The organism is Streptococcus sp. CCH8-H5 (genome assembly GCF_001556505.1).
In the GTDB taxonomy this organism is placed as follows: Bacteria; Bacillota; Bacilli; order Lactobacillales; family Streptococcaceae; genus Streptococcus.
Window position 1 is genome coordinate 57,672 of record NZ_LSIZ01000025.1, and the last position, 57,671, is coordinate 115,342.

General features: G+C 39.7%; 53 protein-coding genes and 1 pseudogene (1 of these 54 only partly in view). 35 read left to right on the top strand and 19 right to left on the bottom strand.

All coding sequences use genetic code 11. The features are described from left to right. Nucleotides 1-45 precede the first annotated feature (45 nt). The 6 genes from AX663_RS01020 to AX663_RS01045 form a co-directional block, all read right to left on the bottom strand. Nucleotides 46-765 carry a 16S rRNA pseudouridine(516) synthase gene (locus AX663_RS01020; RefSeq protein WP_060972458.1) on the bottom strand — a complete coding sequence of 240 codons (720 nt, stop codon included), beginning with the start codon at nucleotides 763-765 and terminating at the stop codon, nucleotides 46-48. Between the two features lie 79 nt (nucleotides 766-844). Further along, entirely contained in the window at nucleotides 845-1,528 is a 684-nt protein-coding gene (locus AX663_RS01025; RefSeq protein ID WP_014634083.1) for a VIT1/CCC1 transporter family protein, read from the bottom strand. A gap of 90 nt (nucleotides 1,529-1,618) precedes the next feature. Then, nucleotides 1,619-2,389 (bottom strand): nucleoside phosphorylase, encoded by a 771-nt coding sequence (locus tag AX663_RS01030; RefSeq protein WP_060972459.1) that lies wholly within the window; start codon nucleotides 2,387-2,389, stop codon nucleotides 1,619-1,621. Nucleotides 2,390-2,538: 149 nt separating this feature from the next. Then, complete coding sequence (locus tag AX663_RS01035) at nucleotides 2,539-3,504, bottom strand: IS3 family transposase (RefSeq protein ID WP_048788265.1); 966 nt, start codon at nucleotides 3,502-3,504, stop codon at nucleotides 2,539-2,541. Beyond that, complete coding sequence (locus tag AX663_RS01040; protein ID WP_049545350.1) at nucleotides 3,501-4,178, bottom strand: helix-turn-helix domain-containing protein; 678 nt, start codon at nucleotides 4,176-4,178, stop codon at nucleotides 3,501-3,503. Before AX663_RS01040 ends, AX663_RS01035 begins: the two co-directional genes overlap by 4 nt. Nucleotides 4,179-4,309: 131 nt before the next feature. Further along, nucleotides 4,310-5,296 carry an L-lactate dehydrogenase gene (locus tag AX663_RS01045; protein ID WP_060972460.1) on the bottom strand — a complete coding sequence of 329 codons (987 nt, stop codon included), beginning with the start codon at nucleotides 5,294-5,296 and terminating at the stop codon, nucleotides 4,310-4,312. A 220-nt stretch (nucleotides 5,297-5,516) separates the two neighbouring features. Here AX663_RS01045 and gyrA point away from each other — a divergent pair, with 220 nt between their 5' ends. The 5 genes and pseudogenes from gyrA (at nucleotide 5,517) to AX663_RS01070 (ending at nucleotide 11,669) form a co-directional block, all read left to right on the top strand. Further along, nucleotides 5,517-7,985, top strand: a complete 2,469-nt coding sequence (gyrA, locus tag AX663_RS01050) for a DNA gyrase subunit A (protein WP_060972461.1) — start codon at nucleotides 5,517-5,519, stop codon at nucleotides 7,983-7,985. Next, on the top strand, nucleotides 7,985-8,746 hold the full coding sequence (locus tag AX663_RS01055) for a class A sortase (RefSeq protein ID WP_060972462.1): 762 nt from the start codon (nucleotides 7,985-7,987) through the stop codon (nucleotides 8,744-8,746). The genes gyrA and AX663_RS01055 overlap by 1 nt, the downstream gene beginning before the upstream one ends. A 36-nt stretch (nucleotides 8,747-8,782) precedes the next feature. Further along, the gene (gene gloA2, locus AX663_RS01060) at nucleotides 8,783-9,184 is read left to right on the top strand and encodes an SMU1112c/YaeR family gloxylase I-like metalloprotein (RefSeq protein ID WP_060972463.1); all 402 of its coding nucleotides are present in this window, start codon (nucleotides 8,783-8,785) and stop codon (nucleotides 9,182-9,184) included. Between the two features lie 114 nt (nucleotides 9,185-9,298). Further along, nucleotides 9,299-10,267 carry a DUF1002 domain-containing protein gene (locus AX663_RS01065; RefSeq protein ID WP_060972464.1) on the top strand — a complete coding sequence of 323 codons (969 nt, stop codon included), beginning with the start codon at nucleotides 9,299-9,301 and terminating at the stop codon, nucleotides 10,265-10,267. Between the two features lie 139 nt (nucleotides 10,268-10,406). Continuing rightward, nucleotides 10,407-11,669 (top strand): annotated as a pseudogene (locus AX663_RS01070) (NRAMP family divalent metal transporter). 125 nt (nucleotides 11,670-11,794) lie between these two features. On the opposite strand, the gene AX663_RS01075 reads toward AX663_RS01070, so the two are convergent. The 4 genes from AX663_RS01075 to yghU form a co-directional block, all read right to left on the bottom strand. Beyond that, nucleotides 11,795-12,037 carry a type B 50S ribosomal protein L31 gene (locus AX663_RS01075; RefSeq protein WP_003093591.1) on the bottom strand — a complete coding sequence of 81 codons (243 nt, stop codon included), beginning with the start codon at nucleotides 12,035-12,037 and terminating at the stop codon, nucleotides 11,795-11,797. A 104-nt stretch (nucleotides 12,038-12,141) separates the two neighbouring features. Beyond that, nucleotides 12,142-13,074 carry an FAD:protein FMN transferase gene (locus AX663_RS01080; protein WP_060972465.1) on the bottom strand — a complete coding sequence of 311 codons (933 nt, stop codon included), beginning with the start codon at nucleotides 13,072-13,074 and terminating at the stop codon, nucleotides 12,142-12,144. Further along, nucleotides 13,061-14,005, bottom strand: a complete 945-nt coding sequence (locus tag AX663_RS01085) for a DHH family phosphoesterase (RefSeq protein WP_060972466.1) — start codon at nucleotides 14,003-14,005, stop codon at nucleotides 13,061-13,063. Before AX663_RS01085 ends, AX663_RS01080 begins: the two co-directional genes overlap by 14 nt. Nucleotides 14,006-14,085: 80 nt before the next feature. Next, nucleotides 14,086-14,874 carry a glutathione-dependent disulfide-bond oxidoreductase gene (gene yghU / locus AX663_RS01090; protein ID WP_060972467.1) on the bottom strand — a complete coding sequence of 263 codons (789 nt, stop codon included), beginning with the start codon at nucleotides 14,872-14,874 and terminating at the stop codon, nucleotides 14,086-14,088. A gap of 174 nt (nucleotides 14,875-15,048) precedes the next feature. Between yghU and add the strand changes: the two genes are divergently transcribed. From add to dltD, 15 genes are all read left to right on the top strand, one after another. Next, a complete protein-coding gene (add, locus tag AX663_RS01095) occupies nucleotides 15,049-16,059 on the top strand; it encodes an adenosine deaminase (RefSeq protein WP_060972468.1) in 1,011 nt (336 codons plus the stop codon). Nucleotides 16,060-16,243: 184 nt separating this feature from the next. Further along, nucleotides 16,244-16,852 carry a thymidine kinase gene (locus AX663_RS01100; RefSeq protein WP_004182098.1) on the top strand — a complete coding sequence of 203 codons (609 nt, stop codon included), beginning with the start codon at nucleotides 16,244-16,246 and terminating at the stop codon, nucleotides 16,850-16,852. 24 nt (nucleotides 16,853-16,876) lie between these two features. Then, a complete protein-coding gene (gene prfA, locus AX663_RS01105) occupies nucleotides 16,877-17,956 on the top strand; it encodes a peptide chain release factor 1 (RefSeq protein ID WP_060972469.1) in 1,080 nt (359 codons plus the stop codon). Further along, the gene (prmC, locus tag AX663_RS01110; RefSeq protein WP_060972470.1) at nucleotides 17,953-18,786 is read left to right on the top strand and encodes a peptide chain release factor N(5)-glutamine methyltransferase; all 834 of its coding nucleotides are present in this window, start codon (nucleotides 17,953-17,955) and stop codon (nucleotides 18,784-18,786) included. The genes prfA and prmC overlap by 4 nt, the downstream gene beginning before the upstream one ends. Continuing rightward, a complete protein-coding gene (locus AX663_RS01115) occupies nucleotides 18,773-19,378 on the top strand; it encodes an L-threonylcarbamoyladenylate synthase (protein WP_060972471.1) in 606 nt (201 codons plus the stop codon). The genes prmC and AX663_RS01115 overlap by 14 nt, the downstream gene beginning before the upstream one ends. Before the next feature lie 93 nt (nucleotides 19,379-19,471). Then, nucleotides 19,472-20,722, top strand: a complete 1,251-nt coding sequence (gene glyA / locus AX663_RS01120; protein ID WP_060972472.1) for a serine hydroxymethyltransferase — start codon at nucleotides 19,472-19,474, stop codon at nucleotides 20,720-20,722. 6 nt (nucleotides 20,723-20,728) lie between these two features. Then, nucleotides 20,729-21,706, top strand: coding sequence for a nucleoid-associated protein (locus AX663_RS01125; RefSeq protein ID WP_049545438.1), 978 nt, complete (start codon nucleotides 20,729-20,731; stop codon nucleotides 21,704-21,706). 1 nt (nucleotide 21,707) lies between these two features. Next, complete coding sequence (locus tag AX663_RS01130) at nucleotides 21,708-22,319, top strand: lysozyme family protein (protein WP_049545439.1); 612 nt, start codon at nucleotides 21,708-21,710, stop codon at nucleotides 22,317-22,319. Nucleotides 22,320-22,350: 31 nt separating this feature from the next. Then, nucleotides 22,351-24,090 (top strand): ABC transporter ATP-binding protein, encoded by a 1,740-nt coding sequence (locus AX663_RS01135; RefSeq protein WP_060972473.1) that lies wholly within the window; start codon nucleotides 22,351-22,353, stop codon nucleotides 24,088-24,090. After that, nucleotides 24,080-25,828, top strand: a complete 1,749-nt coding sequence (locus AX663_RS01140; RefSeq protein WP_014634614.1) for an ABC transporter ATP-binding protein — start codon at nucleotides 24,080-24,082, stop codon at nucleotides 25,826-25,828. Before AX663_RS01135 ends, AX663_RS01140 begins: the two co-directional genes overlap by 11 nt. A gap of 175 nt (nucleotides 25,829-26,003) precedes the next feature. After that, nucleotides 26,004-26,135, top strand: coding sequence for a teichoic acid D-Ala incorporation-associated protein DltX (locus AX663_RS01145; protein ID WP_002885174.1), 132 nt, complete (start codon nucleotides 26,004-26,006; stop codon nucleotides 26,133-26,135). An 8-nt stretch (nucleotides 26,136-26,143) separates the two neighbouring features. Further along, a complete protein-coding gene (gene dltA / locus AX663_RS01150; RefSeq protein WP_014634613.1) occupies nucleotides 26,144-27,694 on the top strand; it encodes a D-alanine--poly(phosphoribitol) ligase subunit DltA in 1,551 nt (516 codons plus the stop codon). Continuing rightward, on the top strand, nucleotides 27,691-28,938 hold the full coding sequence (gene dltB / locus AX663_RS01155) for a D-alanyl-lipoteichoic acid biosynthesis protein DltB (RefSeq protein ID WP_045768621.1): 1,248 nt from the start codon (nucleotides 27,691-27,693) through the stop codon (nucleotides 28,936-28,938). The genes dltA and dltB overlap by 4 nt, the downstream gene beginning before the upstream one ends. Nucleotides 28,939-28,955: 17 nt before the next feature. Beyond that, complete coding sequence (gene dltC / locus AX663_RS01160; protein WP_002891149.1) at nucleotides 28,956-29,195, top strand: D-alanine--poly(phosphoribitol) ligase subunit DltC; 240 nt, start codon at nucleotides 28,956-28,958, stop codon at nucleotides 29,193-29,195. Beyond that, complete coding sequence (dltD, locus tag AX663_RS01165; RefSeq protein ID WP_049545442.1) at nucleotides 29,188-30,456, top strand: D-alanyl-lipoteichoic acid biosynthesis protein DltD; 1,269 nt, start codon at nucleotides 29,188-29,190, stop codon at nucleotides 30,454-30,456. Before dltC ends, dltD begins: the two co-directional genes overlap by 8 nt. Nucleotides 30,457-30,604: 148 nt before the next feature. On the opposite strand, the gene AX663_RS01170 is transcribed toward dltD, so the two are convergent. Beyond that, nucleotides 30,605-33,241, bottom strand: coding sequence for a calcium-translocating P-type ATPase, PMCA-type (locus tag AX663_RS01170; RefSeq protein WP_048675528.1), 2,637 nt, complete (start codon nucleotides 33,239-33,241; stop codon nucleotides 30,605-30,607). A 227-nt stretch (nucleotides 33,242-33,468) separates the two neighbouring features. Continuing rightward, nucleotides 33,469-35,187 carry an aminodeoxychorismate synthase component I gene (gene pabB / locus AX663_RS01175; RefSeq protein ID WP_060972474.1) on the bottom strand — a complete coding sequence of 573 codons (1,719 nt, stop codon included), beginning with the start codon at nucleotides 35,185-35,187 and terminating at the stop codon, nucleotides 33,469-33,471. Between the two features lie 146 nt (nucleotides 35,188-35,333). On the opposite strand from pabB, the gene AX663_RS01180 reads away from it, so the two are divergent. The 3 genes from AX663_RS01180 to metF all read left to right on the top strand — a co-directional run bounded on the left by AX663_RS01180 (nucleotide 35,334) and on the right by metF (nucleotide 39,245). Next, nucleotides 35,334-35,684, top strand: a complete 351-nt coding sequence (locus AX663_RS01180) for a hypothetical protein (RefSeq protein WP_037600816.1) — start codon at nucleotides 35,334-35,336, stop codon at nucleotides 35,682-35,684. A gap of 252 nt (nucleotides 35,685-35,936) precedes the next feature. Further along, nucleotides 35,937-38,186, top strand: coding sequence for a 5-methyltetrahydropteroyltriglutamate--homocysteine S-methyltransferase (gene metE / locus AX663_RS01185; RefSeq protein ID WP_060972475.1), 2,250 nt, complete (start codon nucleotides 35,937-35,939; stop codon nucleotides 38,184-38,186). 183 nt (nucleotides 38,187-38,369) lie between these two features. Then, nucleotides 38,370-39,245 (top strand): methylenetetrahydrofolate reductase [NAD(P)H], encoded by an 876-nt coding sequence (metF, locus tag AX663_RS01190; protein WP_060972476.1) that lies wholly within the window; start codon nucleotides 38,370-38,372, stop codon nucleotides 39,243-39,245. A gap of 138 nt (nucleotides 39,246-39,383) precedes the next feature. On the opposite strand, the gene AX663_RS01195 is transcribed toward metF, so the two are convergent. The 4 genes from AX663_RS01195 to AX663_RS01210 form a co-directional block, all read right to left on the bottom strand. Beyond that, a complete protein-coding gene (locus AX663_RS01195; protein ID WP_037611391.1) occupies nucleotides 39,384-41,102 on the bottom strand; it encodes a phospho-sugar mutase in 1,719 nt (572 codons plus the stop codon). 81 nt (nucleotides 41,103-41,183) lie between these two features. Next, on the bottom strand, nucleotides 41,184-41,756 hold the full coding sequence (locus AX663_RS01200; protein WP_022496698.1) for an ECF transporter S component: 573 nt from the start codon (nucleotides 41,754-41,756) through the stop codon (nucleotides 41,184-41,186). Nucleotides 41,757-41,784: 28 nt separating this feature from the next. Then, nucleotides 41,785-42,330 (bottom strand): phosphopantothenoylcysteine decarboxylase, encoded by a 546-nt coding sequence (coaC, locus tag AX663_RS01205; protein WP_022496697.1) that lies wholly within the window; start codon nucleotides 42,328-42,330, stop codon nucleotides 41,785-41,787. Then, nucleotides 42,323-43,006 carry a phosphopantothenate--cysteine ligase gene (locus AX663_RS01210; RefSeq protein WP_060972477.1) on the bottom strand — a complete coding sequence of 228 codons (684 nt, stop codon included), beginning with the start codon at nucleotides 43,004-43,006 and terminating at the stop codon, nucleotides 42,323-42,325. Before AX663_RS01210 ends, coaC begins: the two co-directional genes overlap by 8 nt. Nucleotides 43,007-43,200: 194 nt before the next feature. Between AX663_RS01210 and AX663_RS01215 the strand changes: the two genes are divergently transcribed. The 3 genes from AX663_RS01215 to AX663_RS01225 all read left to right on the top strand — a co-directional run bounded on the left by AX663_RS01215 (nucleotide 43,201) and on the right by AX663_RS01225 (nucleotide 47,148). After that, entirely contained in the window at nucleotides 43,201-44,871 is a 1,671-nt protein-coding gene (locus AX663_RS01215; RefSeq protein ID WP_037600835.1) for a formate--tetrahydrofolate ligase, read from the top strand. 197 nt (nucleotides 44,872-45,068) lie between these two features. Beyond that, a complete protein-coding gene (locus tag AX663_RS01220) occupies nucleotides 45,069-45,743 on the top strand; it encodes a response regulator transcription factor (RefSeq protein WP_060972478.1) in 675 nt (224 codons plus the stop codon). Beyond that, complete coding sequence (locus AX663_RS01225; RefSeq protein WP_060972479.1) at nucleotides 45,733-47,148, top strand: sensor histidine kinase; 1,416 nt, start codon at nucleotides 45,733-45,735, stop codon at nucleotides 47,146-47,148. The genes AX663_RS01220 and AX663_RS01225 overlap by 11 nt, the downstream gene beginning before the upstream one ends. Nucleotides 47,149-47,225: 77 nt before the next feature. On the opposite strand, the gene rpsT is transcribed toward AX663_RS01225, so the two are convergent. Next, complete coding sequence (gene rpsT, locus AX663_RS01230; protein ID WP_004182129.1) at nucleotides 47,226-47,462, bottom strand: 30S ribosomal protein S20; 237 nt, start codon at nucleotides 47,460-47,462, stop codon at nucleotides 47,226-47,228. 69 nt (nucleotides 47,463-47,531) lie between these two features. After that, nucleotides 47,532-48,452, bottom strand: coding sequence for a type I pantothenate kinase (coaA, locus tag AX663_RS01235; RefSeq protein ID WP_038676170.1), 921 nt, complete (start codon nucleotides 48,450-48,452; stop codon nucleotides 47,532-47,534). 112 nt (nucleotides 48,453-48,564) lie between these two features. Here coaA and AX663_RS01240 point away from each other — a divergent pair, with 112 nt between their 5' ends. The 8 genes from AX663_RS01240 (at nucleotide 48,565) to AX663_RS01275 (ending at nucleotide 56,297) form a co-directional block, all read left to right on the top strand. Continuing rightward, entirely contained in the window at nucleotides 48,565-49,155 is a 591-nt protein-coding gene (locus tag AX663_RS01240) for a class I SAM-dependent methyltransferase (protein ID WP_014633038.1), read from the top strand. Then, nucleotides 49,152-50,429 carry a pyrimidine-nucleoside phosphorylase gene (locus AX663_RS01245; protein WP_014634600.1) on the top strand — a complete coding sequence of 426 codons (1,278 nt, stop codon included), beginning with the start codon at nucleotides 49,152-49,154 and terminating at the stop codon, nucleotides 50,427-50,429. Before AX663_RS01240 ends, AX663_RS01245 begins: the two co-directional genes overlap by 4 nt. A 33-nt stretch (nucleotides 50,430-50,462) precedes the next feature. Then, the gene (deoC, locus tag AX663_RS01250; protein WP_014634599.1) at nucleotides 50,463-51,107 is read left to right on the top strand and encodes a deoxyribose-phosphate aldolase; all 645 of its coding nucleotides are present in this window, start codon (nucleotides 50,463-50,465) and stop codon (nucleotides 51,105-51,107) included. 4 nt (nucleotides 51,108-51,111) lie between these two features. Then, nucleotides 51,112-51,510 (top strand): cytidine deaminase, encoded by a 399-nt coding sequence (locus AX663_RS01255; RefSeq protein ID WP_021144038.1) that lies wholly within the window; start codon nucleotides 51,112-51,114, stop codon nucleotides 51,508-51,510. Nucleotides 51,511-51,577: 67 nt separating this feature from the next. Next, entirely contained in the window at nucleotides 51,578-52,642 is a 1,065-nt protein-coding gene (locus AX663_RS01260) for a BMP family lipoprotein (protein WP_277619134.1), read from the top strand. A 98-nt stretch (nucleotides 52,643-52,740) separates the two neighbouring features. Further along, entirely contained in the window at nucleotides 52,741-54,279 is a 1,539-nt protein-coding gene (locus AX663_RS01265) for an ABC transporter ATP-binding protein (protein ID WP_004182049.1), read from the top strand. Continuing rightward, complete coding sequence (locus AX663_RS01270) at nucleotides 54,272-55,339, top strand: ABC transporter permease (RefSeq protein WP_060972480.1); 1,068 nt, start codon at nucleotides 54,272-54,274, stop codon at nucleotides 55,337-55,339. Before AX663_RS01265 ends, AX663_RS01270 begins: the two co-directional genes overlap by 8 nt. A gap of 1 nt (nucleotide 55,340) precedes the next feature. Continuing rightward, nucleotides 55,341-56,297, top strand: coding sequence for an ABC transporter permease (locus tag AX663_RS01275; RefSeq protein ID WP_004182401.1), 957 nt, complete (start codon nucleotides 55,341-55,343; stop codon nucleotides 56,295-56,297). Nucleotides 56,298-56,403: 106 nt separating this feature from the next. Here AX663_RS01275 and AX663_RS01280 read toward each other — a convergent pair whose 3' ends face one another. Next, nucleotides 56,404-57,039, bottom strand: a complete 636-nt coding sequence (locus AX663_RS01280; protein WP_060972481.1) for an MBL fold metallo-hydrolase — start codon at nucleotides 57,037-57,039, stop codon at nucleotides 56,404-56,406. 95 nt (nucleotides 57,040-57,134) lie between these two features. Here AX663_RS01280 and AX663_RS01285 point away from each other — a divergent pair, with 95 nt between their 5' ends. Continuing rightward, nucleotides 57,135-57,671, top strand: the 5' end (the start) of a protein-coding gene (locus tag AX663_RS01285; protein ID WP_060972482.1) for a bifunctional DnaQ family exonuclease/ATP-dependent helicase. It continues 1,950 nt past the right edge of the window; 537 of the gene's 2,487 nt are visible here — the first part of the coding sequence; it begins with the start codon at nucleotides 57,135-57,137; the stop codon falls past the right edge of the window.

Genomic DNA, 57,671 nt, shown 5'->3' on the forward strand with positions numbered 1-57,671 from the left:
CAGGAGATTGAAAGTTCCTATCGCACTTTAAGCCACATAGGGCTGCTAGCCAAGATAAGTACGTAAGATTGCTTTTTCCGCTTCGGTCAACGTTCGGTAGGAGCCAACTGCCATCCCTTCATCAAGCTTAAATGCTCCAAAAGAAATACGCTTAAGATAGGTCACCTTGACGCCATAAGCCAAGAACATCTTTTTCACCTGATGAAACTTACCTTCTGAAATCGTAATTCTAGCACAGCTCTTGTCACTTGCAGAACTTAAAACTTCCAGCTGAGCTGATTGACAAATAGTACCATCTTCAAAAACAACACCAGACTTAAAAAATGCAGGTGCATCAGGCCCAAGAACATCATTGACCTCGACATAATAAGTCTTAGCCACATGATAACGTGGGTGAAGCAGGGCAAATCCCAAGGGACCATTGTTAGTAATCAGCACCAATCCTTCCGTATCTCTATCCAATCGCCCAACAGGATAAAGCCCCTCTCGCTGATCTTCAGGCTTAATCAAATCAATGACTGTTTGGTGTTCCTTGTCCTTTCGAGCTGACACCACCCCTGACGGCTTATTCATAAGGTAGTAGACTTCTGGCGCATGCTCCAGTTCCTTACCAGAAACCGTAATAGTTTGAAGACTAGCATCCACATTAAGATTATCTTGTTCAGCCAAGATGCCATCCACATATACCTGACGGCTACGAATAAGCTTCTTAACTTGATTGCGAGAACCATAGCCCGCCTGCCCTAATAATTTATCTAAACGCATAACCCTATTGTACCACGGATAAGCTTGGTCTAGCAGACTAAAAAAGCCTACCTAAAAGGTAGACTTATACTACTAACAATTACACATTCACATGGAAAACATGACCGACCAAGAAGGTCACAAGCATGGTCAAGAGTCCTACTGTCAAATTACGCAACATCGCTTGTTTAACAGGTGCTTTTCCAAGCTTGGCACTGATATAACCAGTCAAGAGCAAGGTAAGGGCAACCACGACCACTGTTACAGGAATACGGTAAGGCTCTGGGAACAGCATAATAGCTAGTGCTGGTGGCAAGGAACCAACTGAAAAAGCCAGAAAACTAGATACAGCAGCATGCCATGGATTCGTAATTTCATCCAAATCCACCCCATATTTTTCCTCAACCAAGACCTTAATAGGATTTTTACTGAAGGCTTGATTGACCTTGACTTCGGCTGCTGTTTCGCAATCCCCCTGACTGAGGAAGGTTTGGTACAAACTCTCTCTAGCTGCTTCAGGTGAGCGATCCAGGAGAGCTTGTTCCTTAGCGATGGCAGCTTCTTCGGTATCTTTTTGCGTTGAGACACTGACATATTCGCCACCGGCCATCGAAAAGGCACCGGCAAAAATCGCTGACAAGGCAGAAATCAAAATAAACCAGATGTTTGATGTCGCACTAGCCACACCGATAACCACTCCCGCAATGGAAATGATTCCATCATTGGCACCTAAAACACCAGCTCTCAAAATATTTAAACGCTCTGCAAAATTCTTATCTTCCAATTTATTTACTCCTTATTTAGAATCATTCTAAAAAATATTATAACAGTTATTTAGAATGATTACAAATAATAAAACTAAAAAGTAAAATGTTTAAGGTTCACTCCAGTCACACACAAACTCCAAAGCTAATAAAGCTACCTTATCTTTTTCATCTAAATCCTCATGACTAGATAAGTTTCGGATATCCCATTTTTCTTCAGAGAGGTGGTCTGCCGCGTAGAAGAAATGGCAGAGCTCAAAGTCCCGAAAAGCTGCTAATGCCGCCACGGCAGAGCACTCCATATCGACGCAGATAGCTCCGGCTTCCTTTCGACGCTTCATCTTGCCGATGGTTTCCCGATAGGGAGCATCTGTCGTCCACACTTTTCCTTTCTGATAGGAAACCTTGTGACTATCCAGAAAAGATTGGAAGAGAGGAAGGCTTTCCTTATTTACTTCCACTTCATCACTAGCCGGAAGATAGTGGTAGCTGGTCCCTTCGTCTCGAAGAGCTGCTGTTGGAATGATGATGGAGGTCGCCTCAATATCTTGGTCCAAAACCCCACAAGTCCCAAAGAGCACTAGTTTTTCCATCCCAAATTGAATCAAATCCTCTATAATCCCCACACAGGAAGCAGCCCCAACTGGTGCATTAAAGACAGCAATCTGTTGGTCTCCAATCGTAATCCCATAGACCACGACTTCAAAATTAGCCATAGAGGTTCTTGCAATGACCTCATGGTCATAATTCTCAAGGAAGCGAGCAAAAGTTACTCTTGAAAAGCAAGAGATGACAACTTTGGGAAATCCTTCAATTGGTTCGTGTAAGTCTTGTGGATTGATAATCGCTTGTCTATTATCATCAAATTCAGTTAGTAGCATACATGACCTCCTTAGTTTTAGGACCCATTATAACACAGTCAAAACCACCCGTGAGAATGATATGCCCCCTGTCAAGTAGACAGGTTAAATATCTAAAAAGTGTCTGTTTTTGAAGGTCAGTCGTACAAAATAAATGTACGGCTGTTTTTTTATGCAGACCACTTAGACTTGTACTTTTCAATTTTGTTATTCTTAGCGATTGGGTATGACAAAGGATGTTCTGATGATAAGGCAACGTTTCTTACTTCTAGAGGCGTTTTACAGTCATACCTACTTTGTGGACGCTCTTGACAGTAAAATCGGATATAGTCTTTGATGGCATATCGGAGGGAGGCCTCATCTGAAATCTCATACATCTGATACATTTCCGATTTTATAATTCCCCAAAAACCTTCTATTGGTCCGTTATCAATACAATGGCCTACTCTTGACATGGATTGAACCATATCAGTATCTTTCAGCTTTTTTTGAAAGTTCTTATTGGTATATTGAAACCCTCTATCGCTGTGAAATATAGGCTTAGCTGTGGGATTTTTTTCAATAGCTTTGTTAAATGTTTTGAAGACTAGCCGATTGTCATTTCGACCACTTATGACAAAAGCAATAGGATAACGGTCATATAAATCAAGTATGGCACTAAGATAGAGTTTCTTATGAGAGTTAGGAATCTTAAACTCTGTAACATCTGTTACCCATTTTTTGTTCGGAGCAGTTGTATAGAAGTTTCTTGCTAACTTATTTTCTACAGTCTCTTCAGGCTTAGCAGTCTTGTATTTTTTCTTTTTCTTACGGATAATGGCGTGAATATCGAGTATTTTCATAATTCGGTGAATTCTCTTTCTCGAGTAATTCGTATGATTGAAATGATTGATCCATTCTGTCATTCTTCGATATCCCAAGATATGCGAGAAACGTTCGTCATATTCTTTAATTAATTCCGCAATTTCGCTGTTTAATTGTTCTTGTTCTGGAACTATTCTATGTTTCCATTTATAAAATGCAGACCTCGTAATGCCGAGCTGATGACACATCCAGCTAATGCTCCACCCTTTATTGGTGTTGAAGTCTTCGATCGCTAAGTATTTTGATTCGTGGCGCTGTTTGCCTAGCCTCACATCCTTCCGAATTCTTTCACTTTTTTTAAGAGTTCAACAGCCATATCCTTTTCTTCTAACTGACGTTTTAAGCGCACATTTTCTCTTCGTAAACGTTCTAATTCATCAACCTCATCATCTAGTTTGTGATGACCCCTTTTGTCAACTAAACCTTCTTCACCATCACTATCATACTTTTTCACCCACGAATACACTTGGCTATAAGAAACATCATAAAGTGACGCCGTTTCCTTATAATTGCGATTGTGTTCAATACAATAGTTGACAATCTCTTTGCGTTCATCAATAGTGGTTTTACGTCTTGTTTTTGCCATATAGACCTCCCGTTTTGGATTGTAATCCTTAAGTTCTATATTGGCATTATACATCCTAATCCACTTTCTTAAAAGTCCTGAAGAAATATCATACTGATGACCTAAATCAATAGATGAAGCCTCACCACTAATACATTTTTCTACAAGTTCCATTTTAAATTCTTTTGAATAGGAACGGTTTTTTGTTTTCTTTGTGAATCCTAAAATCCCATATTTTTTATAGATGGCAGCCCAATCTTGAATCGTCCTTGTGGAAATATGGAGACAGTTACATATCTCAGATTTGGAACGATTACCATTAATATAATCGAGACAAGCTTGTTCTTTCTCGTATGGGGTGAACCTTTCTCTTCTAGACATAAAAATACCTCTTAAGTAGATTTTAGGTATTTACCTTGTCTACTTAAGAGGTATCATATCATTCTCACGAGTGGTTTTGACTAATACGAAAAAAGCCTCCTACTGGAGACTTTTATTTAACTAATGTTAGATTAGTTTTTTGAAGCTTCTTGGAAATCAGGGTTTTTCCATGCTTCATCAATGATAGCTTGCAATTCGTCAGCAGAAGCTTTCATTTTTTGTTGTTCAGCATCGTTCAATGGGATGTTAACTGGACGTACGATACCGTGTGCACCTACGATAGCAGGTTGACCGATAAAGACGTTGCTTACACCATATTGACCTTCTTGGAATACAGACAATGGAAGTACTGCATTTTCATCGTCAAGAATAGCTTTAGTGATACGAGCAAGGGCAACAGCGATACCATAGTAAGTAGCACCTTTTTTGTTGATGATTGTGTAAGCGGCATCACGAACACCTTCGAACAATTCAACCAATTCAGATTCTTGAACGTTTTGAGTGTCTTTAAGGAATTCTTCAAGGTTTACACCGGCGATGTTAGCGTGTGACCAAACGGCAAATTCTGAGTCACCGTGTTCACCCATGATGTAGGCGTGAACTGAACGAGCATCAACGCCAAGTTTTTCAGCAAGTGCTTGACGGAAACGAGCTGAGTCAAGTGAAGTACCTGAACCGATAACGCGTTCTTTAGGGAATCCTGAGAATTTCCATGTTGAGTAAGTCAATACGTCAACTGGGTTAGCTGCTACAAGGAAGATTCCATTGAAGCCTGATTCAACAACTTGAGTAACGATAGATTTGTTGATAGCAAGGTTTTTACCAACAAGATCAAGACGAGTTTCACCTGGTTTTTGTGGAGCACCAGCAGTGATAACTACAAGGTCAGCATCCGCACAGTCTTCGTATTTAGCTGCGTAGATTTTTTTAGGTGAAGTGAAAGCAAGCGCGTGGCTAAGGTCAAGCGCATCACCAACAGCTTTTTCGAACAATTGTGGAATTTCGATGATACCAAGTTCTTGAGCGATACCTTGGTTTACAAGTGCGAAAGCGTAAGATGAACCTACGGCACCGTCACCAACGAGGATGACTTTTTTGTGTTGTTTAGTTGCAGTCATGGGTCTAAACATCTCCTTATTTTTTAATTGGGTTACCCCGTACACTGCTTATTCTACCACTTTAAGTGATGGATGTCACGAAATAATAAGGAAATAATAGATGAAAGCGTTTACACAACTGAAAAGTAAAGCGTTTTATGGTATAATATTATAGAAATTTTCTATACTCTTTTATTAGAGTTTGGAATGATTTGAATGAAAGAAAAGAGGCATTTTTAGAGTGCAAGATAATAATTTAATTGACGTTAATTTGACGTCTGAGATGAAGACAAGCTTTATCGATTATGCCATGAGTGTTATCGTGTCTCGTGCTCTCCCAGATGTTCGTGACGGTTTAAAACCTGTACAACGTCGTATTCTATATGGAATGAATGAGCTTGGGGTGACACCTGATAAGCCACATAAAAAATCTGCCCGTATTACCGGGGATGTCATGGGTAAATATCACCCACACGGAGACTCATCTATCTATGAAGCCATGGTTCGTATGGCGCAATGGTGGAGCTACCGTTACATGTTGGTTGACGGTCACGGGAACTTTGGTTCTATGGATGGTGATGGGGCTGCCGCTCAGCGTTATACTGAGGCGCGTATGTCTAAAATCGCCTTGGAAATGCTTCGTGATCTCAATAAGAATACCGTTGATTTTCAAGATAACTATGATGGATCAGAACGTGAGCCAATCGTTCTTCCGTCACGTATTCCAAACCTTCTTGTCAATGGTGCGACAGGGATTGCCGTTGGTATGGCGACTAACATCCCACCACACAATTTGGCTGAAACGATTGATGCTGTCAAATTGATGATGGATAATCCTGAAGTCACAACACGTGAACTGATGGAAGTTCTTCCTGGTCCAGACTTTCCAACTGGTGGCTTGGTCATGGGGAAATCTGGTATTCACCGTGCATATGAAACTGGTAAGGGTTCTATTGTTCTTCGTTCGCGTACTGAAATTGAAACAACTAAATCAGGTCGTGAGCGTATTGTTGTCACTGAGTTTCCTTACATGGTCAATAAGACCAAGGTTCATGAACATATCGTTCGTTTAGCTCAAGAAAAGCGTATTGAGGGGATTACAGCAGTCCGTGACGAGTCTTCTCGTGAAGGCGTACGCTTTGTCATCGAAGTGCGTCGTGATGCTTCTGCCAATGTTATCTTGAACAATTTGTTCAAATTAACGCAACTTCAGACTAACTTCAGCTTCAACATGTTGGCCATTGAAAAGGGTGTTCCTAAAATCCTTTCTTTGCGTCAAATCTTGGCTGACTATATTGCTCACCAACAAGAAGTTGTGGTTCGTCGTACACAGTTTGACAAGGATAAGGCTGAGGCACGTGCCCATATTTTAGAAGGTTTGTTGATTGCCCTTGATCATTTGGATGAAGTGATTACGATTATCCGTAACAGTCAAACTGATGCTGAGGCTCAAGCTGAGTTGATGGCTCGCTTCGAACTCACGGAACGTCAAAGTCAAGCTATTCTTGATATGCGTTTGCGTCGTTTGACAGGTTTGGAACGTGATAAGATTCAAAATGAGTACAATGATCTCTTGGCTCTGATTGCTGATTTAGCTGATATTTTGGCAAAACCAGAACGTGTCATTGCTATCATCAAGGAAGAATTGGACGAAAGCAAGCGTAAATTTGCAGATGCTCGCCGCACAGAGCTTATGGTTGGAGAGGTCATTTCTCTTGAAGATGAGGACCTCATCGAGGAAGAAGATGTTGTTATCACTCTCTCAAATAAAGGGTATATTAAACGTTTAGCCCAAGACGAGTTCCGTTCACAAAAACGTGGTGGTCGCGGTGTCCAAGGTACTGGTGTTAACGATGATGACTTTGTTCGTGATATTGTCTCAACAAGCACCCATGATCACCTTTACTTCATGACTAATAAGGGGCGTGTATACCGTCTTAAGGGGTATGAAATCCCAGAATACGGTCGTACAGCCAAAGGCTTACCTATCGTCAATCTCTTGAAGTTGGACGAAGGTGAGACTATTCAAACAGTCATTAATGCCAAGAGTGATCAAGCTTCTGAAAATAATCACCTTGTCTTTGTAACTCGCCAAGGTCTAGTTAAACGTACAAAAGAAACGGAATTTAAGAACATTCGTCAAAATGGGTTGATTGCCTTGAAACTTAGAGAAGGTGATGAGCTAATCAATGTCTTCTTGACTACTGGTAATGAAGAAATTGTCATTGGTACTAAATTTGGTTACAGTGTACGCTTCAAAGAGGACACTATTCGAAGCATGAGTCGTATGGCTGCCGGTGTTAAAGGGGTAACTCTTCGTGATGGTGACCAAGTTGTTGGTGCAGCTGCCATTACAGAAGACCAAGAAGTCTTGATTATCACTGAAAAGGGTTACGGTAAGCGTACCTCAGCTACTGAATACCCAACGAAGGGTCGTGGTGGTAAAGGTATCAAGACTGCCAATATCACAGAGAAGAATGGTAACCTAGCAGGTATTGTAACAGTGTCTGGTGATGAGGATATCATGGTCATCACCGATACAGGTGTTATCATCCGTACTGCCGTTGCTAATATTTCACAAACTGGTCGTGCCACTCAAGGGGTTAAGGTCATGCGTTTGGATGACTCTGCTCGTATTGTTACCTTTGCTTTAGTTGAGCCAGAAGAAGTTGAACAAGCTTCCGAAGATCAAGAAAGTGGTGACAACTAATGAGCAAAGATAAGAAAAATAACGTAACAAAAAAACGCCGTAAGTGGCTTGATATTCTTCGCTGGGTGTTGATTATTGTTCTCTTGGTTGTTGGTTTAGCCTTGATTTTCAATAAGTCTATTCGAAACACAGTGATTGCTTGGAATACAAATAAGTATCAAGTGAGCAAGGTTTCTAAAAAGACTATTGAGAAAAACAAGGAAGCTAAGACTAGCTTTGACTTTGATACCGTTAAATCAATTAGTACAGAGTCTGTCTTGCAGGCACAGATGGATGCTCAAGAGCTTCCTGTCGTTGGTGGTATTGCTATTCCAGAGGTAGGTATCAATCTCCCTATTTTCAAAGGACTCGGCAATACAGAGTTGACTTACGGTGCAGGAACGATGAAAGAAGATCAAGTCATGGGTGGTGAAAACAACTATTCACTAGCTAGCCACCACGTCTTTGGTATTGCCGGTGCATCTGATATGCTATTTTCACCGCTAGATAAGGCTAAGGAAGGTATGAAGATTTATCTTACGGATAAAAATAAAGTCTATACTTATGTTATTAGTGAGGTGAAGGTTGTTCAACCAACTGAAGTAGCAGTAGTTGATGATACACCTGGCAAGTCTGAAGTTACCCTTGTAACTTGTACGGATGCCGAAGCAACTCAGCGTACAATCGTCAAAGGTGAATTGAAATCACAGGTAGATTTTGACAAGGCAAGTTCAGATATTATTGAAGCCTTTAATAAGTCATACAATCAATTTCAAAGTTAAGAAAGGGCCTTCGGGTCTTTTTCAATGGAGGAAAATATGTTTTTAAATACAGTGCACCATGTTGCTATTATTGTTTCTGATTATGACTTGTCTCGAGATTTTTATGTCAATAAACTTGGTTTTGAGATTATTCGGGAAAATCACCGTCCGGAACGTCATGATTATAAGTTAGACCTACGCTGTGGAGGTATAGAACTTGAAATCTTCGGCAATAAGATCAGTGATCCGAACTATGTGGAGCCCCCAAAACGTCCGTCTTATCCTGAGGCATGTGGCTTACGTCATTTAGCTTTCAGAGTGACTAATATTGAAGAGGTCGTCCAAGAGTTAGAACAAAAGGGTATCTCCTGCCAACCTATTCGCAAGGACACTTTTACCGGTGAAAAGATGACTTTCTTTGCTGATCCAGATGGTCTTCCTTTGGAGTTGCACGAGTAGTTTTTTTAACCTTAATTTTTTAAGTCATGGTATAATAGGTGAACGGCTGAGCCTAGAGTCAGTCGTCCTTTAGGAGATTATGGAATACTATTCTATTTTCGAAAGGAAACACACATGAAATTGAAAAAACTTCTTGTTACTGGGATGGCTATGTTGGCTTCAGTAACAGCCTTTACTTCGGTTGCTCAAGCAGCAACATCATCACAAGTCCAAAAGGTTATTGATGAATCTTATGTTCAACCAGACTATGTGATGGGGTATTCATTGTCGGAAGAGCAACGAAATGAAACCTTGAATTTATTAGGGTATGATAGTAGTAAGGATACTAATGTCAAGACCTTGACGACATCTGCTTACGCTAATATCATGAATGTGGCTGACGATTCTAGTCTTCAGCTATATTCTTCGGTTAAGATTGCTAAGCTGGGTGCTAAGGAAACCTTGAGTGTAGAGATTGTGACACCGCAAAATATCACGAAAATCACTCCAGATATGTACCGTAATGCTGCCACGACACTTGGTATTGAACATGCTAAGATTACGGTAGCAGCACCAATCGCAGTTACTGGAGAAAGTGCCTTGGCTGGTATTTACTATTCCCTTGAGCAAAATGGAGCTAAAGTTTCAGATGAAAGCAAAGAGCTTGCGCAAGAGGAACTCAAAACCCTTTCTCAAATTAATGAGGAAAATTCAGGTAAGACTGACTATGATGCAGACAAGCTTAATGTAGCTATGACTGATATTAAGTCAGCTGTTGCTGATAAAGGGGATAAGTTGACTGAAGACCAAGCTAAAACGATTGTTCAGCAAACAATTAATAATTACAACTTGAATCTTTCTGATACGCAAATTAACCTTCTGGTGAATTTTGCTATGAATTTATCTAAGTCTTCAATCATTGATAGTGCTAGCTTTAAGTCAACCTTGAGTTCACTTAAAGATTCTATCGTTTCGAAAGCTGGTAATACTTTCTCTGGAATCAACCTAAACTTTAATGCCAACAAAGCGGTTGAGAACAGCAAAAATATTTTTGCACAAATCTGGCAAGCTATCGTAGATTTCTTTACAGGACTTTCTAAATAGTAAAAGAGCTATCCATTTGGATGGCTTTTTTCTATTTTTCAGAAAATATGTGAAATTCTATTGAAATTATTCCAACAATTGTGTAAAAGGTAAACATCAATTCAGATTATTCTGAAAATTTATTTTAGGAGATTCTCTTATGTCAGAAACAAGTATATCTAGTCAGTCTACCTGGCGTAGTAAAATAAAAGCAATGGGACCTGGTATCCTAATGGCTTCAGCGGCCGTAGGTGGTTCCCACATCGTTTCATCAACTCAAGCGGGTGGTTCTTATGGAAGGGCCTTGCTAGGCTTGGTTATTCTAGCTAACCTCTTTAAATACCCATTCTTCCGTTTTGGTGCTGAGTATACCGCAGATACGGGTAAAACCCTTGTTGAAGGTTATGCTGAGAAAGGTAAGTTCTATCTTTGGGTATTCTTCATTTTGAATGTCTTTTCAGCCTTGGTTAATACTGCAGGTGTTTCTATTCTTTGTTCAGCTATCATTGCTAGTGTCTTTCCAATGCTTGGTTTGAGTATTACAACATGGTCAATCATTTTGGTTGCAATCATTTGGGGTATGTTACTCTTTGGTGGTTACAAACTTCTTGATGGCATGGCTAAATGGATCATGTCAGCCTTGACTATCGCAACAGTAGCAGCAGTTATTATTGCAGCAATCAAACACCCAGAGTAAAGTGCTGACTTCGTTGAAAAAACACCATGGCAGTTAGCAGCCCTTCCATTTATCGTTTCACTTCTTGGATGGATGCCAGCTCCAATTGAAATTTCAGCCATTAACTCACTTTGGTCAGCTGAGAAAAAGAAAACTGTTGACTTTAACACTGACGATGCCCTCTTTGACTTTAACGTTGGTTTCATCGGAACAGCTATTCTTGCAGTATTCTTTGTAGCACTCGGTGCTCTTATCCAGTATCCAACTGGTAAACCAGTAGAAGCAGCATCAGCTAAGTATATTGCTCAGTTTGTTGGTATGTATGCCTCAGTGCTTGGTGAGTGGTCACGCTATTTGATTACCTTTATCGCTTTCTTATGTATCTTTGGTACTGTGATTACTGTTATCGATGGTTATTCACGTGTTAACGAAATTTCTCTTCGTCTTTTGTTTAACCAAAAGGAAAAAAATCAAACACCATTGAATGTTTGGATGACATTGACAGCTATTCTTGGTCTCATCATTATTTTCTTCTTCCAAGGTCAAGTAGCAACAATGCTTCGTTTTGCCATGATTGGTTCATTCCTTACAACACCTTTCTTTGCGCTTTTGAATTATGTACTTGTTACAAAAGCAAAGAGAGACCTTCCAACTTGGTTGAAAGGACTTGCTATTGCAGGTTTGATTTTCTTATTCGGATTTGCCCTCTTCTTTATCTGGGCTTTGGCTATTGGTAAAGCAGGTTAATAGGATTAAACGGTTTCCATATGGAAGCTGTTTTTTTATTTTAAAGGAGCGGGGGAGGAGAGATTATAGCCAAGAGAATACAAAAAAACCATTCCAATTGGAATGGCTTAACAACAAGATGTTGCTTATTTGAGACCGTATTTTTTGTTGAAACGATCCACGCGTCCGTCTGCTTGAGTGAATTTTTGACGGCCAGTGTAGAATGGGTGTGAATCTGATGAAATTTCTACACGGATAAGTGGATAAGTTTCACCTTCGAATTCAACTGTTTCGTTTGAGTGTTTAGTTGAACCGCTAAGGAATTGGTAACCAGTAGTTGTGTCCATGAATACTACTTGACGGTAATCTGGATGGATATCTTTTTTCATGTTAAAATATTTCCTTTCTGCCATGGTACTTTCCGCACCATAGTTTTTTAACTATTTTAGTTTATCAAAAGGTGGTCTTCTTGACAAGTCTTTTTTACTATTTTTTAGGAAATTCGCATTTTGTAAATGCCACTTGTCTGAAAGCATCGATTATCTTTATCAACGATGATAGCTTCAAGATTTGGTTGTGAACTAACTTCCTGGAAAATGCGTTCTAGACTTGAGCCAAATAAACGTGTCGTCCAAATTTCACCATCGACTGAGAGGGATGAAATGATGGTAAGACTAGCTAGATCACTAGAGACAGGGTAGCCAGTTTGACTATCGAAAATATGATGATAGGTTTTGCCATTTATTTCAAAAGTGCGTTCATAGATTCCTGAAGTGACAATAGATTGGTCTCTTATAGCAAGCACCATAAGATTTGTGTTTCTAGTCTCCTTGGGATTTTGAATACCAATCCGCCATTTTTTATCAGGATTATGGAGAGCTGGTCCAAAGGTTAGAACATTACCTCCAAGATTGATTAGGGCACTGGTCACTTTTTCTGTTTTAAGAAAATCTGCAATACGATCTGCAATATATCCCTTTGCCAGGGCACCAAGATCAATTTTCATCCCTTTTTCTTTGAGAAAAACGCTTTGATTTTCCTCGGATAGAAGAATGGCATTGGGATTGATGATGTCCAGGAGTGGACGAATTTCTTCAGGAAGAGGCAGCTTAGCATCAGAAAAACCAATGCGCCAAGTCTGAATGAGAGGCCCAATAGCAATATTAAGGTGACTTCCAGGTTGGCAGCTATGCCATTTTCCAAGAGAAATAAGTTCAAAAAGCTCTGGGTGAACTGTCACCGGATGTAAGCCTGCTGCCTTGTTAATTTTCATGAGTTCGGAACTGTCGTCATTGGCTGAGAAGCGCTTATTGTAGGTATGTAGAAGTGCTTCAACTTGGTCTAGCAGGGGTTCTGGTTCTTCATGATAGATAGAGACGTCAATCACAGTTCCCATGAGATGTACACGACGATTAGTGAGTTGCATGGGCAACAGTATCCTTGATTTCTTGATAGATTTGTTCGTTTTCTTCTAAGCTGTAGGAATTGGCCCCACTAGCAAGTGGATGGCCGCCACCATCATGACGTTTGGCAATCTCGTTGATGACAATACTTTTACTGCGCAGACGGACACGGTAATGCCCTTCAGGCTGCTCTACGAAAATAGCCCAAGATTCGACGCAATCAATACGGCCTGGAGTGCCAACAATGGCAGAACTTTCAGCATCAGTGACATTGAATTCATCCAAAATCTTTCGTGTCAAGACAACTCGAGCTGCACCATTTTCATCAACTTCTAGATTATCGAAAACATAACCTTGTAGTTTAGCAATTTTGAAAGGGAAACTGTCCATACGACGAGCCATTGCTGCAAAATCAAAGTCGTATTCACGAAGTTTAGCCGCGATTTGAAGTGTTTTAGGAGTAGTAGATGGAAATAGGAAGCGGCCTGTATCGCCAACAATACCATTGTAGAGAACACGAGCAGCAACATCTGACAAGGAAAGTCCAAGGCTGAGGGCCCAGTCAGTCACAATTTCGCTGGCACTTGAAGCAGTCGTATCAACAAGTAGAAGATCACCGTAGGCATCATCATTAGGATGATGGTCAATTTTGATAAGGAAGTCACCTTTATCAAAACGGTCGTCGTCGATACGAGGGGTGTTGGCTGTATCGGTAACAATAACAAGCGCCCCTTCATAATCTTGGTCAGTTACCTCATCCATCTCAGCAATCCAAGATAAGGTAGGCTCATTGACACCTGCCGCAAGAACCTTTTTATCTGGAAAGTTTGTTTTTAAAATTTCCTTCAGTCCTACCTGACTACCAATGGCATCAGGGTCAGGTCTTTGGTGGCGGTGAATAATAATAGTGTCGTAGGCTTTGATTTTTTCTAAAATAGCTTGAAATACAGTCATGAATGTCTCCTTATAATTTTGCTTCTATTATATCATGAAACAATAGAAAAACGGTTGGCCTAGGCAAACCGTTATAAAAATTAGATCTCTTTATAGTCAACTTCAAGTCCACGTTTAACCGCTGGACGGTTGGCAATTTTTTCAGTCCAAGCTTGAAGATGCTTGTATTCTTTAACATCAAGGAAAATACCAGCCTTATCCCAAATCTTATCTTGAGCAAGACGACCATACCAAGACCAGATGGCGATATCAGCGATAGTGTACTCATCACCAGCAATATAAGGTTTGGTTGCTAATTCTTTATCAAGCAAGTCAAGTTGGCGTTTGGCTTCCATGGCAAAACGGTTGATGGCATATTCGATTTTTTCAGGTGCATAGTGGAAGAAGTGCCCAAAGCCACCACCTAGAAAAGGAGCAGCACCTGTTTGCCAAAAGAGCCAGTTGAGAACTTCCGTACGTTTTGCGTGATCAGTTGGAATGAGTTTGCCGAATTTTTCAGCCAAGTAAAGGAGGATGTTAGCTGATTCGAAGACACGAACCGGTTGGTCTTCAGAGTAATCCATCATGGCTGGAATCTTTGAGTTTGGATTGATTGAAACAAAGTCTGAGCCAAATTGGTCACCATCGCCAATCTTAATACGATAAGCATCATAACCTGCTTGAGTCACACCAAGTTCTTTCAATTCTTCCAGCATGATAGTTGCCTTGATACCATTTGGTGTCGGAAGAGTATAGAGTTGGAAAGGTTGGTCACCTTTAGGTAAAGCTTGTTCAAAACGTGCACCAGCTGTAGGTTGATTGAGGCCACCCCAGGCACCTCCCATAGAGGTTGGGTTTTCCCAAACTTCTGGTAAAATATAGTCAGACATAAAGTTTCTCCTTGTATTCTTGATAGTTACATCCTAACAAAATGCTAATGGCATTTCAAGAATCGACTACGTCCTATTAGGCGCGACACCTTGACTTTTTCCATAAGAATGATAAGATAGTAAAAATTATTTTTTATCTGATAAAAAACATATTGTTTAGAGAGGAAGAAAAGAATGACTGCTATTGATTTTCATAAGTTGGCTAAAACAGAACTACACTGCCATTTGGATGGTTCTCTATCATTGGAAACCATTCGCCACCTAGCTGACTTGGCACAGATTGAGTTACCTGAGGACGATGCGGAGCTCAAACACCATGTGACAGCACCGGCTACCTGTGAGAGTCTCCTAGATTATCTTGAGGCTTTTGATTATATTCGTCCTTTGCTTCAAACAAAGGAAGCTTTGACCATTGCGGCTTATGATGTTGCTAAACAGGCTGCTCTTGAAAATGTTATCTATATTGAAGTGCGTTTTGCTCCAGAATTGTCGATGGATAAGGGATTGACTGTCGCTGAAACCATTGATGCTGTTTGTCAAGGCTTACGTCAAGCTCAAGAAGAATTTGGTATTGTAGCCAAGGCTCTAGTTTGTGGCATGCGCCAATCAGATCAAGAATTAACGGCTCGTATTCTTGATGAAGCAAATGAAGTTGAAAATAGTGACTTTGTTGGTTTTGATTTTGCCGGAGATGAGCATCATTATGGACCTAAAGCGATTAAACCTCTAATTGAACAAGTCCAAAGTTACAACCGTCCGATGACTTTCCATGCTGGTGAGTGTGGCTGCCCCGCCTTTTTGGCTGAGTCGATTGCCATGGGAATTAAGCGTAATGGACATGCAACGATCTTGGCTCAAGAGCCTGAGCTTTTGGAAGAGTTTGTCAAAAATGGTGTCACAGGAGAGTTATGTTTAACAAGTAATCTCCAGACCAAGGCAGCCGTTACAGTTGATGATTTTCCTTATCTAAAAATGAAAGCGGCAGGTGCTAATATTACTATTAATACGGACAATCGTACCGTTTCTGATACAAACCTGACCAAAGAGTACGAACTCTATCACAAGCATTTTGATAGCTCAGTTCAAGACTTCTATGCCCATAATAAGACGGCAATCGAAGCGTCATTTGCTAGTGATGAGGAGAAAGCAGAACTTCTTGAAAAATTGGCTAAAGCCTATTCATAAGAAACTTTTAGACTGGTAAAACTTTATCAGGAAGATAAGATTGAGCCATTTGGAATACCAGTCAAACCTAGCATAAAAATAAGGGAGAGAGGCGAACTTTTTTCAAAAATTGTTCAGTCTCCCTCCCTTTTACGCTTGGAATTATGATAAAATAAGTACAATACATATTTTAGAGGAGACTGGTTTGGCACAACTTTATTTTCGCTACGGCACCATGAATTCTGGGAAATCCATTGAAATTCTTAAGGTTGCCTATAATTACGAAGAACAAGGGAAACCAGTAGTATTGTTGACCAGTCGTTTGGATAATCGAGATGGGGTCGGCTATATCTCTAGTCGTATTGGCATGAAACGGAAGGCCTATCCTATTGGTGATGATACGGATATTTTTGGTTACATTGCTCATATGGATCCACGACCTTACTGCGTTTTAGTTGATGAGGCTCAGTTTTTGACCCGTGCGAATGTCTATGATTTGGCACGAATTGTTGATGAGTTAGATATCCCAGTGATGGCTTTTGGTCTCAAAAATGATTTTCAGAACAATCTCTTTGAAGGTTCTAAATATCTTTTGCTTTTGTCTGATAAGATTGATGAAATCAAGACTATTTGTCATTATTGCTCGAGAAAGGCAACCATGGTTCTTCGTATGGAAGATGGTAAGCCAGTTTATGAGGGAGCACAAGTTCAAATTGGAGGACACGAGAGTTATATCTCCGTTTGCCGAAAGCACTGGTTTAATCCACCTCAAGAAAACATAATCCCTTTGAATAAGGCTGAAAACGACTATTAGTTATATAAGGAGTAAAGATAACAAATGAGTATTTATGATCAGTTACAAGCGGTTGAAGACCGTTATGAGGAATTGGGTGAATTGCTTAGTGACCCTGAAGTCGTTTCAGACACTAAACGCTTCATGGAGTTGTCGCGTGAAGAGGCAAATACTCGTGAAACTGTGACAGCATACCGTGAGTACAAGCAAGTCATCCAAAGTATCTCAGACGCTGAAGAGATGATTAAGGAAGCAAGTGGTGATCCTGACTTGGAAGAAATGGCTAAGGAAGAACTCAAAGAATCCAAAGCCGCTAAAGAAGAGTACGAAGAACGCTTGAAAATTCTTCTCTTGCCAAAAGACCCTAATGATGACAAGAATATCATCCTCGAAATCCGTGGAGCCGCAGGTGGTGATGAAGCTGCCTTGTTTGCAGGTGACCTTTTAGCTATGTACCAAAAATACGCAGAAACACAAGGTTGGCGCTTTGAGGTCATGGAAGCTTCTTATAATGGTGTCGGTGGTATCAAAGAAGTGGTTGCCATGGTTTCAGGACAATCAGTCTACTCAAAACTCAAATATGAATCAGGAGCACACCGTGTACAACGTGTGCCTGTGACTGAGAGCCAAGGTCGTGTTCATACCTCTACAGCAACTGTTTTGGTTATGCCAGAAGTTGAAGAAGTAGAGTACGAAATTGATCCTAAGGACCTTCGTGTCGATATCTATCACGCATCTGGTGCTGGTGGTCAGAACGTCAATAAGGTTGCGACTGCGGTTCGTATGGTTCACATTCCTACTGGAATCAAAGTAGAGATGCAAGAAGAACGTACACAACAGAAGAACCGTGATAAAGCCATGAAGATTATCCGTGCGCGTGTTGCGGACCACTTTGCACAAATCGCTCAAGATGAACAAGATGCTGAGCGTAAGTCTACTGTTGGTACAGGAGATCGTTCAGAGCGTATCCGTACTTACAACTTCCCACAAAACCGTGTAACGGATCACCGTATTGGTTTGACCCTTCAAAAACTAGATACGATTTTGGCTGGGAAACTAGATGAAGTTGTGGATGCCTTGGTTCTTTATGATCAAACGCAAAAATTGGAAGAGCTTAACAAATGATTCTAGCGGATGTTCTGGCTGACTATGAGAAGCAGCTTGAGGCAGTTGGAGAAGAGCCAGAGGCCCTTTCCTTTGTTTATCGTGGTTTGAAGCAGTGGGACTTGACTCATTTTGTTCTTCAATTGCGTCAGGAAGTTTCAGAGGAAGATGCTGAGCTATTAGCTCATGCATTTAGCCAACTAAAGAAACACAAGCCTGCTCAGTATATCTTGGGCTATGAAGACTTTCATGGTTTACGTTTTCAGGTTGATGAACGTGTCTTGATTCCACGTCCTGAAACTGAAGAACTAGTGGACTTGATTTTAGCGGAAAATCCAAGCACAGAGCTTAAGGTTCTTGATATCGGAACTGGGAGTGGTGCTATTTCGGTATCCCTGAAAAAGAGTCGCCCCCTTTGGCAAGTAACAGCTAGTGACTTATCAGTGGATGCGATAGAGCTTGCTCAGGAGAATGCTAAGCTAAATCAGGTAGCCATCAGCTTTGTTCAATCAGATGTTTTCGAAAATATTTCTGGCAGTTTTGATATCATTGTGTCAAATCCTCCCTATATTTCTGAAAATGATAAGAACGAAGTTGGTATCAATGTCTTGGCTAGCGAGCCAAAGATGGCCTTGTTTGCTGATGAAGAGGGACTTGCCATTTATAGACAGATTATTGAGGAGGCAGATAAGTATTTGACTCCTAGTGGAAAGCTCTACTTTGAAATTGGCTATAAGCAGGGCCGTGATTTGAAGAAACTCTTGTCTCTACATTTTCCTGATAAGCGTGTGCGTGTTCTTAAGGACCAATTTGGGCAAGATAGAATGGTCGTGATGGATGATGAAAAGTAATAAAGTGTTAAGAGAAATCTTGGCTGACGGTGGAGCAGTTGTCCTTCCTACAGAGACTGTTTATGGTCTATTTGCTAAGGCTTTAGATGAGCAAGCTGTTGACCATGTTTATGAGCTAAAAAATCGTCCCAGAGATAAAGCCATGAATTTGAATGTCGCTTCTTATGAAGATATCTTGTCCTATTCAAAAGATCAACCCAAGTATTTGAAACAATTGTATGATGCTTTTTTGCCTGGACCTTTGACTATCATTTTAAAGGCTAATGATCAAGTCCCTAAGTGGATTAATTCAGGATTGGCGACAGTTGGCTTCCGTTTGCCAGACCATCCTGTCACTAGAGAGCTGATTCAAGCGGAAGGGCCTTTGATTGGTCCATCTGCTAATAAGTCTGGGAAGGCTAGTGGTCGTTATTTCGACGATATTAGAGTACAATTTGATTTTCAGGTGACTGGCTATCAAGATGATGATGCCTTGTTAGGTGTAGATTCGACGATTTTGGATTTGTCTGTTTCACCTGCTAGGATTCTCAGACAAGGGAAAATTACAAAAGAAGACCTATTGGCGGCTCTACCAGAGTTGACCATAGAATAAATGACTAACAGAGACCTATGGAAGTGTGAGATAACTTCCAACTATATGTGGGTGAGTTGATTGAAACCCCCTTAGACCTCAAAGGAGACCTCTATGATTTTTGATAAAGAAGATTACAAAGCATTTGACCCTGAACTATGGAATGCCATCGATGCTGAGGCAGAACGTCAGCAAAACAATATTGAATTAATTGCCTCTGAAAACGTTGTTTCTAAAGCCGTTATGGCCGCTCAAGGAACTCTCTTGACTAACAAGTACGCAGAAGGCTATCCGGGTAAACGTTACTATGGTGGTACAGACGTGATTGATGTGGTTGAGTCTCTTGCTATTGAGCGTGCCAAAGAACTTTTTGGAGCAAAATTTGCCAACGTGCAACCTCACTCAGGTAGCCAAGCCAATGCTGCGGTTTATATGTCTTTGATTCAACCAGGTGATACGGTTATGGGAATGGATTTGTCAGCGGGTGGTCACTTGACACATGGTGCACCAGTTAGCTTCTCTGGCAAGACCTATAACTTTGTGGCTTACAATGTTGATAAGGATACTGAACTCCTTGATTATGATGCCATTCTTGCGCAGGCTAAAGAAGTGCAACCAAAACTCATCGTGGCTGGTGCTTCAGCTTACTCTCGTATCATTGATTTTGCTAAATTCCGTGAAATTGCTGATGCTGTAGGTGCTTACCTCATGGTAGATATGGCTCACATTGCAGGTCTTGTAGCCTCTGGTCATCATCCAAGTCCAGTTCCTCATGCACATGTGACAACTACAACAACCCACAAGACGCTTCGTGGTCCTCGTGGTGGTTTGATTTTGACTGATGATGAAGATATCGCTAAGAAATTGAATTCTGCAGTCTTCCCTGGTTTGCAAGGTGGCCCTTTGGAACACGTTATTGCTGCTAAGGCTGTTGCTCTTAAAGAAGCACTCGACCCTGCCTTTAAGGAATACGGTGAAAATGTTATCAAGAATGCAGCTGCTATGGCTGATGTTTTCAATCAACATCCAGATTTCCGCGTTATTTCAGGCGGTACTAACAATCACCTTTTCTTGGTTGATGTTACTAAAGTTGTCGAAAATGGTAAGGTTGCGCAAAACGTTCTTGAAGAAGTTAATATTACTTTGAACAAGAATGGTATCCCTTACGAGCAGTTGTCTCCATTCAAGACATCTGGTATCCGTGTTGGTAGTCCAGCCATTACGAGTCGTGGTATGGGTGAAGCTGAGAGCCGTAAAATTGCTGAATTAATGGTTCAAGCTTTGGAAAATCATGATAAACCTGAAGTTTTGGAACGCATTCGTGGAGAAGTTAAAGCTCTTACAGATGCCTTCCCACTCTATTAAAAGACTATGTTAGATTTATATATTAAACGCATTATTATTCACCAGTTTTCGCCAAATGATACGGAGCTGGTTTTAGCTGAAGGGCCTCTTGAAATAACGCCTCGCTTAGATGAGTATTTTCGAAAGAAACTCTCTAAAGTTTTCTCAGATGAGGCTAAACGGGGCTATTTCGATGCGGAAAATGTTTTTATCAGTCATCTAGGAGATGATTTGATGGAAAGTTCTGTTAAAATTTCCCAACTTTGGAAGGAAGAATTTGTCATTTCTGAAGATCAAAAGACCAATGATTTGGTCTTTATTCAGTTTGATAAAGAAGGGCAAGAATATTTTGCTTTCTTGCGTATTGCTCTCAAGGACAGTTTGATTCATTCTTTGGGAGATAGTCAGCATCCTATTCAATTGTCACAAAATAATTTGCCATCTGCGGCCCAGACACCTGATGAAGCTTTGGTAATTAATCGTAGTAGTAAGCAGTATTATTTGATTGAAAAGCGAATCAAGCATAATGGAAGCTTTGCCAATTATTTCTCTGAGAATCTCTTGCAGGTCCAACCTGAGCAGTCTGTAAAAAAATCAATTAAGATGGTTGAAGATACTGCCCAGAAGATTGCCGAGAATTTTAATCAGGATGACTTTAACTTCCAAGGAAAAATGAAATCTGCTATTTTCAATAATTTGGAAGAAGATCAAGAGTTATCACCTGAAAAATTGGCAGACCAGCTCTTTGATAATAATTTGACAGCTCGTTTGACTTTCGTTGATGAGCTCAAAGAGGTTATACCTGAGCCTATTTCGGTATCAGATATTGACCATTCACGTCAAATTAAGAAATTGGAGAATCAAAAATTATCGTTATCGAACGGAATTGAGTTAATCGTGCCTAATAATGTGTATCAGGATGCTGATAGTGTTGAATTTATTCAAAATCCTGATGGCACCTACTCTATTCTCATCAAAAATATCGAGGATATCATCAATAAATAATATGTTTAAATGGATAAGACGTCTGGCAGTTTTTGTCGTAGTCCTCATCTTAGGTATCCAATGTTATCGAATCCATGCCAATGTTCAACATGTCTTAACCTATGAATCCATGGTTAAGGAGGTATTGGCTGAGGACGACATTGATAATACAACCAATGTCGATTTGGTGTTGGCTATGATTTACACAGAAACCAAGGGGAAGACAGATGACGTGATGCAGTCCAGTGAAAGTTCTACAGGGGTGACTAACTCCATCACAGATCGAAAAGAAAGTATTCGTCAAGGGGTGACGGTGCTGTCAGAAAATCTGGAAGAAGCTGCCCACCATAAGGTGGATCCTTGGACAGCAGTACAAGCTTATAATTTTGGTAAGGCCTATATCGATTATGTGGCTGATAATGGTGGAGTTAACACCGTCGAATTAGCAAAAGCTTATTCAAAAAATGTCGTTGCTCCGAGTCTAGGAAATATCAGTGGAGAAACTTACACCTATTACCAACCGGTTGCCATGTACTATGGTGGCGGAAAACTTTATACAAATGGCGGAAATATTTATTACGCCAAAGAAGTGCAGTTTAACCTCTTTTTGATGCGTATGTTCTCTCGTCTCTAAGAGGATACGCTTCATTCTTAAGGAAAGACAAATGAAAGCATTATTAGTTTATTTTAGAGGATACGTCAAAGACAGTATCCTGGGACCCGCTTTTAAATTAATCGAAGCCAGTTTCGAACTCTTGGTCCCTCTAGTGATTGCTGGAATTGTCGACACAACTATTCCAAATAAAGACCAAAATCATCTGTTTATGATGATTTTTCTCTTGTTCGGACTTGCCGTTATTGGGGTTGTTGTTGCTATTTCAGCACAGTATTTTTCATCCAGAGCAGCAGTTGGCTATGCCCGAGGTTTAACCAATGATTTGTATGCGAAGATCATGCGTTTATCAAAGGAAAAGCGGGATGAGATTGGAACGTCAAGTTTGGTGACACGTTTGACTGGTGATACCTTTCAAATCCAAACGGGCATCAATCAATTTTTGAGGCTCTTTTTGAGGGCACCGATTATCGTGACGGGAGCCATTATTATGGCATTCCGAATCAGTCCACGCTTGACCATTTGGTTTCTTGGCATGGTCTTGGTATTGACCCTTATTATTGTAATAGCAAGTCGCATCGTCAATCCTTTATACGCCAAGATTCGAGTGATTAATGAATCAATTGTTACCAATACGCGTCAACAACTTGAAGGTATGAGGGTTATTCGGGCTTTTGATCGGAGTGAGCGTGAATTAGATAATTTTACTGCCGTCAATAAAGACTTGAAGAAGTGGCAGCTCAAAACAGGAGTGATAGCAAGTCTCATTAGTCCTTTGACTTTCTTGGTTGTTAATATGACCTTGATTGCTATCCTTTGGCAGGGAAATCTGCAAATTCAAGCTGGCCTTTTGTCTCAAGGGATGCTGATTGCTCTGGTCAATTATCTCTTGCAAATTTTGACGGAGCTCCTTAAATTAGCCATGATGTTGACCAATCTAAACCAAAGTTTTATTTCAGCGAAACGGGTAAAAGCTATTTTTGAACTCCAAGATGAGGATATTGAAGCACCTTTAGAAGTCCGAACTTCTAGTCAGGCTTCTACAGTGCTAGCTATTGATCAGATGACCTTTACCTATCCTACAGCTAGTTCGCCATCACTCCAAGAGATTCATGTAAGTCTTACTCAAGGTCAGTCACTAGGTATTATTGGTGGTACAGGTTCGGGTAAATCGACATTGGTGAACTTAATCATGAACTTATATCAGCCTCAGATTGGTTCATTAGCTATTTTCAAAGATCAAAAATCACCAAAAAATCTTAAAGAGTGGCGTTCTTGGGTTGCCTATGTCCCGCAAAAAGCTGAGTTATTTAGAGGAACCATTCGTTCAAACTTGTCATTAGGGCTTGACCACGAACCGAGTGAGCAAGAACTCTGGCATGCGCTTGACATGGCTCAGGCTGCTGATTTTGTAAGGGATAAGGACCTTGGTTTAGATGAGCCAGTTGAGTCATTTGGCCGTAATTTTTCGGGGGGTCAACGTCAACGTTTGACTATTGCGCGTGCGCTGATGAGACCAGCACCATTCTTGATTTTGGATGACTCCACCTCAGCCCTAGATTACTTGACTGAAAGTCGCTTACTAGCGGCTATCAGAGACAATCTTAAATCAACGAGTCTGATTATTATTTCGCAAAGAACAAATAGTCTAAAAGCTGTTGATCAAATTTTGGTGCTTGATAAGGGACATCAAGTTGGCTTGGGTAATCATGAAGAATTGCTTGCCACAAATAAACTCTATCAAGACATTCATTATTCTCAACATCAAAAGGAGGTCGCTGATGAAGGCTAGAAATAATAAATCAACGCTTAAACGTTTAAGTAGAGATATCTTAAGTCAGCGCTACCTCTTTGCCTTAGCAACTGTTGGGACCATTATTCAAGTTGCCTTAACGGTTTACTTACCTATCTTAATTGGTGATGCAGTGGACGCTGTTCTTAAGATGAACGCCGTTCTATTGATGTCACGTTTAATTTGGCAGATGCTTGTAGTTATCTTAGCTAATAGTGCAATCCAGTGGCTTAACCCTTTGATTTATAATCGATTAATTTATTCATATAGCGAAAGTTTACGTGAACGAGTCATGATGAAAATTCATGCTATGCCACTTAGTTACCTTGATCGTCAAGGAACTGGAGACATGGTTAGCCGTGTGACTACAGATAGCGATCAGTTAAACAACGGACTTCTCATGGTCTTTAACCAATTTTTCGTTGGGCTTTTGACTATCTTTGTCATAATCATTACCATGGCTCGGTTAGACTGGTTCATGATGCTCTTAGTTCTAGTGATGACGCCTCTGTCAATGCTTGTGGCACGTTTTATCGCAAAGAAGAGCTATCAACTCTATCGCAATCAAACTAAATGGCGAGGTGTGCAGACTCAGTTGATTGAGGAAAGTCTGACTCAAGAAGCTTTAGTACAGAGTCTAAATGCTCAAGACCAGATGGTTAGGAGTTTTAAAGACGTCAATGGTAAGTATGCTGATTATTCACAGGGTGCTATCTTTTATTCGTCAGCGGTTAACCCAGCTACACGTTTTGTTAATAGTCTAATCTATGCTCTCATTGCAGGTGTTGGTGCTTATCGAATCATGTCGGGTGGCGCTTTTACAGTGGGACAATTGACTACCTTCCTAAATTATGTCACCCAGTATACCAAACCTTTTAATGATATCTCATCTGTTCTATCTGAACTTCAAAGTGCTTTGGCCTGTGCTGATCGCCTTTATATGATATTGGATGAAGAGGAAATAACAGAAACAGGTAAGGCGGTCTTGGAAGAAGCAGATGTGCAGGGACGTTTTCAATTTGACCATGTCCAATTTGGCTATTTGCCTAATAAACCTCTTATCAAGGATTTGAGCATTGATATCCCTGCCGCAAGTACTGTTGCCATTGTTGGTCCAACAGGAGCGGGGAAATCTACCTTGATTAACCTACTTATGCGTTTCTATGATTTGGATAAGGGGAACATTCTACTGGACGGTAGACCTATTACAGATTATACTCGTGAGAGTCTTCGGAAACAGATTGGGATGGTTTTGCAGGAAACTTGGCTTGAGGTCGGCACTATTCATGATAATATTGCCTATGGAAATCCAGAAGCCAGTCGTGAAGAAGTCATAGCAGCGGCCAAGGCTGCCAATGCTGATTTCTTTATTCAGCAGTTGCCTCAAGGCTACGACACCTACTTGAATGATGCGGGGCAATCCCTTTCTCAGGGACAACGTCAGCTTTTGACCATTGCTCGCATATTTGTCAATGTGCCTAAAATCTTAATTTTGGATGAAGCCACTTCTAGTATCGATACTCGTACAGAGCTTCTCATTCAAGAGGCCTTCGCTAAATTAATGAAATGTCGAACAAGTTTCATCATTGCCCATCGATTATCTACCATAGAGAATGCGGACCTTATTTTGGTCATGAATAATGGAGATATCGTTGAACACGGAACCCATGAACAACTGATGCAAGCTAAGGGAATGTACTATCGTATGCAGACGGCCCAAAAGACACAAAATAGTTAAATCCGACAGAGCTTTTAAGCTCTGTTTTTTATGATTTTAGCCAATCATTTATCACGGAAGCTTATTAATGAAAAAGAAATGAAATTTAGTTATTTTTTCTTTTTTATTGGAAAAAATACTGATAAGATGGTAAACTAAAGAGGATATTATATAAAAAAAGGTATCGAAAATTAGAATGTTAAAACATAAAAACGTCCTAGTGTTTTTAGGACAAACCTTGCTTTATTTCGCCATTTTTATGGCCCTAATTTATCTCTACAATTACCTAGGACAAGGTCAAGGTAATTTTATCTATAACGAATTTTAGGAAGAATAATGACGAATACAAAAATTAAAGATATGATCGAAACGATTGAGCAGTTTGCTCAATCACAACCTGACTTTCCTGTTTACAATATTTTAGGGGAAGTTCACACTTACGGTGACTTAAAAGCTGACTCGGATAGCCTAGCTGCCAAGATTGATAGTCTTGATATTCCAGAAAAATCACCTGTTGTGGTTTATGGCGGTCAAGAGTATGAAATGTTGGCAACTTTTGTCGCTTTGACTAAATCTGGTCACGCTTATATTCCAATTGATAGTCACTCAGCTCTTGAGCGCGTGACGGCTATCGTTGAAGTAGCAGAGCCTAGTCTGATTATTGCTATCAATGACTTCCCACTTGAGGAAGTCCAAGCTCCAATTCTAACATTGGATCAAGTGACAACAGCTTTTGAAAGCAAGACTAGCTACGAAGTGACTCATCCTGTTAAGGGGGATGATACTTATTACATCATCTTCACATCAGGAACTACAGGTAAGCCTAAAGGGGTCCAAATTTCACACAATAATCTCCTTAGTTTCACCAACTGGATGATTACGGATAAGGAATTTGCGACTCCAAAACGTCCACAAATGCTGGCTCAACCGCCTTATTCATTTGACCTATCGGTAATGTACTGGGCACCTACATTGGCACTTGGAGGAACACTTTATGCTCTTCCTTCAGCTATTACACAGGACTTCAAGAAGCTCTTTGAAACGATCTTCTCACTTCCAATTGCCATTTGGACATCAACACCATCTTTTGCAGATATGGCAATGTTGTCTGAAGACTTCAATTCAGAAAAGATGCCAGAAATTACGCATTTCTATTTTGACGGAGAAGAGTTGACTGTCAAGACTGCTCAAAAGCTTCGCCAACGTTTCCCAGAAGCACGTATTATCAATGCTTACGGACCAACTGAAGCAACTGTAGCCTTATCAGCAGTAGCAGTAACTGATGAGATGCTGGCTAACCTTAAGCGTTTGCCGATTGGTTATACCAAGGAAGATTCACCGACTTATATTATCGATGAGGATGGCAATATCCTTCCAAATGGTCAACAAGGTGAAATCATCGTCTCAGGACCAGCAGTTTCAAAAGGATATATGAACAATCCTGAAAAGACTGCGGAAGCCTTCTTCGAGTTTAATGGCCTTCCTGCTTACCATACTGGTGATGTAGGAACGATGACTGATGAAGGTCTCCTTCTTTACGGTGGTCGTATGGACTTCCAGATTAAATTTAATGGTTTCCGTATTGAGTTAGAGGATGTTTCACAAAACCTTAATAAGTCTAAGTATATTGATTCAGCAGTAGCTGTGCCACGTTACAATAAAGACCATAAGGTTCAGAACCTCTTGGCTTATGTGATTCTTAAGGATGGTGTTCGTGAGCAGTTTGAACGTGAAATTGATATCACCAAGGCGATTAAGGCTGACTTAGAAGATATCATGATGTCTTACATGATGCCTACTAAGTTCCTCTATCGTGAGAGCTTGCCTTTAACACCAAATGGGAAAATCGATATCAAGGGTCTTATCAGTGAGGTTAACAACCGATGATTGACTTCTTGAAACAGCTCCCCCATTTAGAAGCCTACGGTAATCCCTTCTATTTTATCTATCTTGGATTAGCTCTATTGCCAATCTTTGTGGGTCTCTTCTTTAAAAAGCGTTTTGCGATTTATGAGTGTTTGGTAAGTCTAGCCTTTATTGTTCTCGCTCTGACAGGAACACATGCTAGCCAATTACTAGCCTTACTCTTCTATATTGTTTGGCAAATCATCTGGGTTTATTCCTACAAACATTACCGCAGTAAAAAGGACAATAAATGGGTTTTCTATTTACACTCATTTCTTGTAGTCCTTCCCTTGATTTTTGTTAAGGTAGAGCCTGCGATAAATGGTACTCAGTCAGTCTTAAACTTTCTTGGTATTTCTTACTTGACCTTCCGATCAGTTGGTATGATTATCGAGATGCGGGATGGTGTCCTTAAAGAGTTTACACTTGGAGAATTTCTCCGATTCATGCTCTTTATGCCAACCTTTACGAGTGGTCCTATTGATCGCTTCAAACGCTTTAACGAAGATTACCAGGCGATTCCTGAGCGAGACGAGCTGATGAATATGTTGGAGCAAGCTGTAAAATATATCATGCTTGGTTTCCTCTATAAGTTTGTTTTGGCTCAGATTTTCGGAAGTATGCTCTTGCCTTCGCTGAAAGCACAAGCTTTGGCTCAAGGTGGTATCTTTAATTTACCAACACTTGGTGTCATGTATGTTTTCGGTTTTGATCTCTTCTTTGACTTTGCGGGTTACTCGATGTTTGCCTTGGCAGCATCAAACCTTATGGGGATTAAGAGCCCAATCAACTTTGACAAACCTTTCATCTCACGAGACTTGAAAGAATTTTGGAATCGTTGGCATATGAGCTTGTCTTTCTGGTTCCGTGACTTTGTCTTTATGCGTTTGGTTATGGTTTTGATGCGTAACAAAGTTTTCAAAAATCGTAACACGACATCAAATGTGGCCTATGTCATTAATATGATGGTAATGGGATTCTGGCATGGAGTTACCTGGTACTACATTGCTTATGGTATTTTCCATGGTATTGGTCTAGGAATCAATGATGCCTGGTTACGTAAGAAGAAGACCATTAATAAAGAACGTAAGAAAGCTGGTCTTGAGCCACTTCCTGAAAATAAATGGACGAAGGCTTTGGGAATCTTTATTACATTTAACACTGTTATGTTGTCATTCTTGATTTTCTCTGGATTCTTGAATGACCTCTGGTTCACTAAAAAATAAGTAAAGGAATTATAAAAATGGATGTAAAATCAGAAGTTATTGAAATTATTGATGAACTCTTCATGGAAGATGTTTCAGACATGATGGATGAAGACCTTTTCGATGCTGGTGTTCTTGATTCTATGGGAACAGTTGAGCTTATCGTTGAATTGGAATCACGTTTCGATATTCGTGTGCCAGTTTCAGAATTTGGTCGTGATGACTGGAACACAGCTAATAAGATTGTTGAAGGGGTAACGGAGCTTCGCAATGCTTAAGCGTTTATGGCAAATTTTTGGCCCTATAATCTGTGCCTTAGTCTTGGTAGTAGTAGTTATTTTTTCCTACCCTCAAGGCAGAAAACATAATTATGAGGTTGAAAAACGTAACGCAGTAACCTTGACAACTGAGAACTTTAAGAGCCGTATTAATAAGACGACAGCTCTTTCTGATAAGAATCATCGATTTGTCCCTTTCTTTGGGTCTAGTGAGTGGTTGCGTTTTGATGCCCTTCATCCAGCTGTTTTAGCTGAAAAATACGACCGTAACTATCGCCCATATTTTATTGGACAACGTGGGGCTGCCTCTCTAAACCAATATTTGGGAATGCAACAAATGATTCCTGAATTGAAAAATGGGACAGCAGTCTACGTCTTGTCACCACAGTGGTTTACTAAAAAAGGTTACAATTCTGCGGCTTTCCAGCAGTTCTACAATAACGACCAACTTAGTAGTTTCTTAAGTCAAAATCAGACGGATGCAAATTCTCAATATGCTGCTCAGCGTATCTTAGAGATGAAGCCTGAGATTACTATGAAATCTCAACTTTCTAAAGTGGCTAAGGGGCAAGAGTTAAATTCACTTGATAAGACTTATATTCAATTTATGGCAGAGCTTAATAAGCGAGAAGATGCCTTGTTTAGTCCTTTAGCAGCATCAAATAACGCTAATTACGAGAAGAAAGTTCTTCCTTATCTTAAAGAGTTGCCAGACAAGCTCTCTTATGAGGCACTTGATCAGGTTGCTGTAAGAGATGCAGAAGCTCATACTAAGTCAAACGACTTTGGTATCGATGACCGTTTCTATAAGAAACGTTTGTCTAAGAAGATTGGTAAACTTAAAGGTTTCCAGAAAAATCTTTCTTATGAAGTTTCACAAGAATACGGTGACCTACAGTTGGTGCTAAATCAATTTGCTAAGTCAAATACTAATGTCATTTTTGTCATCCCACCTGTTAATAGCAAGTGGATGGCTTATACGGGACTTAGTCAAGAAATGTATGATGCTACGGTTTCTAAAATCCGTTATCAATTGGAAAGTCAAGGCTTTACCAATATTGCAGACTTCTCAAAAGATGGAGATCAACCTTACTTTATGCAAGACACCATTCATATGGGATGGAAAGGGTGGGTAGCCTTTGACAAGGCTGTTGATCCATTTGTAAGTAATCCAACACCTGCACCTAGCTATAACTTGAACGACCGCTTTTATAGTAAGGATTGGGCAGGTTATACAGGGACTCCTAGTCAATTTAAGTAGTGTTACTTAATAAATCAAAAAGGCTTGTTAAAGCCTTTTTATGTTATGATCTTTCCACGGTATTACCTTCGGAAATTATTAAAAAAGGTTTGGGAGTTATCCCAATCCTTTTTATCCTTTTAAGTTTTATAATACGTTAAACAGATAGTTATTTGTTTTTAGTTAGAGCTTTTCGAATTAAATCTGCAGGGATGATCAAAACCGCGATAAGAAGTGCAACGATATAGTGTTGAACGTCCATTGGAACGGTACTAAATACTTTACCACCGAATTGAATAATCAAGGTTTGAACGACAGCAATAGAAATCATTACAATTGAGAATTTCTTGTTTTCGCCGATATGTTCAAAAACATTGAATCCATTACTACGTGTATTAAGTGAGTTGAAAATGACAGCATAGATAAATACTGTAAAGGTGAATGTTGTTACCATTTCAAAGTTGCCAGTTCCATTTGTGATAAAGCCTTGGATACCACCAACATTTTTAAGAATAGCTAAACATACAAGAGTAATGAAGACGCTAGCTACACCAATAGCAGATTTCATATAGCCAGTAAGAATATTTGCCTTCTTAGCAACTGGCTTTTCATTCATGTAACGATCTAGGGTAGGCTCTTCACCAAAGGCAAGGGCAGCAAGTGTGTCCATGATAAGGTTAATCCAGAGAATTTGGATAATTGTAAATGGTTCTTTGAGGCCCAAAAGTGGTGAGAGAAGTGACATAGCAATTGTAGTCACGTTAACGGTTAATTGGAAGATAATGAATTTACTTACTGACTTACTCATAGTACGTCCATAGAGGACAGCTTTCTCAATAGAAGTCAATGAGTTATTCAAGATAACGATATCTGAGGCTTCACGTGCGACTTCAGTACCATCACCCATTGAGAATCCGACATCAGCTGATTTGAGGGCAGGTGAGTCATTGACCCCATCACCCGTCATACCAGCGACCATATCGAGGTCTTGAGCTGCCTCAATAAGACGTTTTTTATCCATTGGAAGGGCACGACTGACCACTTTTAAGTGAGGCAATTGTTGTTTAAGTTCTTGATCTGAAAGGGCAGAAAGTTCATCGTGAGTAAGAACAAGGTCATTTTGACCAGTGACGATACCGGCTTCTTTAGCGATAGCAACAGCGGTTTCTTTACGGTCACCAGTTACCATAACTACTTGAACACCTGCACGGTTCATTGTTTCAACAGTTTGTTTAATTGAAGAACGAACGTTATCACGGATACATACGATACCAATCAAGACTTTATCATTTCCATCTGTATTTAGGATAGCAAGCAAACGCATTGAACGGTTAGCTTGTTCCAATGATAATTCTTGGAAACGAGCTTTAATATCATCTGTAAAGTTTTGTTTATTACCATCTTTATCAAGATAGTAGTAGCAGTCATTTAGGATGAATTCTGGAGCACCCTTGATGTAAGTTTTTCCGTCCTTAGTCGTTACACTTGCGAATTTTGTTGCTGAGTTGAATTGTTGCTTCTCAGTAATTGTATTTGTATCAAAATCAAGTTGAGAACGACCAATAAGGAAATCAAGAAGTGCACGGTCAGTGGCGTTACTACCAACAGCACTGCCATCAGCTACCATGGCGTCGTTATTAAGACCGATACCATTAATCATTTCAGCTTTAAGGCTATCTGACATAGTGTCAAAATCAGGAGCCTCAGTTTCACCAGTAGCTGCATAAAGTGTTCCATCAGCAAGGAAGAAGTCAACTACAGATAGTTTACCTTCAGTGATAGTACCAGTCTTATCACTGAAGAGGATATTCATGTATCCGGCTGTTTCAATGGTATCAGGATGGCGAACCAGGATATTTTGAGCTAAAAGTCGTCCTGAGTTCATTGAAGAAACGAGTGCCAACATCATCGGAAGACCTTCTGGAACGGCCATGATGATGATTGTAACCGCAAAGAGAATCGTTTCAATGATAAGAAGGAAGATTGAACCACCATTGAGGTTATTAGCCTTATTAAGTGCAATAAAGCCTAAAACAAGGTTGATTACTGAATATGCAGCACCTGCACTATAACCGAGGACACCGATGTTTCCAGCAAGCTTGTTGAGTTTTTCTTTGGATGGTGAATCTTTACTATCTTCTTGAAGAGAAGTATTGATGCTTCCTAGAACGGTATTATCACCAATTTGTGTAGCTTCCATAACGGCTTCACCTGAAGTAACAACTGTACCACGGAAGACTTTGAGCTCTGTAAAGAGGTCGGAAGAGTCTGGCTCTGCTTGATCACCAAGTGGAAGTTTTTTAGCATCTTCACTTTCACCATTAAGGACAGCTTGGTTTACTTTTAACTCACCTTCCAAGATGATACCATCAACTGGAATCTTGTCCCCTGATTGAAGGAGAATTTGATCACCTTTTACAATATCATCAACGAGAATTTCTTTAAGTTTACCATCACGATAAACCTTAGCATTAGTTTTTGAAGCCTCTTCTTGAAGAGTGTTGAATTTTTGCTCATTTCGGTATTGTGAGACTGCTGAGAATCCTGTAGACATCAAAATGGCAAAAATTAGTGAAATAGCCTCATACCAATTGGCTTCACCAATAGCAGGGAAAATCATTCCAACAAAGTTGAAGATGATTTTTAATCCTAAGGCAGCCAAGAGGATAAGAATCCATTGATCTTGGAAGGCTTCGACAAAGATTGAGAGGAGCGAGTTAGCCTCTTTACTAGATAGCCTATTATCGCCATGGGCATTTTTACTTGCTTGAACTTCAGCAGAAGTCAAGCCTTTAAATTTTTTCATTTAAGGTTTGTATCCTTTCTAAATTATTACTGAATTTTAAGGCTAGTAAATTATAAGCCAAAAAGTTTATCATTACAGTCACGATAACTGAATAACTATCAGTAAGTATTATACTTTATTTTACTATTAAATTGTTGATTTTTTACCAATAGAATATTGAAGATTCTTTTGTCTTTAGCAAGAGTAGGGGAGAACAAAAAACTTGTATTTTTTCGTTAAATACAATTCTATCCTTCCACCTTCAATTCATACAAGCCTCTCACCGCATTGCATCCGTAGATGGCCTGAGCCTGTTCCATATCTTTTACGGTCAAGACTTTTTCTTTAAGCTTATTATCAGCAATAAGGCTTAGTCTGTAGATGCCATTTAAGAGGCCGAGGTGAACGGGTGGTGTGTAGAGTTGGTCCTCGATTTTAAGCACAATGTTACCGATAGATGTTTCTAGGAGTTTCCCTTCATGATTATAATAGATTTGTTCGTGAGGTTCGATACTAAGGTGAGGACGGTAACTTGTTTTAAAGAAGGTATAGGGGCTATCCAACGGATGTCTTTGCTCAACTAACCTCGCTTGGCAAAAGTCATCAGATAAGTTAGTTAATTGGCTATGTTCAAACTTCAGTTCACCATCTTTTTTAAGGGACAATTTAAGACGGTAGTCTGTGTCAAGATCTAGTGATTGGCACAGAGCTGTGGCTTGATTGTGAGCTTTTTCTGCATTGAAAGGATAGTCAAAGTATCGGCTACTCTCTTGTAAACGTTTTATATGCTCCTCCAGAAAGAGAAGTTTTCCTTGATGAATACGACCGGTAGAAATGAGATCGAATTTTGGGTTCTGACGGTATAGAACAGCAGCTTTTTGCTTGGTTTCTTCGTATTCGGATTCCCAGTTACTGTCCCAGGTAATCCCCCCTCCGACACCATAGATAGCCTTGGTTTCTTCCATTTGTAGTGTCCGAATGGCTACGTTGAAAATACTAGGTCCCTGTGGCACCAAGATTCCAATAGCTCCACAATAAACACCTCTAGGCTGTTTTTCAATCTTCTTAATAATCTCCATGGTTGCTATTTTGGGGGCACCTGTAATCGATCCGCATGGAAAAAGGGCTTGGAAGACATCGCATAAACTTCTATTTGTCAGGAGTTGCGTTTCAATTGTCGAAGTCATTTGCCAAACTGTAGAGTATTGTTCAACTTGGCAAAGGCTCTTGACATCTTCACTTCCTATTTTAGAAATACGATTCATGTCATTTCTAAGAAGATCGACAATCATCATATTTTCAGAGCGATTTTTCTGGTCTTGAGCTAGCCATCTTGCTTGTGTAAGGTCAGTTTCAGTTGTTAAACCTCGATTGGTAGTACCTTTCATAGGACGAGTAGTCAACTTATCACCATCTTTTTTAAAGAAGAGTTCTGGACTTATAGAAATGATAGAAAACTCATCGTGCTGAATAAAGGCATTGTAATGAGCATTTTGCTCAACAACCAATCGATTGTAGATGGCAAAGGGATCAGCTGTCAGGTTCTGTTGAAGTTGAACAGTATAATTGACCTGATAAGTATCACCTTGTCGAATATGGTGGTGTATATGCTCAATAGCAGCCTTGTATTCCTCAGCAGAAGTTAGCTCTTGCCAAGACTTTGGTAAGGTAATAGGGTCATAAGTAAGTGGAATAGGCTCTGTTTGAACAGTTTCATGAACAGTGAAGTAGAGGAGATACTCAGACATTAATGGACCATCAATAACCTGAAATTTTGTCTCGAAGGCAGGGGCTGCTTCATAGGAAACATAACCTACTGCATAATAACCTTCATTTTGATAGGCTTCGAGTTCATCTAAAAGGGGTTTGACTTCCTTAATGTCCTTTGTTTTTAGTTCTTTAATGGCGTCTGTAAAGATTTGTCTGACACCAAGTTCTTTAAAATCAATAACAGTTTTCTTATGCATACTTAGAGTATAACATAAGAAGTTTCCCTCTGGTTCTTTTTCATGTTTTAATTATCTTTCTCAAAATTTTAACCAAAAATGAACTTTTCAGACAGTTTTACATATGTTATAATGATAGGGACTAAAAGAAGATTTTAGAGGGAAATATGACTGAAAAAAATAACTTTGAGAAAGGCAACAGCAACCTTTCAAACAATAAAATGAAAAAAGGCACTTCTAAGAATTCATGGAAGCACCAGATGTACGAGCTAGAAATAGCTATTGCTAAAGAGTCAAGTAACAAAAAAAGAAATGAACTCATTAAACTTCATAATGGCTATATGAGTGAGTATGATAGCTTAAAGAAACAAATCATATGGTTAGCCGTTTTGGGAATTTGTTTCTTATTAGTATTGGCAATTTTTGGTTATTTTATTTGGAATAGTTACAATAGTGAGAATATGTCTTATACATCATCTTGGCTTCAAGAGAGGGTACTGAGCACTTATAGAGCTTAGTGTTCTGATCCTAGTAAATAATAGAGTCTCTAGACAAAAGTCTAGGGATTTTTTGATATAAAAAGGGATTTAGTAAGTCAATATATAGTTATTAGCTATAACGATATCTAAGCAAAAGGAGATAACAGAAGTCGGTAACCCTTTATTTTATAGGGTATAGTCTAAAACTATATATAGAGAAAACTAATAGCAATTATACAGCTACCCATTTCTTTGGTAAGATAAGTTCAACAACAAAGAGGAGGACACAAGATGTCAACTACTATCATTGGTTTCCCACGTTTGGGTGAATTCCGCGAATTAAAATTTACAACAGAAAAATACTTTAGAAATGAAATTACTGCAGATGAACTTTTAGCAGCAGCCAAAGACTTGCGTGCAAAACACTGGAATATTGTTAAAGAGAAGGGTATCACTGAAATTCCTTCAAATGATTTTTCACATTACGATAACTTCCTTGATGCAGCTTTCCTTTTCAACGTCGTACCTGACTCTGTTCAAAACTTGGATTTGACAGATCTTGAACGTTACTTTGCTTTGGCGCGTGGTTACCAAGGTGAAAAAGGGGATGTACGTGCCCTTCCTATGAAAAAATGGTTTAATACTAACTACCATTACATCGTTCCTAAATTTGAAAAAACAACAGAAGTTAAACTTGCTGGTCACAAGATTTTTGATGAGTACCAAGAAGCAAAAGAATTGGGTCTTAATACACGTCCAGTTGTGGTTGGACCATTCACTTTCCTTCAATTGTCTGACTTTGAAGATGGTGTAAAAGCTGAAGACTTCGTAGATAGCTTTGTTTCTGCATACCAAGATGTTTTTGCAAAATTGGCAGAGCTTGGTGCTACTCGTATTCAACTCGATGAGCCAGCTCTTGTTAAAGATTTGACATCTGAAGAAAAAGCTCTCTTCTTGAACCTCTACAACAAGCTCTTGGCTGATAAGAAAGGCCTTGAAGTTTTGATTCAAACTTACTTTGGTGATGTTCGTGATGTCTACAATGACCTTGTGAACTTGCCAGTTGATGGTATTGGTCTTGACTTTGTTGAAGGTAAGAAAACACTTGAATTGGTTAAAGGTGGTTTCCCAGCTGATAAGATTCTCTATGCCGGTATCGTCAATGGTAAAAACATCTGGCGTAACAACTACGAGAAGAGCCTTGCAATTCTTGAACAAGTTCCAGCTGAAAATGTTGTTTTGACAACCTCTTGCTCACTTCTCCACGTACCATTTACAACTGCTAATGAAGATTTTGAACCAGCTATTTTGGACCACTTCGCCTTTGCGGTTGAAAAATTGGGTGAATTGCGTGACTTGGATGCCATCCGCAATGGTCAAGGTGCAGAAGCCCTTGCTGCTAACAAAGAACTCTTTGCGACTGAGCGTGTTGGTGAAAATGCTGAGCTTCGTGCTCGTATTGCAGGTTTGACTGAAGCTGATTACACTCGTTTGCCAGCGTTTGCAGAACGTGAAGAGATTCAAAAGGATGCTTTCAAACTTCCATTGCTTCCAACAACAACTATCGGTTCATTCCCTCAAACTAAGGAAGTTCGTGCTAAACGTTTGGCTTTCCGTAAGAATGAATTGTCACAAGAAGAATACGATGCTTTCCTTGCTGAAATCACTGATGAATGGATTAAATGGCAAGAAGAAGTTGGATTTGACGTTCTTGTTCATGGTGAGTTTGAACGTAATGACATGGTTGAGTACTTCGGTCAGAACTTGTCAGGTTACCTCTTCTCTAAAAATGGTTGGGTTCAATCATACGGTATGCGTGGGGTTAAACCACCAATCATTTGGGGTGATGTCACTCGTCTTAACCCAATCACTGTTAAATGGTCTAGCTACGCACAAAGCCGTACAGACAAACCTGTTAAAGGTATGTTGACTGGACCTGTAACTATCCTTAACTGGTCATTCCCACGTGAGGACATCTCTATTAAGGATTCAACTCTTCAAATTGCTCTTGCAATCAAAGACGAAGTGCTTGACCTTGAAGCTTCAGGCGTGAAAATTATCCAAATTGACGAAGCTGCTCTTCGTGAAAAATTGCCACTCCGTCGTAGTGACTGGTATGAGGATTACCTCGACTGGGCAATTCCAGCTTTCCGTTTGGTACACTCAACTGTAGCACCAGATACACAAATCCACACTCACATGTGTTACTCAGAATTTACAGATATCATTCCAGCCATCGACAACTTGGATGCTGACGTTATCTCATTTGAAGCTAGTCGTTCAAATCTTGAAATCTTGGATGAACTTAAAGCACAAAACTTCCAAACAGAAGTTGGACCTGGGGTTTACGATATCCACTCACCACGTGTCCCACAAGACGGTGAAATTGACCACACTATCGAAGCAATCTTGGCTAAAGTACCAAGTGGTAAAGTCTGGATTAACCCTGACTGTGGTTTGAAGACTCGCGGAATCAAAGAAACTAAAGAAAGCTTGATCAAGCTTGTAGAAGCTGCAAAAGCAGCTCGCGAAAACTTGTAAGCAGAAGTTATCATACGTTGAAGACCTTCTTCCTTAAGTGTAGAAGGTTTTCAATAGCTAATAATATTCTAAAGATTTTTGCAAGCAGGCTATGATTAACAAGTGTACTTTACTTATGAAGTTAGTAGGCACTAAAAACAGCTTTTGTCTTAACAAAAATCTAAAAAGAAGAAGGTATAAAAAATGACAAGCCAAACACCATCACTCTCTTTTGAAGTCTTTCCACCTAACCCAGCAGTAGGTAACGAAAAAATTCTACGTGCCCTTGAGGATATGCAAGAATTGGCGCCACACTTTATCAGTGTGACAGCTAGTAATAACAAATATAATATCAAAGAGACGACGGTTCCTTTGGCAGATCATATTCAAAATGACCTAGCTATCCCAACGATTGCTCACCTTCCAGCTATCTATTTGAGTAAAGAAAAGGTTGCTGATACCTTACGTGACTTGGATGCTGTTGGTGTACACCGTATCTTAGCCCTACGTGGCGATATTATCCCAGGTGTTGAACCTCTTAAAGATTTTAGATATGCAACTGATTTGATTGAGTTTATCAAGGACCAAGCTCCTCAATTTGATATCATCGGTGCCTGCTATCCTGAAGGGCATCCCGATTCAGCAAATCAAATCTCTGATATCCAAAACCTCAAGAAAAAGGTTGATGCAGGTTGTTCTAGCCTTGTAACCCAACTCTTCTTTGATAATGAGCGTTTCTATGATTTTCAAGATAAATGTACCTTGGCTGGCATTGACGTACCAATTCATGCTGGAATTATGCCTATCTTGAATCGTAACCAAGCTCTACGTTTGCTTAAGACTTGTGAAAATATCCATTTGCCACGTAAGTTCCGTGCCATTTTGGATAAGTATGAACATGATCCTGAGTCACTTAGAGCGGCAGGTCTTGCCTATGCTATTGACCAGATTGTCGACCTTGTTACTCAAGATGTTGCAGGCGTTCACCTCTATACCATGAATAATGCAGAAACTGCTCGTCATATTCATGAAGCTACTCATTCCTTGTTTAAGCATCATTCACAAGTTGGCGCTCTATAATTGAATCATAAAAATACCCCCTATAGATCAATCTATAGGTGGTTTCGTAGTTTTAGTATGAAAAAGGTGACTTGCTTACGTAATCCTAGTATTGTCATGTATAAAAAAGACTTAGAGCTTAGCTCTAAGTCTTAAGTATTATTCGCCTACGAAAGCATTGATTTCTGCTTCGATGTTAGCAATTTTTTCTTTAGCATCTGCTTCAGATTCACCAACTGTAGCAATGTAGAATTTGATTTTTGGTTCTGTACCTGAAGGACGAACGGCAAACCATGAATCATCAGCCAAGATGTATTTAAGTACGTTACTTGGAGGAGTTGTTAATTTTTCAACGCCGTCAGCAGTAGTAGCTGTTTGTTCCAAGAAGTCTTCTGTCTTAGCAATGTCTGTGTTGTTGAATTGTTTAGGAGCATTGTCACGGAATTTATCCATGATTTTCTTGATTTCAGCAGCTCCGTCAACACCTGAAAGGGTAACAGAGATAGTTTTTTCTGCGAAGTAACCATATTGTTTGTAGATTTCTTCGATACCGTCTGCCAAAGTCATGCCACGTGAACGGTAGTAAGCAGCGATTTCAGCAACGATAAGAACAGCTTGGATAGCGTCTTTGTCACGTACGAATGGTTTGATGAGGTAACCGAAGCTTTCTTCGAAACCAAGCATGTAAGTGTGGTTGTGTTGTGTTTCAAATTCATGAATTTTTTCACCGATAAATTTGAAACCAGTCAAGACGTTAAACATAGTTGCGCCGTAGCTTTCTGCAATCTTAGTAACCAACTCAGTTGATACGATTGATTTACAGAGGGCAGCATTGGCAGGAAGGGTACCAGCTGTTTTGTGAGCTTCAAGAATATATTTAGCAATGATAGCTCCGATTTGGTTACCAGAAAGGTTGAGGTAAGAACCATCTGGTTGGCGGATTTCAACACCAAGGCGGTCAGCATCTGGGTCAGTTGCAACCAATACATCAGCGTCTACTTTGCGACCAAGTTCTTCAGCAAGAGCAAAGGCAGCTTGGCTTTCAGGGTTTGGAGATTTAACGGTTGAGAAGTCAGCATCTGGAACGGCTTGAGCTTCAACAACTTGAACTGCTTCAAATCCAGCTTGGGCAAGGGCACGACGAGCCAACATTTCGCCGGTACCATGAAGTGGTGTGTAGACAATCTTCATGTCGCGACCGTATTCATTGATCAAGTCTTGGTTGATGTTAACGCCTTTGACTTCTTTCAAGTATTCAGCGTCGACGTTTTCACCGATAACTTCAATCAAGCCGCTAGCTTTGCTTTCTTCAAGGTCAGCCAATTGGACAGTGAATGGATTTTCGATAGCGCGGATGTAATCTGTCAAAGCATCGGCATCTGCAGGTGGCATTTGTCCACCGTCTTCACCGTATACCTTGTAACCATTAAATGGAGCAGGGTTGTGGCTAGCTGTTACCATGATACCAGCAAATGTGTGGAGATGACGAACAGCAAATGACAATTCAGGTGTTGGACGTAGGCTTTCAAATACATAAGATTTGATACCATGAGCAGCCAAAACTTGAGCAGATTCAAAAGCAAACTCAGGAGAGAAGTGACGGCTATCGTAAGCAATAGCAACACCACGTTTTTTAGCTTCTTCCCCTTTTGAGTCAATCAATTGGGCCAAACCTTCAGTTGCTTGGCGAACAACGTAAATGTTAATGCGGTTAGTACCGGCACCAATCAATCCACGCATACCAGCTGTACCGAATTCAAGGTTGGTATAGAAGGCATCTTCTTTCGTTTTTTCATCCATTGCGACCAACTCATCACGAAGGTAAGCAGGCAATTCAGCAAAGTCGAGCCATTTTTGATAATTTTCAGTGTAAGACATAGCAATCTCCTTTATATTTTTAAACGCTTACATTATACCATAATTAAAGAAAAAAAACATGGTAATTACCATGTTTTTTCTTTATTTTTTCAATCGCAGTAACACTGGTGTGATACTTAGAGTTAACAGACCGGCGATAATCATTTCAGCAATCGAATTTGTTGTGAAAATGGTTGCCATCAGTGTTTTGCCACCTGCTGTGTAGAAGTTAGGGATTAGGAAATAGATGCCGAGAAGTACGAAAAATGTATTTGTGAAAGCACCTAAAACCCCAGATAGCATCAGACCTAGACGGTTTTGAAGTAATTTGTAGACAAAGTAAGGGAAAATACCGATCAGGATACGAGGAACGATGGCAATGACTGCAGATGCCCAAGTTCCCCCTTCAACAAAAGGACTAAAGAGATAGCTACTAACCGTATAGATAACAGTGTTTCGAATAATACTCATAATTCCCATGAAGCCACCCAAATAAGCTCCAATTTTAGGACCGTAGACGATGCTAGCGATAATAACTGGGATATGGGTTAGGGTTGGTTTGATTGGAAGTACAAAAGCAGCAAAGATGGTTTGACTGAGTACTTCGATTACAACCATTGTAGCTATCAAGAGGGATAACTGAGCCGTTTGGTTTGCTTTATTTTTCTTATTCATCATAAACTCCTTTTTATTCTCTGCAAGGCTATTTTGTTAAAGCATTGTCAATGGATTCAATAATGTCATCAATATCAGCTAAGGCACCACGTCCTGTATCTCCACAAGCCAGTAAACCTGATTTTGGAAGAATTTCTTGGTAGCCAAGGTCATGCAAAGTATTTAGATTCTTCTTAGTCAGTGGATTTTCATACATTTTCGTATTCATTGCAGGGGCAATTAGTTTTGGGGTGGTGCTAGGTAAAGCTAAAGCAGTAGCAGTAAGCATATTATCGGCTAGACCATATGCTAATTTGGCAATGGTATTTGCTGAAGCTGGAGCTACAACAAAGAGGTCAGCTTCTTTACCTAAGTCAATATGATTAATACGTTCAGCCAATTTTTCTTCCATGACATCAGTGTGAACAGGGTTCTTCGAAAGGACTTGAAGTGTCAGAGGGGTGATAAAGGCTTGAGCAGCTTCAGTCATAATGACGTGAACGTCATAACCTTTTTTCTTTAACCTACTTGTTAGATCAGCTGCTTTATAGGCAGATATTGATCCTGAAACAGCAAGGATGATACGTTTAGTCATGGCATATCCTTTCAAATAAGGCTCGAGCAATCGCAGATTTAGTCGTAACTTTCTCCTCGTTTTTTTCGTCAACAAGATAGGCAATATGCTGATTTGGAGTAATGTCACTCAAGTCGTTGGCAACAATAATATCAGCTTTGTTGCGTTTCAGACTTGCACGAGCAACCTCAAAAAGCTCTTCTTTACTTACATTAACCAAAAGTTTGAAGCCAATCAATTGAATAGCAGGATTCCATTGTTTGACGAGGCTAATGACCTTCGGTGTTTTTTTAAGAAAAAGAACCTGATAATCAGAAGCTGAAGATATCTTGCTTTCAGTGTTAGATTTATGCAAGAATTGAGCGAGATCTTCGGTGTCCTCCAGTTCAGCAAAATCCGTCATATAAATAGGAGTATAATCAGAGACTGCCATACTATGTATAAGAACATCGTGCTCTTTGACGAGTGGCTCCATCTTTTTGAGAAGACTTTCTACGTTCGTAATTTCTGTAATCTTTAGATTTTCTTTCGGTTCTGGTTTAACCGCTGTCTTGGTCGTTACTAAGGTTACTTGGTGACCCTTAGCCAAGAAAAGTTCAGCGATTTCCTTTCCTAGATAACCTGTTGAATGGTTTGTGATTCCACGTACAGCATCAATCTTTTCAGTGGTACCACCCGATGTAATCAAAATTTTCATAGTAGTATTGTACTAAAAATTGGGTCTTTAGTAAATAAAAAGTAAGTATTTTTGAGGCGTACCCCTATAAATTAAAGTTATAACGATTTATAACAAAACAAAAACCGAACATTGAAAAGTAATTAACCAAAAATAATGCGTTTTTTATCAAACTCTGATATAATAGATTCTAGAAAAATATAGAGGAGTGTCTCATGAAAACAGATATCGAAATTGCTCAAAGTGTAGAATTAAAACCAATCACAGAAGTAGTTGAAAAAGTTGGAATCGGCTTTGACGATTTGGAACTCTACGGAAAATATAAGGCAAAATTGTCATTTGATAAAATCAATGCTGTCAAAGACAATAAGCCAGGAAAATTGATTTTGGTGACAGCTATCAACCCAACACCAGCTGGTGAAGGGAAATCAACCATGTCAATTGGTCTTGCAGATGCTCTTAACAAAATTGGTAAGAAAACAATGATTGCCCTTCGTGAACCATCACTTGGTCCGGTTATGGGAATCAAAGGTGGTGCTGCAGGTGGTGGTTACGCTCAAGTGCTTCCGATGGAAGATATCAACCTCCACTTCACAGGGGATATGCACGCTATTACTACAGCGAATAATGCTTTGTCAGCCCTTCTTGACAACCATATTCATCAAGGAAATGCTCTCGGCATTGACCAACGCCGTATCATTTGGAAACGTGTGGTTGACCTTAATGACCGTGCGCTTCGTCATGTAAACGTTGGTCTTGGCGGACCACTTAATGGTATTCCACGTGAAGATGGTTTTGATATTACTGTTGCGTCTGAAATCATGGCGATTCTTTGCTTGGCTACTGATATTAATGACCTTAAAGAACGTTTGGCAAATATTGTAGTTGCCTACCGTTATGATCGTACACCAGTTTATGTAGGTGATCTTGAAATTGAAGGTGCGCTTACCCTTATTCTTAAAGATGCCATCAAACCAAACTTGGTACAGACAATTTATGGGACACCAGCCTTGGTACACGGTGGTCCATTTGCCAACATCGCTCACGGATGTAACTCAGTTCTAGCTACAGCTACAGCTCTTCGTTTGGCTGATTATACGATTACTGAAGCAGGTTTCGGTGCTGACCTTGGTGCTGAAAAATTCCTTGATATCAAGACTCCAAACCTCCCAACAACTCCTGATGCCGTTGTTATTGTTGCAACACTTCGTGCTCTCAAAATGCACGGTGGGGTAGCCAAAACTGACCTCTCTGAAGAAAATGTTCAGGCCGTTCGTGATGGCTTCGCAAACTTGAAACGTCATGTAGAAAACGTTCGTAAATTTGGTCTTCCAGCAGTCGTTGCTATTAACGAGTTTGTTGCTGATACAGAAGCTGAAATTGCAGCCCTTAAAGAACTTTGTGCAGAAATCGATGTTCCTGTTGAATTGGCTAGCGTTTGGGCTAATGGTGCTGATGGTGGTATTGACCTTGCCAACGCAGTAGTTGATGCTGTTGAAAATGGTAATGCCGACTATAAACGTCTTTATTCTGATGATGATAGCTTGGAAGAAAAAATCACTAAGATTGTTACTGAAATCTATGGTGGTAAATCAGTTGTCTTCGAGAAAAAAGCTAAGAACCAACTCAAACAATTTGCAGAATTCGGTTGGGATAAATTGCCAGTATGTATGGCTAAAACACAATATAGCTTCTCAGATAACCAATTCTTACTTGGAGCACCAGAAGGTTTTGATATCACTATCCGTGAATTTGTTCCTAAAACAGGTGCTGGATTTATCGTAGCTCTTACAGGAGACGTCATGACAATGCCTGGTCTTCCAAAAGCACCAGCAGCCCTCAAGATGGACGTAGCTGAAGACGGAACAGCTGTTGGTTTGTTCTAAGAAGAAATATCGATATAAACAGTACCTATTGGTGCTGTTTTTTTGTTAGAGTTATGAAAAACTTAAGGAAAGTTTAGTAGACTAAATCTAAATAAAATAAGATCAAAGCACTAGATGATTACGTCTATTTTAGATATAATGATAAAACTTAGTCAAAGTGTTATTTGTATCTTTGACACCTAACAAGGGGGATAACTATGATTAAAATACTACTAGTAGAAGATGATTTGAGTTTGTCGAACTCAGTTTTTGATTTTTTAGATGACTTTGCTGATGTGATGCAAGTCTTTGATGGAGATGAAGGTCTCTACGAAGCTGAAAGTGGCGTCTATGATTTGATTCTTTTAGACCTTATGTTACCTGAAAAAGATGGTTTCACGGTTCTTAGAGAATTACGTGAAAAAGGTGTAACAACTCCTGTACTTATCATGACGGCTAAGGAAAGTCTAGATGATAAGGGTCATGGCTTTGAACTGGGTGCAGACGACTATCTAACCAAACTTTTCTATTTAGAAGAGTTGAAGATGCGTATTCAAGCACTTTTGAAACGATCTGGTAAATTTGACCAAAACACACTTTCTTTTGGTGATGTTCGTGTCAATCTTGCTACAAATTCAACCTTTGTGGGGGATAAAGAAGTAGAACTTCTTGGTAAAGAGTTTGATTTATTAGTTTACTTCTTACAAAATCAAAACGTAATTTTGCCTAAGTCACAAATTTTTGACCGTCTTTGGGGATTTGATAGTGATACCACAGTATCAGTTGTTGAGGTTTATGTTTCTAAAATTCGTAAGAAACTTAAAGGAACAGACTTTGCTGCCAATCTCCAAACCTTGAGAAGTGTGGGGTATATTTTGAAGAATGCTGACTAAATTTTTCAATTATCTCTTTAGGAGAATCAAGTCAGACGGATTTAAGTCGTTCATTCATTTCTTTGCCACTTTTTCTGGTATTTTCCTTATCATGACTGTCATGATTTTGCAGATTCTGAGTTACGGCGTTTATTCCAATGTGGACTCTAGTCTGAAAATGGCAGCCACTAAAACCAATTCTTATTTAGAAATGGAAATGCTAAAACGGGAACTTTTTCTGACTTCTGAGGTAGATCAAAATAATACGACAACCATTTACCAAGCCTATGATACTAAAGAGTCGACAGCTGAAACACCTGACTCGAGTGGCTCTAAGAAAAAGCCTAAGAAGAAATCAAAAATTGAAGATACCCCTCACGATTTATCTGTTGCGGCAAATACTAGTGTCTTGGTACTTGATAAGAATGGAAAAGTCCTTAATGTTGTTGATAAATTTTCAAGCTTATCCAATTTACCAATAGACAAAAATAACATTGATGTTATCAGCAAGGGAAGTGCTCAGAATTATTTCGATCAAACGGAAAAGTACCGTCTGATTACTGAAAAAGTAGATAATAGCCTCTATCCTGATGCTAAGTACCTTGTTATTGCGATTAATACAACTCAATTGGAAGAAGCCACTGAACGTTATGTTAAGCTAATTGTCATCATGATGAGTTTCTTCTGGCTTTTATCTGTTGCGGCTAGTATGTATTTGGCTAAGTGGTCAAGACGTCCTATCCAGGAAAGCTTGGAGAAGCAGAAGGCTTTTGTTGAGAATGCTAGCCATGAGTTACGGACACCGCTTGCTGTGATTCAAAACAGATTAGAAGTTCTTTTCCGCAAGCCTGAGAGCACCATTCTAGATAATTCAGAGAATATTGCTTCAAGTCTTGATGAAGTACGCAACATGCGTCTTTTGACGACTAATCTTTTGAACTTGGCTCGTCGTGACGATGGTATTAAACCAGAAATCGAAACCTTAGAACCTGCTTTCTTTGATACAGTCTTTACCAACTATGCCATGATTGCAGAAGAAAATGAGAAAGGTTTCACGGCTCAAAACCAAGTTGGTCGTCCAATCCAGACTGATAAAACGTTATTGAAACAGTTAATGACCATCTTATTTGATAATGCGATTAAATATACGGAAGATGACGGACATGTTACCTTTACTGTCCGCACTAATGACCGGCATCTTTATATTTCTGTAGCTGATAATGGTCCTGGAATATCAGATAGTGATAAGAAAAAAATCTTTGATCGATTTTATCGCGTAGATAAGGCTAGAACCAGACAAAAAGGTGGGTTTGGACTTGGCTTATCCCTAGCGCAACAAATTGTTTTAGCCCTTAAAGGAACAATTGTTGTTAAAGATAATCAACCAAAGGGAACGATTTTTGAAGTTAAGATCACCGGAGTTTAATTAATAAAGAAAACCTGCTAGACGATAATCTAGCAGGTTTTTTAGGTAATAAAAAAACTCCTAAATGGAGCTTTCAATTAGTTAGCCAATTTAGCTGCAAGACGTGATTTATCGCGGCTTGCTTTGTTTTTATGAATCAAACCTTTAGAAGCGGCTTTATCGATGCTAGCTGATGCAGCACGGTAAGCTTCTTCAGTTGGGTTAGCGTTGAATGCTTTAATAGCAGTACGCAAAGCTGATTTTTGAGCTGAGTTTTTTTCGTTTTGTTTAACGTTAAGTTCAGCGCGTTTGATAGCTGATTTAATATTTGCCAATGTTTTCACCTCCAAAATTTATCTAACTATGTCATTATACGTTATTTTAGGCCCCTTGGCAAGCTTTTTCTATTTTTTTAAGTGGATGAAGTCGATTTTATGATTGTCTCCCTTGTGAAGAATCAGTTCAGCTCGACTTCGTGTAGGTTCGATATAATTTTCCAGGTTAACCAAATTGATATCACGCCAGGTTTTTTGTGCTAAAGATAAAGCTTCATCCTTACTAAATTTAGTGAAACGATGGTAGTAGTTGTTTTCATCTTTTTTGGCGAGCTCAAGAAGGGTTTGAAAACGTTCGAGATACCAGGATTCGATATTATTAACTTCAGCGTCAATGAAGAGAGAAAAATCGAAATAGTCACTCATGTAGAGCCGTTGGTTAATAGGGTTCTGGAAAACATTAATCCCTTCGACAATTAAAAAATTAGGCTGTCTGATTTCTTGGGTAAGTCCTGGTACAATATCATAAATTTCATGAGAGTAAACAGGAATATTGACATCACCACCATTTTTTATAGTATCTAAAAAGTTGAGAAGAAGTGGCATATCGTAGGACTCAGGGAAGCCCTTACGATTAAGGATGCCTTTTTCTTTCAAGGTTTGGTTAGGATAGAGAAAGCCATCAGTTGTCACAAGTTCAACATTAGATTGGGGAAAGGTACGCTGCAACAAGAGTTGAAGCAAACGACTGGTAGTGGATTTGCCAACAGCAACTGAACCAGATACCCCAATAATAAATGGACGGTTAGTCTGTGATTTTTGTAAAAAGATACTCTTAGAAAAGGTTAGATCGTTGGCAGTTTTCTGATAGATACGAATGAGATTGATAAGGGGAAGATAAATGTCACTAACTTCTTGCACATCAATCTTATCATTAAGGCTTCGAATGGAATCCAGTTCTTCTGCAGTCAATGGGGCATTGTCCTCTTTATGAAGGCGTTGCCATTCCTTGCGTGATATCGTTTCGAAATTGATAAATTCATTTAGCATAAATAATATTATAGCAGAAAAAAAGGTCGAATGTAAGCCTTGTCATTTCACTAGCCTTACTTTGCTATTTATGATACGATAAAGAAAAAGTACTATCTAGAAGGAAAAAATAATGTCAAAAATGTATTATGCTGAGACGCCAGATGCGGCTCATGATATTCATGATTTAAAGGTTAATTTATTAGGAGAAAGTTTTCAGTTTTATACAGATGCTGGGGTTTTCTCTAAAAAAATGATTGATTTTGGGAGTCAAGTGCTTTTGAGTGCATTGGATTTGGAAGCTGGCAAAACGCTTTTAGATGTGGGTTGTGGCTATGGTCCTCTCGGTATCAGTTTAGCCAAGGTCCAAGGAGTTAAAGTCACTATGATCGACATCAATAGTAGGGCGATTGATTTAGCTAGACAAAATGCTCAACGAAATAAGGTTGAAGCTACTATCTTCCAATCAAATATCTATGAAAATGTCACTGGAAGTTTTGACTATATTATTTCTAATCCACCTATCCGTGCGGGCAAGAAGGTGGTTCATCAAGTTATCGAGGAGGCATATGATTATCTCAATCAAGGTGGTAACCTAACTATTGTTATTCAGAAAAAACAAGGTGCTCCGTCAGCTAAGGCTAAGATGGAGGATGTGTTTGGTAATGCTGAAGTCGTTAAAAAGGCTAAAGGATATTATATCCTTAGAAGTGAGAAATTATGAGAACAGTTGATTTAATTGAAAAGAAAAGAGATGGTGGCGAGTTAAGCACAGAGGAAATTTCATATCTCATTAATGGCTATGTGTCTGGGGAAATACCAGACTATCAGATAGCTGCTTTGGCGATGGCGATTTATTATCAAGGTATGTCTATTCGTGAAATCCATGATTTGACCACTGATATGGTTGCTTCAGGTGAACAATATGATTTGTCAGAAATTCCAGGTGTTAAGGTAGATAAACATTCGACCGGAGGTGTTGGTGATAAGGTAACCATCATTCTGATGCCGCTTGTAGCTAGCTTTGGTGTTCCAGTGGCTAAGATGAGTGGTCGTGGTCTCGGACACACAGGTGGAACGATTGACAAATTAGAGTCTATCAAAGGCTATCAGGTTGAGCGTAGTAAGAAAGAATTCATTCAGCAAGTTAAAGACATTGGGATTTCCCTTATTGGTCAGTCTGAGCATTTGGTTAAGGCTGATAAACTTCTTTATGCCTTGCGTGATGTCACTGCAACAGTAGATTCCATTCCTCTAATCGCAAGCTCTGTTATGTCCAAAAAGATTGCAGCAGGCGCTGATAAGATTTTACTGGATGTTACTGTTGGTCAAGGCGCTTTCATGAAAAATATGTCTGACGCTGAAAAATTGTCAGAGACCATGGTTGCACTAGGGCATGAGGTCAATCGTGAAACGATTGCAGTTATTACAGATATGAGTCAGCCACTAGGAAAGGCTATTGGTAACCGTTTAGAAATCACAGAGGCTATTGAAATTATGCAAGGTAAGGGACGTGAAGATATCACTGACTTTATCTGTGAGTTGGCTGAGATTCTATTAGATTTAGCTCAGGTTGAAGCTAGTCAGGAAGAGATTCGTCAGCACTTAGTGGGTGGAAAAGCTCTTGCTAAGTTTGAAGAACTCATTCAAGCTCAAGGTGGTGATTTGACTGATCTTTATCGTCATAGCAGTGCTCCTGTCGTGACAGATATTCATGCTCATGAAACAGGTTACATTAAAGAGTTACCTGCAATGGCATTTGGAAAATTTGCTATGCAATTAGGAGCAGGTCGAGCTACGAAGTCAGATAGTCTTAATTATGAAACAGGAATTGTATTTGAAAAGAAAGTTGGCGATTCTGTGACTCAGGGAGACCTTATTGCCAAGGTCTATAGCCAAGAAATTTTATCTGAAAAAATGCTGACTGAATTCGAAAAAAATGTTATTATGGGTAGTGAATGTAAAGAAACGACAGAAATATTAAAAATAATTCGCTAACACTTAATTTAATCCTAATCAAGGAGTTTGTTTATGTCTGTTAATAGCTATATTGACCATACCTTACTAAAAGCTGATGCTAATAAAGAACAGATTCTTTCCTTAATTGATGAGGCTAAGAAGTATGAGTTTGCCAGCGTCTGTGTTAATCCAACTTGGGTCAAAACGGCAGCTGAATTGCTAAAAGATAGTTCTGTTAAAGTTTGTACGGTTATCGGTTTTCCTTTGGGAGCATCGACTTCTGCAGTTAAGGCTTTTGAAGCCAAGGATGCTATTGCCAATGGGGCGGATGAAATTGATATGGTAATCAATATCGGTGCTCTTAAATCTAGAAATCTTAAATTAGTTGAAGACGATATTAAAGCTGTTGTTGAAGCTAGTGGAAGAAAACTTGTGAAGGTTATTATTGAAACTTGTCTATTGACTGATGAAGAAAAGGTCGAAGCTTGCCAATTAGCAAAACTGGCAGGTGCAGATTTTGTGAAGACATCTACAGGGTTTTCTACTGGTGGTGCTACCATTGAAGATATTGAACTTATGCGAGAAGCTGTTGGTCCTATTATGGGAGTCAAGGCATCTGGTGGAGCACGTACACTTGAGGCGGCTAAAGCCTTTATCAAAGCTGGTGCAACCCGTATTGGTACTTCGTCAGGAGTGGCCATTATGAAAGGTCAATAAAGCCATGACAGTTACTAACAAAGAGAAAGTGATAGAAGCAGCTCGATTGGCAGCAGAAAATGCCTATGTTCCCTACTCTAAGTTTAGAGTTGGTGCGGCTTTGATTACAAAAAATGGAGAAATCTTTCAAGGCTGCAATATAGAAAATGCCTCTTTTGGATTGACCAATTGTGCAGAAAGAACGGCTATTTTTAAAGCGGTATCTGAAGGACACCGTGATTTTGAGTGTCTCGCTGTTTACGGTGATACCAAAGAGCCTATATCACCATGCGGTGCATGTCGCCAAGTGATGGCTGAGTTTTTTAAATCCGATTCTAAAGTGATTCTTATCGCTGAAGATAAATCGACAGTCGAGATGACAGTCGGAGAGTTGTTACCATACTCTTTTACAGACTTACAATAGTCTAGTTGTTTTATTCTTTATTAAGCAAGTTTTCTTGCAAGTTATAGGAGGAGTGTTCAAGATGAAATTGAACAAGAAAATTATCGGTCTTGGCCTTGTTGCTGTAGCAGCACTTGGTCTTGCAGCATGTGCTCGTGGCGGACGCGGTGGATCATCAGCTGATTCTAAAGTTAAAGCTGCTATCGTTACAGATACTGGTGGGGTAGATGATAAATCATTTAACCAATCAGCATGGGAAGGACTCCAAGAGTGGGGTAAAGCTAACAAACTTAAAAAAGATTCTGGCTTTACTTACTTCCAATCAAACTCAGAGTCTGACTTTGCAAACAATATGTCAGCTGCTCAAAGCCAAGGTTACAACCTCATCTTTGGTGTTGGTTTTGCCCTTCATGATGCTGTTTCAGATGCTGCTAAGGAACATGAAGATGTTAACTACGTAATCATTGATGATGTCATCAAAGACCAAAAGAATGTTGAGAGCGTTTTGTTTGCTGATAACGAAGGTGCTTACCTTGCAGGTATCGCAGCAGCAATGCAATCAAAAACAAATAAAGTTGGTTTCATTGGTGGTCAAACATCAGATACAATTACACGTTTTGAAGCTGGTTTCACAGCAGGTGCTAAATCTGTAAAACCAGACATCGATGTACAAGTTCAATATGCTGAATCATTCTCAGACGCTGCTAAAGGTACAACAATTGCTTCAACTATGTACGCTTCAGGCGTTGACGTAATCTATCAAGCAGCTGGTGGTACTGGTACTGGTGTCTTCACAGCAGCTAAAGAAGTTAACGAAAAACTTGATGCTGACAGCGATAAGAAAGTTTGGGTAATCGGTGTTGACCGTGACCAAAATGCAGAAGGTAACTATACATCTTCAGACAAGAAAAAATCTAACTTTGTTTTGACTTCAACAATCAAAAAAGTTGGTACAGTTGTTAAAGATATCGCTAACGGACAACTTAAAGGCGATAAATTTGAAGGTGGTTCTACTAAGACTTATGGTATCAAAGATGGTGGTGTTGACATCGTAACATCTAAGCTTCCTTCTGATATCAAGGATGCAGTAGAAAAAGCTAAAGAACAAATCAAGAATGGTGAATTGAAACCAACTGATGGTCTTAGCAAATAATCCATAATATCTAAACTGGGACAATTTTTGTCTCAGCAAAGGGAAGCAGTTTATATTTCCCTTTGCTGATATAAAAATAATTCTTGAAAGGAGATTGTATGACGAAGCCAAATGTCATTGAGATGCACGATATTACCAAAAAATTTGGTGAATTTGTGGCAAATGATCATATCAATCTTGATGTGAGACCAGGAGAAATCCATGCCCTCCTCGGTGAAAATGGTGCTGGTAAGTCAACCTTAATGAACATGCTTGCAGGTCTTTTACAGCCAACAAGCGGGATTATTAAGGTTAATGGACAAGAGGTGACGATTGATTCACCTTCGAAAGCAACGAAATTGGGGATTGGGATGGTTCACCAACACTTTATGTTGGTTGAAGCTTTTACAGTTGCTGAGAATATCATCCTGGGTAGTGAGGTAACCAAAGCTGGTGGTGTCCTTGATATGAAGAAGGCTATTAAGGAAATTACTGAGCTCTCTGAAAGATATGGTCTTGCGGTAGATCCAACAGCTAAGGTGGCAGATATTTCTGTTGGTGCTCAACAGCGTGTTGAAATCCTTAAGACTCTGTATCGTGGTGCTGATATTTTGATTTTCGATGAACCGACTGCGGTATTGACTCCGTCTGAAATTACTGAACTTCTAAACATCATGAAAACCTTGGTCAAAGAAGGCAAGTCAATTATCCTTATCACCCATAAATTGGATGAGATTCGTGCGGTTTCTGACCGTGTCACAGTTATCCGTCGTGGTAAATCAATTGATACAGTGACAATTGAAGGATCAACAAATGCTGACTTGGCCGAAATGATGGTTGGTCGTCATGTCTCCTTTAAAACAGAAAAAATTCCTTCAAATCCAAAAGAAGTTGTTCTTTCTATTAAAGATTTGGTGGTTAATGAGAACCGTGGTGTTCCTGCCGTTAAGAACTTATCTTTAGATGTTCGTGCGGGTGAAATCATCGGTATTGCCGGTATTGATGGTAACGGTCAAACAGAGCTTGTTCAAGCGATTACTGGACTACGTAAAGTTAAGTCTGGTGACATTACTATCAAGGGTGAATCTATTATTCATAAGACAACTCGTCAGATTACAGAGATGAGTGTTGGTCATATTCCTGAAGACCGTCACCGTGACGGTATGGTTCTTGAAATGACAGTAGCTGAAAATATTGCCCTTCAAACCTACTACAAGGAGCCAAATTCGAAAAATGGTATCTTGAACTATAATGTTATCAATGCTAAAGCTCGAGAATTGATGGAAGAATTTGACGTTCGTGGTGCTGGAGAGTTGATTGCTGGTGGTGACTTGTCTGGTGGTAACCAACAAAAAGCTGTTATCGCCCGTGAAATTGACCGTGACCCAGAGCTTCTTATTGTCAGTCAACCAACTCGTGGTCTTGACGTAGGTGCCATTGAATACATTCGTAAACGTATTATCGCTGAGCGTGATAAAGGTAAGGCTGTTATTGTAGTCAGCTTTGAATTGGATGAAATTCTTGATATGTCAGACAGAATTGCAGTTATCTACGATGGTGCAATTCAAGGTATCCTAGATCCTGCTGAAACGAATAAGCAAGATCTTGGTATCCTAATGGCTGGTGGACAATTGAATAAGGAGGAAGCAAATGTCTAAGAAAACACAAAATTGGGCAGTTCCTTTGATTGCTGTCCTCTTGGGAATGTTGATCGGGGCTGTATTGATGTTAATCTTTGGTTACGATCCATTCTGGGCTTACTATGATCTCTTCAGTACAGCCTTCGGTTCTTTGAAAAATATTGGTGAAATTCTTCGTGCCATGAGTCCCTTGATTCTTATCGCACTCGGATTTTCTGTAGCATCTAAAGCTGGTTTCTTTAACGTTGGTTTGCCTGGTCAGGCTTTAGCAGGTTGGACTTCGGCTGTATGGTTTGCATTATCATTTCCAGAATTACCAAAAGTAGTTTCAGTTTTCTGTACAGTAATCATCGGTCTAGTAGCTGGTGGTATCGCTGGTGCAATTCCGGGTATTCTTCGTGCTTACTTGGGAACTAGTGAGGTCATTGTTACCATCATGATGAACTACATCATTTTGTATGTAGCAAACAATATTGTTCGATTTGGTTTTACAGCCGACATGTTACGTTCATCAGAAGCATCTAATAAGGTCGCAGCCTCTGCAAGCTATCAAACAGAATTCTTATCCTCTTTAACAGGTGGCTCACGTTTTAATATTGGTTTCTTCCTTGCTCTTGCAGCAGTTTTCCTTGTTTGGTTCATGCTCAAGAAAACAACAACTGGTTTTGAAATTACATCTGTAGGTCTTAACCCTCATGCATCTGAATATGCAGGGATGTCATCAAAACGTGTTATTATCATGTCTATGATTATTTCAGGTGCCCTTTGTGGACTTGGAGGAACAGTAGAAGGACTTGGTACCTTCCAAAATGCCTTTGTTCAAAACTCTTCATTGGCAATTGGTTGGAACGGTATGGCGGTTGCTCTTTTGGCTACTAATTCACCTATTGGTATTCCGTTTGCTGCCCTTCTTTATGGTGTCTTGTCTGTAGGTAAGAGTGGTATGATTGGTGTGCCACCTGAAATCATTGATGTTGTTTCAGCCTTGATTATCTTCTTTGTTGGTGCTAACTACATCATTAGATATTGGGTTCGCCCTCGTCATAAATCAGTGAAAGCTAAAGGAGGACAGAACTAATATGGACTTTATTACAATTATAGCCTTGATCGTTGCCTCTATGTTGAAATACTCAGCACCATTGATTTTTACAAGTATCGGTGGAACTTTCTCTGAACGAGGCGGTATCGTAAATGTCGGCCTTGAAGGAATTATGGTAATTGGTGCTTTCGCAGGTGTTCTCTTTAACTTGACTTTTGCAGAAAGTTTTGGAAATGCGACACCTTGGATTGCTGCGATTGTAGCAGGTCTGATTGGTGTTCTCTATTCATTGCTCCATGCGGTTGCGACAATTAACTTCCGTGCTGACCATGTTGTCTCTGGTACAGTGTTGAACCTTATCGCACCATCTTTGGCGGTCTTCTTGACACGTGTTATCTATGGTGCTGGTCAAACACCTGCTATCAGTCATAACTTTAAGACTGTATCATTCCCAATCTTGGATCATATCCCTTTCTTGGGTAAAGTTTTCTTCACTAACGTTTCTTTGGTAGCGTATGTTGCTATCTTGGTTTCAGTAGCATCATGGTGGCTTATCTTCAAGACACGCTTTGGTTTGCGACTTCGTTCAGTTGGTGAACACCCACAGGCAGCCGATACACTTGGGATTAACGTCTACCGTATGCGTTACTATGGCGTTATGATTTCAGGTTTCCTTGGTGGTGTTGGTGGTGCGGTATATGCTCAATCCATCTCTAACAACTTTGCTGTTACAACAATTGCAGGTCCTGGTTTCATCGCCTTGGCTGCTATGATTTTTGGTCGTTGGAGTCCAATCGGGGCTATGCTTTCAAGTTTGTTCTTTGGATTGTCACAATCATTGGCAATCATTGGAAAACAGCTTCCACTTATTTCACATGTACCAAATGTGTATTTGCAAATTGCACCATATATCTTGACAATTATTGTATTGGCTGCTTTCTTTGGTAAAGCCGTTGCACCTAAAGCAGATGGTGTTAACTACATCAAATCTAAATAAACACACTACAGTGTTTCAGATAAGAAGGTCTATCGGCCTTCTTTTTATTCGAGAAAAAAAGCTTGTCAATACTTACTAAAGTTGGTGTCGACAAGCTTTTGTTTTTTTATGAAAAATGTGGGTTAAAGACCTTCTCATGACCAATAGTGGTGTCCCATCCATGACCTGGGAAAACTCTGTAGTGGTTAGGAAGTGTAAAGAGTTGCTCTTTAATACTAGTGAGTAATTGTTCGTGGTTCCCTGTTGGGAGGTCCCAGCGTCCAATTGTTTCTTTAAAGAGGGCATCACCAGAAAATACAGTTTCTTCTTTATCAAAGATAAAAGAAACACCTCCAATAGAGTGTCCTGGGGTTGGAACAACTTTAAACTGGAAATCCTCGATGTTATAATCTTGAGTGAAATCGAAGTAGTATTCTGCCGGATTGACAATAACGTCTTCCATATCGTCATGACGAGGTAGTCCAGATAAATTATCAATAGGATTCAGCAACCAGTCTTTTTCAGCTTCAGCAACGTAAACAGGAGGATGATTGTATGCCTGACGGACTGCTTCAACACTCATAATGTGGTCGTAGTGTGTATGTGTCAAAAGGATAGCAGCAACTGGTTTGTCGATTGCTTTAAGTTCAGTTAAGATACTAGAAGTATCACTTCCTGGATCAATGACTAGACAGGCTGTATCGTTTTCTAAAATATAGGTGTTTTCCTGAGCAACAGGATTTAAAATTCGTCTTATTTTCATAGCTCTAGTGTAGCACGAATTTCAGGCTTTTTCCAATATCAGAATGATGGCTTTGTCTTTTTTTGGGGCTTTGGATATGCTATAATAGGGTCACTATGAGTGAAAAAAACACGAATAAATATGCCATTGTTGACTTGGAAGCAACCTCCGCTTCGTCAACGGCTAGTATTATACAGGTGGGAATCGTAATCATGCAAAATGGTCAGGTGATTGACGAATTTGCGAGCGATGTCAACCCACACCAAGAACTCGATGATCACATTATTCATTTAACAGGGATTACCGATCAGCAGTTGGCTCAAGCCCCAGATTTCTCAGAAATTGCTAGAACCATTTTTGAACTGATTGAGGACTGTATTTTTGTTGCCCATAATGTTAAATTTGACGCTAATTTGCTTGCAGAGGCACTTTTCATGGAGGGCTTCGAACTAAGGACTCCTCGTGTGGATACTGTCGAATTGGCTCAGGTTTTTTATCCGACGCTAGAACAATATAAGCTATCTCATTTATCCAAGGTTCTTAATCTTGACCTAGCTCAGGCCCATACCGCTATTGAAGATGCGAGAGCGACCGGACAGCTTTTGTTTCATTTGATGGATAAGATTGCTAGCTTACCTAGACAGACCATTGAG

Excerpts from the sequence above, each read along its gene's own strand:
- AX663_RS01170 (WP_048675528.1), bottom strand. The coding sequence starts at position 33,241 with ATGAAAAAATTTAAAGGCTTGACTTCTGCTGAAGTTCAAGCAAGTAAA.
- dltD (WP_049545442.1), top strand. The coding sequence starts at position 29,188 with ATGCTTAAGCGTTTATGGCAAATTTTTGGCCCTATAATCTGTGCCTTA.
- AX663_RS01020 (WP_060972458.1), bottom strand. The coding sequence starts at position 765 with ATGCGTTTAGATAAATTATTAGGGCAGGCGGGCTATGGTTCTCGCAAT.
- AX663_RS01135 (WP_060972473.1), top strand. The coding sequence starts at position 22,351 with ATGAAAGCATTATTAGTTTATTTTAGAGGATACGTCAAAGACAGTATC.
- AX663_RS01080 (WP_060972465.1), bottom strand. The coding sequence starts at position 13,074 with ATGCAACTCACTAATCGTCGTGTACATCTCATGGGAACTGTGATTGAC.
- AX663_RS01140 (WP_014634614.1), top strand. The coding sequence starts at position 24,080 with ATGAAGGCTAGAAATAATAAATCAACGCTTAAACGTTTAAGTAGAGAT.
- AX663_RS01240 (WP_014633038.1), top strand. The coding sequence starts at position 48,565 with ATGTCAAAAATGTATTATGCTGAGACGCCAGATGCGGCTCATGATATT.
- AX663_RS01180 (WP_037600816.1), top strand. The coding sequence starts at position 35,334 with ATGACTGAAAAAAATAACTTTGAGAAAGGCAACAGCAACCTTTCAAAC.
- AX663_RS01275 (WP_004182401.1), top strand. The coding sequence starts at position 55,341 with ATGGACTTTATTACAATTATAGCCTTGATCGTTGCCTCTATGTTGAAA.
- dltB (WP_045768621.1), top strand. The coding sequence starts at position 27,691 with ATGATTGACTTCTTGAAACAGCTCCCCCATTTAGAAGCCTACGGTAAT.
- AX663_RS01065 (WP_060972464.1), top strand. The coding sequence starts at position 9,299 with ATGAAATTGAAAAAACTTCTTGTTACTGGGATGGCTATGTTGGCTTCA.
- gloA2 (WP_060972463.1), top strand. The coding sequence starts at position 8,783 with ATGTTTTTAAATACAGTGCACCATGTTGCTATTATTGTTTCTGATTAT.
- AX663_RS01265 (WP_004182049.1), top strand. The coding sequence starts at position 52,741 with ATGACGAAGCCAAATGTCATTGAGATGCACGATATTACCAAAAAATTT.
- AX663_RS01130 (WP_049545439.1), top strand. The coding sequence starts at position 21,708 with ATGTTTAAATGGATAAGACGTCTGGCAGTTTTTGTCGTAGTCCTCATC.
- metE (WP_060972475.1), top strand. The coding sequence starts at position 35,937 with ATGTCAACTACTATCATTGGTTTCCCACGTTTGGGTGAATTCCGCGAA.
- AX663_RS01215 (WP_037600835.1), top strand. The coding sequence starts at position 43,201 with ATGAAAACAGATATCGAAATTGCTCAAAGTGTAGAATTAAAACCAATC.
- add (WP_060972468.1), top strand. The coding sequence starts at position 15,049 with ATGACTGCTATTGATTTTCATAAGTTGGCTAAAACAGAACTACACTGC.
- yghU (WP_060972467.1), bottom strand. The coding sequence starts at position 14,874 with ATGTCTGACTATATTTTACCAGAAGTTTGGGAAAACCCAACCTCTATG.
- AX663_RS01075 (WP_003093591.1), bottom strand. The coding sequence starts at position 12,037 with ATGAAAAAAGATATCCATCCAGATTACCGTCAAGTAGTATTCATGGAC.
- prmC (WP_060972470.1), top strand. The coding sequence starts at position 17,953 with ATGATTCTAGCGGATGTTCTGGCTGACTATGAGAAGCAGCTTGAGGCA.
- AX663_RS01085 (WP_060972466.1), bottom strand. The coding sequence starts at position 14,005 with ATGACTGTATTTCAAGCTATTTTAGAAAAAATCAAAGCCTACGACACT.
- dltC (WP_002891149.1), top strand. The coding sequence starts at position 28,956 with ATGGATGTAAAATCAGAAGTTATTGAAATTATTGATGAACTCTTCATG.
- AX663_RS01145 (WP_002885174.1), top strand. The coding sequence starts at position 26,004 with ATGTTAAAACATAAAAACGTCCTAGTGTTTTTAGGACAAACCTTGCTT.
- AX663_RS01280 (WP_060972481.1), bottom strand. The coding sequence starts at position 57,039 with ATGAAAATAAGACGAATTTTAAATCCTGTTGCTCAGGAAAACACCTAT.
- pabB (WP_060972474.1), bottom strand. The coding sequence starts at position 35,187 with ATGCATAAGAAAACTGTTATTGATTTTAAAGAACTTGGTGTCAGACAA.
- coaA (WP_038676170.1), bottom strand. The coding sequence starts at position 48,452 with ATGCTAAATGAATTTATCAATTTCGAAACGATATCACGCAAGGAATGG.
- AX663_RS01055 (WP_060972462.1), top strand. The coding sequence starts at position 7,985 with ATGAGCAAAGATAAGAAAAATAACGTAACAAAAAAACGCCGTAAGTGG.
- AX663_RS01195 (WP_037611391.1), bottom strand. The coding sequence starts at position 41,102 with ATGTCTTACACTGAAAATTATCAAAAATGGCTCGACTTTGCTGAATTG.
- AX663_RS01125 (WP_049545438.1), top strand. The coding sequence starts at position 20,729 with ATGTTAGATTTATATATTAAACGCATTATTATTCACCAGTTTTCGCCA.
- AX663_RS01255 (WP_021144038.1), top strand. The coding sequence starts at position 51,112 with ATGACAGTTACTAACAAAGAGAAAGTGATAGAAGCAGCTCGATTGGCA.
- AX663_RS01245 (WP_014634600.1), top strand. The coding sequence starts at position 49,152 with ATGAGAACAGTTGATTTAATTGAAAAGAAAAGAGATGGTGGCGAGTTA.
- prfA (WP_060972469.1), top strand. The coding sequence starts at position 16,877 with ATGAGTATTTATGATCAGTTACAAGCGGTTGAAGACCGTTATGAGGAA.
- coaC (WP_022496697.1), bottom strand. The coding sequence starts at position 42,330 with ATGACTAAACGTATCATCCTTGCTGTTTCAGGATCAATATCTGCCTAT.
- deoC (WP_014634599.1), top strand. The coding sequence starts at position 50,463 with ATGTCTGTTAATAGCTATATTGACCATACCTTACTAAAAGCTGATGCT.
- glyA (WP_060972472.1), top strand. The coding sequence starts at position 19,472 with ATGATTTTTGATAAAGAAGATTACAAAGCATTTGACCCTGAACTATGG.
- AX663_RS01270 (WP_060972480.1), top strand. The coding sequence starts at position 54,272 with ATGTCTAAGAAAACACAAAATTGGGCAGTTCCTTTGATTGCTGTCCTC.
- AX663_RS01220 (WP_060972478.1), top strand. The coding sequence starts at position 45,069 with ATGATTAAAATACTACTAGTAGAAGATGATTTGAGTTTGTCGAACTCA.
- AX663_RS01225 (WP_060972479.1), top strand. The coding sequence starts at position 45,733 with ATGCTGACTAAATTTTTCAATTATCTCTTTAGGAGAATCAAGTCAGAC.
- AX663_RS01040 (WP_049545350.1), bottom strand. The coding sequence starts at position 4,178 with ATGTCTAGAAGAGAAAGGTTCACCCCATACGAGAAAGAACAAGCTTGT.
- AX663_RS01210 (WP_060972477.1), bottom strand. The coding sequence starts at position 43,006 with ATGAAAATTTTGATTACATCGGGTGGTACCACTGAAAAGATTGATGCT.
- metF (WP_060972476.1), top strand. The coding sequence starts at position 38,370 with ATGACAAGCCAAACACCATCACTCTCTTTTGAAGTCTTTCCACCTAAC.
- AX663_RS01200 (WP_022496698.1), bottom strand. The coding sequence starts at position 41,756 with ATGAATAAGAAAAATAAAGCAAACCAAACGGCTCAGTTATCCCTCTTG.
- AX663_RS01030 (WP_060972459.1), bottom strand. The coding sequence starts at position 2,389 with ATGCTACTAACTGAATTTGATGATAATAGACAAGCGATTATCAATCCA.
- AX663_RS01115 (WP_060972471.1), top strand. The coding sequence starts at position 18,773 with ATGATGAAAAGTAATAAAGTGTTAAGAGAAATCTTGGCTGACGGTGGA.
- AX663_RS01045 (WP_060972460.1), bottom strand. The coding sequence starts at position 5,296 with ATGACTGCAACTAAACAACACAAAAAAGTCATCCTCGTTGGTGACGGT.
- dltA (WP_014634613.1), top strand. The coding sequence starts at position 26,144 with ATGACGAATACAAAAATTAAAGATATGATCGAAACGATTGAGCAGTTT.